Origin of the sequence: Bradyrhizobium sp. Mp27, from assembly GCF_029953005.1 — a bacterium.
Taxonomy (GTDB): Bacteria; Pseudomonadota; Alphaproteobacteria; order Rhizobiales; family Xanthobacteraceae; genus Bradyrhizobium; species Bradyrhizobium barranii.
Map to the genome: position 1 here is coordinate 1 of NZ_JASAUS010000036.1, position 54,597 is coordinate 54,597.

Here is a 54,597-nt window from a genome sequence, read left to right on the forward strand (position 1 = left end):
TACGCCCTCCCGACGCAACGACAAAACCGTAAAGCCCCGCGTTCAGCATAACCCGGCAGGAATCCACTTAAATCCAGCGGGGCGCTGTCCAAACAACCGGGGCCAGCTCTTAGCAATTGCTATGACGGTGCGCGATTTGCTCGGCGAGAACCGGGATCTTTCGATGCTCGACGTCGCGCTGGCGCTACGGGATGCGCGTCGGCGCACAATCGCAAGAGGCGACCGCAGGCGGCCAAAGTGGCACGATGATCGGATGACGTGACGGGTCGCTACGATTAATCGTCGCGCCTCGCATCCGCATCAATCGGAGCTTTCCACCGGATCGTTCACGTGTTGATGCGCGCTCCGTCCTCGAACGTTTCGAGGGTGACGGATAGCGTCTGTTCGCGGGTCCAGCGCTTAGCCTGTTCGTGTGCTGGATCGAGGTGATCGAAAGGACCTTGGCGCTCTTCGGACCCGTCCTGATGCCGACGCACGGCGTAGTAGCGGTGGGGGACCTTTGGGAACCTGCTCATGACATCGCTCCCTGATTGTAAGACTTCCGATAGCCCCGCAGTGAGTGTAGCGCCATTTCAACCGTCTCTCAACAGGTGACACTTGGTCGCGGACGACCGAGCAAGGCTCGGCGCGTTCCACACGGGTCGTTCGCGCAGAACCGCAGGCGGCTGGCGGCAGTGCGGGCGGCCGACGCTGCGGCGATGATCGGGTGAGCAGCGCGGCGGGAACTCCCCACCCGTAAAATTCCCAGGATCGAGGAAAAACGTTCCGTACTGTTCGCGGCCACATCGCTGTGCTTCAATACCTTCTGAAAAGTGGCGCCGGAGACGGTCATGGACCAGCCGGATGCTGCCGCCTCGCGGCGCGCCAGCGCAGGGAGCGAGTCATGGCTTACCGACTCCTGACCGGCAAACCACACCGTGCGGGCATGAACGCGCCGCTCCTAACCCAGCGCGAAAAACGGTTACTGCGGCGACTTGCCGCCGGAAAGACGAATAGGCAGATCGCTTGGCGGATGGGCGGGACCATCGAGCAAATCTCCGAGCAGCGTGTTCGTCTGCTCGACAAACTTAATATCAATTCTCAGGCCGAGATTGTTGAAGCAGCCGAGCGATTGGCGAAATGGTCCACGTACCGGGGCATGAGTTGAGTCCGAGTTGCGACGTTGCCCGCGCCGGAGCTCTGGCACAAACTGCATAGACAGCCGGTCGTGGCCGGAGCACCTTAATACCCGGTAAGCGTGTATCCGGGGGATTACCATGATCGGCTTGACCCCCTTTGACATCGTCGTGCTCGCGGTGGGCACGTTGGTGCTGGCCGCCAGGTCGGCGGCACGGCAAACGAATAAGGCCGACAGCCGAGACGACCTCGCTGCTTCTCGATCAACGCCAGAATACGGCTGCTATGACAATGACCACCGGCAGAAGGCCCAAAGCAACCACCATTGCGGTGAACAAGCGATCCTGTTGCATGATACCGCGTCCTTGAAACGGCGCGAGCACCACGAAACTCACAGTCGCCGGTAGGAACCGAGGATTGGACGGCGATGCGCAAATCTACGCCGAGCCGCTCCGCACGTCTGCCCGATTGGTTACTTTAGGAATAGGCACGCGCTGCCGCCAACATGGATCGATCTGCGCGCTCACCGGCGACCAACGCGGTATGGTGCCGCAAAGGCTTTGCTGTTTTGCGGCACCGTGCCGCAAATTGTGAACGTCCCAGATTTTGGCGCGGTTGCGAGCGAGGTCGGCGCCCGATCGCGCCAGGTTCGTGCCGGTTCGAGGCGGGTCTTTTGCCGAATAAATCTCAAAAAATGAGTGCGAAAAACTCACGGCGCGGTTCCCCGGTGAGAGGGCTGGATTTTTTTGAATCCCGCCCCTGGCTCACTCGGCAATGAGCACAGGGACGGCCGACGCAGCCGAGTTGTTCTTGTTGAGCAGTTCGCGACGCACCTTCATTCTCTCACATATCACCGACCAGAGTTCGGTCTCTTCGAGGATGTGCCGTACGAGTTCGAGTTCGGCGGCGATGTCGACAAGCGCCGTGCGGGCCTGGGGGCCGAGGTATTCCAGGTCACTGTCGATCAGCCACAACGCGAATTCGCGATCAGTTGGAAATTGCTTCCTTGCCTCCGCGATGGCCGAGGCAAGCCCGAGCGCGCTCTCGATCCATTCTCGCTTCCCACGCTCGGCGAATTCAAAGGCGGCGCGAATAGGATGTTCGGCCTGCGGCGCAGTCGGCGCTGCGGTAGCCTTGACCGCCTCCGTCCTCGCCTTCACCGGCTTGTGGACCTGTTGCTTGCGGCCCTTACTATCCTCGACGGTCGAGACGTGCGGAATTTCCGCACGCTGCTCCAACTCGCGGCGCACGTTGCCGACCGTCTTGTCGTCGACCTTGATCTGCTTCGCGATGGACCGGTTCGACTTCTCCGGCTGCGCGGAAAGCACCTTGGCAATCAGCTCGCGCTTCTGTTCGCCGGTGAGTGGCGGCGATGGATGTTGGCACTCAATGCGTAGCGATACGGATCATCCGTAAAAGCGGCCCGTCGTGCTTCGTCGCCAACCTTCACAAACAGAAATTCTGACTCTGGCGGATACCCAGCAATCGTTATCGACAGGCCGACCACTTCGGCGGCGTCCAGCCGATTGCGGCCATCGACCAAGGACCAATGCCCATCGCGAGTCCTGGTGACCGCAATGTCCACCCTCATGCCGTTTTGCCTGATGTCCTCGCCGAGCGCCTTGAGTTCGTCCGGCGACATCATCGGAAACAGGTCGGCGGCCGGATGCACCTTGATCACGTCGCGCCAGGATTTCGGTTGGTTGCTCATACCCACGTCCTCCACTTTGACTTCCTGTTGCTGGATTTGCGCGGTTGCTCCGGTCATGGCGACGTTTCCGCGGCCGGCTTCGCGTCGCGCACCACCACATGCAGCCAGACGGCTCCCGGCGCGCAGGCCAGGATTTGGCTCTCGAAATTGTTGGCGATGTAGCTCGCCAGGAACTGGCTCTTAGCGGCAAGGGTGACGCGGTCGGCGGTTTGCTCGACAAGCTCGGCCTTGCCGTCGCCGAACCAACTCTCGAACTTGGCGTCGCCGATCCGTTGCCGCAGCCGCTCGCCAAGCTCGCCGAGCCCGCTTTGCCCGTTGAGCCCCGCGCCGAGCGCGGCATCCGCGCGCTGGCGAGGTGCGGGGCTGCTCTCGGTGTCAATCGTGTGGGAAGGGGAAACAAGGGGACTAAGGGAACTATGTACGAATGGCGGGTCGCCTTTTTGGACTACAGGGTCGCCTTGCTCGGTCGCTGTTTCATCAAAGGCGACCGTAGGGTCGTCTTCTAAAGGCGACTGTAGGGTCGCCCTCCCGAGCACGCTGTAGGTGGACTTTCGGATCGGGACCAAATAGCCGAACCACACTAAGCGATCACGGCTGCGCTGAACGGCGCGCACCGAAGCTTCTTTGCCGTGCGCTTGAGCAAGGTCCTTTTGGAGCTCGTGAACGACGCCGCCTCTCGCGAGCTTCACCATCAGCCCGAGGAGCCGGTAATCAAAATCTGTGAGCCTCGGATCTACCGCCGCCCGATCTACATTCGCGAATTTGCGGGCGTTGATCTCCCTCCGAGTCATTGTCATTTCGCGGCGCCCTCATTGCTGGCGGATGCGCGAGCAGCGCCGGCGAACAGCGGCCAAGCAGTGGCGAACTCGGTGTCGCGTCTGGACATTAGTGGCCTCCTTGGGAGGAAGGCCGGCCTTGCGCAATTCGGTGCGGGTCCGTATTTTCCCGACATCATCAGTGTCTTGGAAATACGAGGCGGCCGCCCGCTTCTGCGAGGCGGCCGTTCTATTTCGCTGCGGTGCTCTCGCAGCCGCGCCGCCACGCCTCGGATGCCTCGATGCTGATCAATGTGCGCCGACCAACCTTCATCACGTTCGGTCCCCGACCGATCCGCGCCAGGCGGTAATAGGTCATCTGCGAGATGCGGTAGGCCTCGCAGAATTCGGCGATCGAATAGGCGGTGCGCTCCACCTTGGGCTTTGGACGTCTCATGGCGTGGCCTCACAAAAGGAAACCGTCGCCAGTTTATGCGGCGCATGTCACCGGTGACTAACGACAACTAACTTGAATGCGTCGTTTCGGTTTGGCAAGGCTGCGCCACGCGAAAAAAATCGTCAGCGCCAAGTGCTTGATCTGTCTGTGCCTGCCAGTAGCAATTGCTACCGGCACATCACCGGCGCCGTCACCGCGCCAGCGCCACGACGTTGCCGGCTGGTGAGTCGTGGTGGTGCAACAGCGCGGCGCGCGAGAGGTCGTCACCGTGCTCAGCGATGAAGCGGCTGTAGTGCTTTTCGATCATCGCGACGCTGGTGTTGTGCAGCGACGCCACCAGCCTGATCGGTATGTTCTTCAACAGCATCCGAACAATCGAGCTGTGCCGCAGCGCATACATCGTCACCTCGGCAGGATCGAGCCCGATCGTCTTGACGATCCTGTCCACTTGGCGATGACAATTCTGGCCTGGGTTCTTGTCCCACGGGCGGCCGTCGCTCTGCATGAGCAGCGGCGCGTCGCCGGCGCGGCCCTTGGCTGCCGCCCGCAGCTTGGTGGCGAGTTCGAGCGTGATCGGGACCGGATAGCGTTCGGTTCTTTTCTGCGCACGGTTTCTGCCGCCGCCCTTCGCCGACCTCGGCATCATCAACCGCGGGCGCGCCGGATGATTGTGCAAATCCTCGACCAGCAATCGCACGGCTTGGCTCGGCCGCGCGCCGGTCACCGCCAGCACGTCGATCAACACCCCGAACTTGTCATCAAGATCGTAGCTGGCGGCGACGAAGGCGCGAACGTGATCATCGGAGAGGATGACATTGCGAACCTCAGTCGCATCGGGGAGCCCGGCGAGCCCAACCTCCCAGGCGTCGCGCTTGATGCGCAAATCGTGCTGCGCCGCTAACGCCAGCGCAGCGCATACACAGCGGCTCAACCGATTAATGGTGGCCGGCGCGATCTTGCCGAGCAGGTCGTCGCGCCATTTTTTCAGCTCATGCGCGGTGAGCAGCGCCACCGGCTTCGACAACAGCGCGGGCGTGAGATGCAGGCGCGGCCAGTCGGCGTTGTAGGGATTGCTTTGACGCGCGGTCAGGTCGGCCCGGTAGTTCTTGAGCGCACCATCGAGGCTGATAGGTGCGAAGCCCGTTGCCGTGGTTTCGGTGTCGGCTTCGCCGCGCGCCAGCTTGCGCGCCTGTGTGAGCGCCTGATCGTAGGAAAACACGCTCTTGTTGTCGGCCGGTTCGAGGTCGTCGGCGATGCCGAACTTTTTCAGCCAGCCCGACGCGCTGCCGTCGGCAAAACGCACCGACCAGGTGCCGAACCCGCTTTCATTGCGCCGGTAGCCGAGCGCGATGTGCGGCGCGACGCGGACGAAATATGGTTGCTTGCGCGCGGCGAGCCTGGCGCGGGCGGTCGGGGTTTCCAATGCGAGCTTGCGGGGTTTCGCCACGGCGGTGCGGTGTCCTGTGTCGAGCCGGTGTCAAAAAAAGCTGAGGATACGTCTGAATAGCGCCTGATAGCGCAGGGTAGATAAGTCCATAAGCCTCAAGGGGTTACCGCGAAGCATATCCCAAACGTGCACTATCTACAACTCGCAAAATCCCCCTGCGCAGGGAAGGCCGAGTGTTTGGCACCACCTGTATGCTGCTGTGCGGTTTCCTTGCGCACCATCTTCGCGCAGCGGACCGCGGGTGCGAGGTCAGCACCCGGCCTTCCCTGCGCCCTCTTGGCTTCGAGGGTGGAGAGATCAGGCAAAGCTCGGGCGAGATGCGCCGCGAGGATGCGAAGGCGTGTCTGCAGCACTCGCTGTCGTCGCCCGGCTTTGACCGGGCGATCCAGCATTCCAGAGACGGCTGTGATTGAGCCGAGAGGCCGCGGCGTACTGGATTCCCCGCTTCCGCGGGGAATGACAGTGGTATTTGGAAGACGACGCCGATGCCTCACACTCCGTCATTGCGAGCGCAGCGAAGCAATCCAGAGCCTTTCCGCGGAGGGATTCTGGATTGCTGCGCTCGCAATGACGATGCGGAGAGAGCGTGCCCTCCATCCATCCCCATTCACAACTCCGTGCCTTGATTCGGGAACAATCATTCCCTATTATTCGGCAATGCAAAAAGCCGCGCGCCGTCCCCAGCCTGCCGCCCGTCCGCCCGGCCGTCCCCGGGAATTCGACATGGACATCGCGCTCGACCGCGCCGTACGCGTATTTTGCGAGCGGGGCTATCACGCCACCTCGATCGGCGATCTGACCGCCGCGATGCGGCTTGCCACCGGCAGCGTCTACAAGGCGTTTCGCGACAAGCAGGCCGTGTTCCTGGCCGCTTTCGAGCGCTATGCCGCGGTGCGCCGGGAGCAGACCCGCAGCGCGGCCGCGCGCGGCGCCAACGGTCGCGAGCGACTGCGCCATATGTTGCTGTCCTATGTCGAGCACTCCCAGGGGATCGAGGGCCGTCGCGGCTGCATCGTGGTCGGCGGCGCGGTCGAGCTCGCCGCGCTCGATCCGGATGTCCGTGCCCGCGTCAACGCCCAGCTCGAGACCAACGAGGCCTTCATCGCCGGTCTCATTCGCGAAGGCCAGGCCGATGGCTCGATTCCCGCCCATGTTGCGACCGACGACACCGCGCGGCTGATGATCTGCATCACGCAGGGAATGCGTGTCGTCGGCAAGGCGCGCCTGCCGCTCGACGGCGAGCGCCTGGTCGGCGTCGCGATGAAACTGCTCGCCTGAATTCATATCATATTAGGGAATGATCATTCCCGATATCTGGAGTCTGCTGGAATGACGATGAATGCCACGATCGAGACCGCACCCGGGCCGGATGCGGTGTCGCAGCGACTGACCTTCGTGCTTGCCGCGGCCTGTGGCATGGTCGCCGCCAACATCTACTACGCCCAGCCGCTGATCGCCCCGATAAGCGCCGCGCCCGGCCTCTCGCATGCGGCGGCCGGACTGATCGTCACCATGACGCAGATCGGCTACGGCGTGGGGCTTCTCTTCATCGTGCCGCTCGGCGACCTCGTCGAGAACCGCGCGCTGATCTGCTCCGTTATCACGCTCGGCGCGGCTTCGCTGCTGGCCGCCGCGTTCGCCACCCACGCGCTGCCGTTCCTGATCGCCGCGCTGTTCATCGGCCTCGGCTCGGTCGCCGTGCAGATCATCATTCCCTACGCGGCACACCTTGCGCCGGAAGCCATTCGCGGCCGCGTCGTCGGCAATGTCTCGACCGGATTGATGCTGGGCATCATGCTGGCGCGACCGGTGTCGAGCTTTGTCACGGCAGCGCTGTCATGGCACGCGGTGTTCTTCATTTCCGCCGCGCTGATGATCGTGCTCGCGGCGGCGCTGTGGACGACGCTGCCCAAGCGCAAGCCGATCGCGCGCATGCATTACGGCACGCTGCTGACGTCGATGCCGCATCTGGCCAGGACCACGCCGCTGCTCCGGCGCCGCGCGCTCTATCAGGCGAGCCTGTTCGGTGCCTTCACCCTTTTCTGGACGGTGGCGCCACTCCAGCTCGCCAGCGAATTCGGCTTCTCCCAGCGCGGCATCGCGCTGTTCGCGCTCGCCGGCGTCGCCGGCGTGTTCGCCGCCCCGATCGCGGGACGGCTCGCCGATCGCGGCCATAGCCGCATCGCGACGCTGGTCGCCATGCTGCTCGCGGCCGCCGGCTTCCTAATGACCTATATCGGTGCGGCCGGCTCGATGCCGAACCTCGCTTGCCTGGTCGTGGCCGCGATCGCCATCGATATCGGTGTCCAGGGTAACGTCGTGCTGGGCTTCCGCGCCATCTTCGCGCTCGGGCATGAGCACCGCAGCCGTCTCAACGGCCTCTATATGGCGACGTTCTTCGCCGCCGGAGCTGCCGGCTCTGCGGTCGGCGCCTGGGCCTTCGCGCAAGGCGGCTGGACGCTGGCGTCGGCCATTGGCCTTGCTCTGCCCGTCGCGGGCTTGCTCTATGCGGCGACGGAATAGCGGTACGATCCTGCCCGCGGCCGTTTACCAAGCCCTGGATACGCCGCCCGGCACCCTGCGATTTCCGTCTCGCGGTTTCGCTGCGGCTGTAGTACTTCGGTCGCAAGCGAGCCCGGTTAACGGGCGGCAGGGGGAGGCTGATGAGGCGTGCGGGACTGGTTGGCGTACCGCGGGTACGGCCATGGTCGTGGCAGGCGTTTCTGCTCGGATTTATCGTCGTCGCCGTGTCGGCCGCGCTTCAGGGCGTCTGCGTCGCGCTCGGCGCAAAGCTCTATTTCGCGGCGTTCCTGCCCAGCCTGTTCGTGCTCGGAATCGTCGCGGGCGCGCCGGCGGCGGTGTTCGCCGCGCTGCTCACCGTTCCGCTGGTGTGGTGGGCGTTCATCCCGCCATTCTTCCAGTTCATGCCGCTCTCCAGCGCGGGCGCGGATTCCATCAACCTGTTCTGCCTGCTCGCGGTGCTCTTGATCGGCCTTGCCGATCTCTGCCGCGAGACGATGGCAATGATCAGCCGCGGCGGGCTGAAGCCCTCGGGCGAGAGCACGGCAACGAATTCGCAATAAATCCGCTTCGTGCGGAAGCGGCGCGTTGCGCCGGCGCAACAGTCCGGCAACCATCCGCGAGCTTGGTGCGCGCCGCTAACTTTTCGAAAAAGATTTGGACGCAATTTCTCCCCCGGGAATGACGAGGGAGTTTTTGAACATGAACGGTCACGCCATCTTTGAGAACGTGCGCCGCTATCGCGGCATCGCATCGCTCTATCGCCAGACCGCTGCATTCCGCCCGGGCCAGAGCTGGTCGCTTCTGGAGCAGGCGAGCGAGTGGGAAGCGCGGGCGCTGTCGGAGCTGGAAGCCTATTTCGCCGCGCGCGCGGATTACGCCGCCGTCCAGCGCGCTGCCTGATCGTTAACCATCACAGGTATTCGTATCGATGACGAACGGCGCGAACGACACGCGATGGGACGCAGACGTTCGCGCCATAGCCGTCAGAACCGGTAGCTCGCCTGAACCCTCACGGTGCGGCCCTGGCCGGGCGAGATGTTGTTATTGCCGTCGGCGGACGCCCAATAGCCGCGGTTGAAGATGTTCTCGACCGTGAGCTGCGCCCGCCAGTTGGCGTCGATCGTGGCGTAGACGCCGGCATCGAAGCGCACGAAGCTCGGCAGTCTCACCGTGTCATCCGACGATGCAAAGGAATCGCCGAAATAGATGATGCCGAGCGCGGCCGCCCACATCGGCGTGAACTGGTACTTGTTCCACCAGGCGAACTGATTGTACGGCACGAGCTGCACGCGATTGCCCGGCACAACGGTCGCCGACGTCGCGCTGGTGATCTTCGCATCGGTATAGGCATAGCCGAGCACGGACTGCCATTGCTCGGTGACGTAGCCGACGAGGCTCGCCTCGAAGCCGCGCGTCAGCGTGCTGCCGGAGGGCAGGAAGAAGCCGGGATTGTTGCCGTCCGCGATCGGCTGGTTGGTGCGGTTGAGATTGTAGATCGCGGTCGAGAACAGCAGCCTCGGATTGATGTTCCACTTCATCCCGACCTCGGTGTTCTCGAATTTCTGCGGCTGGAGGATCAGCGTGCCGTCGTTGAGCGAGGAGAACTGGTCGCCGGAGGCGGGCAGGTACGAGATGCTGTAGGCGGTGTAGACCGACATGGTGTCCATCGGCTTGACGAGCAGGGCCGCTTGCGGCGAGACCAGATTGTCGGTGCGATTGCGGTTGAGGTTGGTGTTCATGTCGAGCGCCGACATCTCGAAGCGGTCGAACCGCGTGCCCACGATGAGCTGGAGCGCGCGCGAGAACTCGATGGTGTCGCGCAAGTAACCGGACTCGACGTTCAGCGCATATTTGCTGTTCGAATCCGGTGTCGTGACGCCGTCGGTGTTGGTACCGGTGAAGTGGTGGACGAAGTTGACCGGACCGAAATAGGTCGGTGCGAACGGGTTCTGCACGATGGTGTTGGTGCCGTTCGGGAAGACGCCGGTGTTGCGGATGTCGACGCCGGTCTGGCGGCCGAACTCGGTGCCGAAGCCCACGGTGTGCGCGATCGGACCGGTCCAGCCCTTGTAGGTGAAATCGGTCTGGTTGAAGAAATTGTCGCGGTTGGTGGTGTGCTGATAGGCGCCGAGATTGACTGCGGTGTCGGCCGGATTGACGGCACCGGCGAGCGGCCCGCCCGTCGGATAGACGTTCTGGTAGAACTTCTGGTAGTCGGCCGCCATCGTGCCGTTGCGCACCGATAGTCCGTTCTGGAAATCGTGCTCGATGATCGCCATGCCGGTCTGCACGGTCGCCTGCGCGGTGTTGAGGCTGGGGCTGCCGAAGAAGGTCTGAAGATTGCCATTCGGCGCGAACGGTGTCGTCGGATTGAATCGCGTGGCGCCGCCGGGAAGGCCCCGCGAGGGATTGCCGCGATCGGCGGTGCGGCCGTCGTGGTAATATTCGTAGGACAGCTTGATCTTGGTGAAATCGTCGGGCTTCAGCGTAACGGTCGGGTTGATGCCGTAGCGTTCGAGATGGTTGAAGTCGCGGAACGCATCGCTGCCCTCGTAGAACACGTTCAGCCGGGCGGCGACGTTCTCATTGATGGCTTGTCCTGCATCGAGCGTGACGCGCCGGTCGCCCCACGAGCCCGTCTGCCCCGTCGCCTGGTAGATGCGGGTGCCGTCGGCCTCCTTGAGGGTGCGGTTGAGCACGCCGCCGCCGGCGCCGCGGCCGAAGGTCAGGGCGCTCGGGCCCTTCAGCACCTCGATGCTTTGCGCGTTGTACAGGTCGCGGAAATATTGCACGTCGTCACGAAAGCCGTTGACGAAGAAGTTGGCGCTGGAATCGACGCCGCGGATGACGAGCTCGTCACGATTGCCCTCGCCCTGGTGGACGGCGACGCTCGGGACGTAGCGCGTGACATCGGTCAAGCCCTGATAATTCTGGTCGCGGATCTGCTGCTGGGTGATGACGGAAAGCGATTGCGGGATGTTGACGATGGTCGTGTTCGACTTGGTGGCGACGGAGGTGCTGTTGGCGAAATAGCCGACGGTCCCGGTGCGCGCGTCCTGCGATGGCATGAAGGGCTGCCGCGCGGCGGTCGTCTCCGGTCGCCGTGCCGTTTGCGTTCGGCGCGTCCGTGCGCCGCTCGACCGGCGCGCGGCCGAAGCGGGATTGGTACGGCGCTGCGCTTCCGGTGCGGTCACGGTGACGGATGGAATCGTCACGCCTTGTGCGGGCGTGGATTGCGCAAAGGCCTGCGGACTGGCGAAGAACGCAGCTGACGTCATCAGCGCGGTCAACACGCCTCCGATACCCGAAAAATTGCGCTTGGACGTGTAGCTTGCGGCAGACAAAAGCTCTCCCGCGGCGGCGATGTGGCTCATCGCGCCCTCCCTGACTCTTTCAAAACTCGCCCGGATTCCCCATTGCACGGCCGGATGCGGGGCAAGGAGCATCCGTGCACGCGAAGTCACTGTGTGCATGAACAAAGTGATCGTGCGGCCATTCCGCGCAGGATGATTTGAATCGTTCGAAACTTGTCGGGTTCCAGGCGATCACATGTTTCGGCGCGCCGGCAGGGCCCGTGGCGACTACGGAGTTATCTCGGCGCCCGCGTGTGCTAGCACCGGACCGATCGAGATCTCCTACGTCGGCCGGGGCCAGCGATGACCACCTTCAACCGCTTCTTCACGACGGAGCGTCTGCTCCAGATCATCGTCATTCTGGCGGCAACGGTTGCGATGAAGCTGATGGGCTGAGCCTCTAGCGGGCTATTGCCCGCCGAACTCGGGCACGTCGGGCAAATAGTTCGAGCCCTCGGAGCCCAGGAAATCGAACATCGCCTGCGCCGGTGGCAGCAACACCTTGTCGCTGCGGCGGATCACGTACCATTGCCGGACGATCGGCAAACCGGCGACATCAAGCACGATGAGGCGGCCTTCCGCGAGCTCATGCGCCACCGTGTGGGCCGAGATGAAGGCGATGCCGAGCCCGGCGATGACGGCCTGCTTGATGGTCTCGTTGCTGCTCATCTCCATGCCGATGATCGGCTCGAGATCCGATCTCTGGAACATGCCTTCCATCAGCGTGCGCGTCCCTGACCCCGGCTCGCGGGTGAGGAAGGTCTCGTGCACGAGGTCGGTCAGGTTGAGGCCGGAATCCTTCCCCAGCCAGTGCCCCTTGCGTGCGACGATGATGTGTGGATTGCGCCCGAGCTGACGCACGTCGACGCTGACGTCGGCCGGTGGCCGACCCATCACGGCGAAATCGAGATCGTAGCCGTGCATGGCCTCGCGGATCTCCTCGCGATTGCCGATCGTGAGCTTGATCTCGATCTTCGGATGCCGCTTCGAGAACGCCGCGATCGCATGCGGCACGAAGTATTTCGCGGTCGAGACCGCGCCGAGATGCACCGTGCCGCCGGTCCGTCCAGCGAGCAGATCGAGCGCGCCCTGGCAGTCCATGATCGCGGCCTCGACGCGTTCGGCGAGCGCCAGCACCTCCTTGCCTGCCTCCGTCAGCAGCATGCCGTCACCGGTCCGCTGCACCAGCGGCAGGCCGGCGAGGTCCTGAAGCTGCCGGAGCTGCTGGGTGACGGCTGGTTGGGTCAGGCCGAGCTGGCTCGAGGCCGCGGTGACGCTGCCCTTCGCCGAGAGCGCCGCAAGCGAGCGGAGTTGCCGGATCGTCAGATGCCGGAGCTGGGCCGCTGCGTGGCCGGGGCCATTATAAGAAAATTCTTTGGCGCTCATTATGAATAGAAATTTTCCTTATTAAGTTGCCCCTGTCAATCTCCTCGTGTTGGGACCGACCGCACCGACCTCCAGCGGGGAGGGAACTGGATGCGGCGCCCGCAAGGGGATGGACGCAGATGACCGGGCAACTCAGGTTGGACGACCACCTTCAACGGTATTCCGAGACGGCGTCGCATGCGCTGGCCGTGGCAGCCGCAGTCGACGCCATCGCGGCGGCGGCGATCGAGATCGCCGACCTCATCGCCACCGGCGATTTCGCGGACGCATCGGGCCTGACCACCGGCCGCAACAGCGACGGCGATCTCCAGCGCGACCTCGACCTCCAGGCCGATGCGATCCTGCGCCGCTGTCTCAGCAGGCTGCCCATCGCGGCGCTCGCGTCGGAGGAGATGCGCGAGCCGCAAATCGGTGACCGCGAGGCAAAAATCTGCGTCGCGATCGATCCGCTCGACGGCTCCTCCAACATCGACATCAACATGACCGTCGGCACGATCTTCTCGATCCTGCCTGCCCCGGATGACCTGGCTCTCGCCTTCCATCAGCGCGGCTCGGCGCAGCTTGCTGCGGGGTTCGTCACCTACGGGCCGCAGACCTCACTGGTGCTGACGCTCGGCGACGGCGTCGACATCTTCACGCTCGACCGTAAGGCGGGCTGCTTCCGCCTCGCGCGCAGCGCCGTGCAGATCTCCGAGACGTGCGAAGAATTCGCGATCAATGCGTCGAACCGCCGCCACTGGGATTCGCCGGTCCGCGCCTTCGTCGACGAATGCCTTGCCGGCGTCGAAGGGCCCGCCAACCACAATTTCAACATGCGCTGGATCGGCTCGCTGGTCGCGGAGGCCTACCGCATCCTCACCCGCGGCGGCGTGTTCCTCTATCCCTCGGACGCGCGCCCCGGCTATGGCGACGGCCGCCTGCGCCTCACCTACGAGGCGCACCCGATGGCCATGATCATCGAACAGGCCGGCGGCTCCGCCACGACCGGGCGCGAGCGCATCCTCGAGCTATCGGCGCAGAGCCTGCACCAGCGCGTGCCGCTGATCATGGGCTCGAGCAACGAGGTGCGGCGCGTCGAGGAACTGCATTGCGATCCGCTGCTGGTCGCCAGCATCTCCGCACCGCTGTTCGCGCGGCGCGGCTTCTTCCGGCTGTGAGCGAGGCGACCCATGTCCAGGAAGCATCCGATCATCTCCATCACCGGCTCCTCCGGCGCCGGCACCACCTCGGTCAAGAAGACGTTCGAACAGATCTTCTTCCGCGAGAAGGTCAACGCCGTCTACATCGAGGGCGACGCCTTCCATCGCTATGATCGTGCCGAGATGCGCACGCAGATGGCGAAGGAAGCCGAACGCGGCAACAAGCATTTCAGCCATTTCAGCCCCGAGACCAACCTGTTCGAGGAGCTGGAGCGTGCCTTCCGCGACTATGGCGAGACCGGCAGCGCGACGACGCGGCACTATGTCCACGATGCCGAGGAGTCCGCACTGCACGGCGCGGCGCCCGGGACCTTCACCGAATGGGAGCGGCTGCCGGAAAGCTCGGACCTGTTGTTCTACGAGGGTCTGCACGGCGCCGTCGTCACCGACAAGGTCAATGTCGCGCGCTACGCCGATCTCAAGATCGGCGTCGTGCCGGTCATCAATCTCGAATGGATCCAGAAGCTACACCGCGACCGCAGCGCCCGCGGCTATTCGACCGAGGCCGTCACCGACACCATCCTGCGGCGGATGCCCGACTACATCCACTACATCTGCCCGCAATTCACCGAGACCGACATCAACTTCCAGCGCGTGCCGACGGTGGACACCTCCAATCCGTTCATCGCGCGCTGGATCCCGACGCCGGACGAATCGATGGTCGTGATCCGCTTCAAGAATCCGCGCGGCATCGACTTTCCCTATCTGCTGTCGATGCTTCCCCACAGCTGGATGTCCCGCGCGAACTCCATCGTGTGTCCCGGCGCGAAGCTCGATCTGGCGATGCAGCTGATCCTGACGCCGCTGATCATGCAGCTGATCGAGCGCAAGCGAAATCTGAAGTGAACAGGGAGAGAATCCGATGAACATCTCCGTCCACGCCGAAGCCGACATCACGGCAGTCACACACAACGATCTCGCCAATGCCGTCCGCTTCCTCGCCGTCGACGCCATCGAGATCTCGCAGTCCGGCCATCCCGGCCTGCCCATGGGCATGGCCGACGTCGCAACCGTGCTGTTCTCGCGGTTCCTCAAGTTCGACTCCGCGCACCCGAACTGGCCGGATCGCGACCGCTTCGTGCTGTCGGCGGGGCACGGTTCGATGCTGCTCTATGCGCTGCTGCATCTCACCGGCGGCGATGTCAGCCTGGACGACATCAAGGCGTTCCGGCAGTGGGGCTCGAAGACGCCGGGCCATCCGGAATACGGCCACACGCCGGGTGTCGAGACCACGACCGGCCCGCTGGGGCAGGGGATCGCGACCGCGGTCGGCATGGCGCTCGCCGAGCGCATGGCCAATGCACGGCACGGCGACGGCCTGGTCGATCACTTCACCTATGTGATCGCGGGCGACGGCTGCCTGATGGAAGGCATCAGCCAGGAGGCGATCTCGCTCGCCGGTCATCTCCAGCTCGGCCGGCTGATCGTGCTGTTCGACGACAACGGCATCTCCATCGACGGGCCGACGTCGCTTGCCACTTCCGATGATCAGCTCGCGCGCTTTGCGGCCTCCGGCTGGTCGGTCCGCCGTGTCGACGGCCATGACCCCGAAGCGGTCGCGCAGGCGATTGCCGAAGAGCGTGAGAGCACAAAACCGTCGCTGATCGCCTGCCGCACCATCATCGGCTATGGCGCGCCGGACCGTCAGGGCACCGAGAAGGCGCATGGCGCGCCGCTCGGCTCTGAGCAGACGGCGGCGGCGCGGCGGACGCTCGGCTGGGACTATCAGCCTTTCGTGGTCCCGATCCCGATCCACAAGGCATGGCGGATGATCGGACAGCGCGGGCAGGTCGAGCGTCTTGCCTGGCTCGACCGCTACGAATGCGCGACGGCCGCGCAGCGCGAGCTGTTCATCGAGGGCAAGGCCGTTGCCCTGCCGGAGGCCTATGCCCAGGCCTCGGCGAAATTGCGGGAGCGCTTTGCCAGCGAGCGTCCGAAGCTGGCGACGCGGCAAGCGTCGCAACAGGTGCTCGACGGCATCGCCGGGACAATTCCCGGACTGGTCGGCGGCTCGGCGGACCTGACGCATTCGAACCTCACGCATGCCAAAGCGCAGACTCCCGTGACGCGTGGGGCGTTCGCGGGCGGCTACATCCACTACGGCATCCGCGAGCACGGCATGGCCGCCGCGATGAATGGCCTCGCGTTGCACGGCGGATTCATCCCCTATGGCGGTACCTTTCTCGCCTTCTCCGACTACAGCCGGCCGGCGATCCGTCTTGCGGCGTTGATGCGGCTGCGCGTCATCCATGTGATGACCCACGACTCCATCGGTCTTGGCGAGGACGGTCCCACGCATCAGCCCGTCGAGCATCTCGCGGCGCTGCGCGTCATCCCGAATCTTCTGGTGTTCCGCCCCGCCGACGCGGTCGAGACGCTGGAAGCCTGGGACTGCGCGCTCGAGGCCGAAGATCGCCCCTCCGTGCTGTGTCTGTCGCGTCAGGCGCTGCCGACATTCCGCAGCGACGTGCGCGGCAGGAACCGTGTCGCGCGCGGCGCCTACCTCATCGTCTCACCGGACGGCGGTCGCGACGTCACGTTGATGGCGACCGGCTCCGAAGTCTCGATCGCGCTGGAGGCCGCCCGCCTGCTCGCGACGGAACATATCCGCGCCGCCGTGGTCTCCGCGCCATGCTTCGCGCTGTTCGAGGAGCAGCCGGAGGACTACCGCGCCTGCGTGCTCGGCACCGCCCCGCGCGTCGGCATCGAGGCCGCAGTCGCCGGCGATTGGCATCGCTGGATCGGCACTGACGGCGAGTTCGTCGGCATGCGCGGCTTCGGCGCCTCTGCGCCGGCGCCCGTGCTCTACCGCGAATTCGGCATCACGCCGCAAAGCGTTGCCGAAGCCGCCCGGCGGGTGACCACCCGCGCCGGCAAGCCATAACAGGAGGAACTTTCGTGGCCCGTATCACCCTTCGTCAGCTGCTCGATCACGCCGCCAACCACGGCTACGCGGTGCCGGCGTTCAACATCAACAACATGGAGCAGGGTATTGCGATCATGCAGGCCGCGGCCGAAGTCGATGCGCCCGTGATCATCCAGGCCTCGCGCGGCGCGCGCAGCTATGCCGGCGATCTCATGCTCTCGCACATGATCGACGCGCTGGAGCGGACCTATCCTGACATTCCGCTCTGCATGCACCAGGACCACGGCAATGACGAGGCGACCTGCGCCTCCGCCATCGCCCACGGCTTCACCTCGGTCATGATGGACGGCTCGCTCAAGGCCGACGCCAAGACCGCCGCCGATTACGACTACAATGTCGACATCACCCGCCGCGTCGTCGATCTCGCGCATTGGGTGGGCGCCTCCGTCGAAGGCGAGCTCGGCGTGCTCGGCTCGCTCGAACATGGCGGCGGCGAGCAGGAGGACGGCCACGGCGTCGAGGGCAAGGTCAGCCACGACCAGCTCCTCACCGATCCCGACCAGGCCGTCGACTTCGTCCGCGCCACCAAGGTCGATGCGCTCGCGATCGCGATGGGTACGTCCCACGGCGCCTACAAGTTCAGCCGCAAGCCTGATGGCGACATCCTCGCGATGCGGGTGGTCGAGGAGATTCATCGCCGCCTGCCGAACACGCATCTCGTGATGCACGGCTCCTCTTCGGTGCCGCAGCCGCTCCAGGACATGTTCAACCAGTTCGGCGGCGAGATGCCGCAGACCTGGGGCGTGCCGGTGGAGGAGATCGTCCGCGGCATCAAGAGCGGAGTACGAAAGGTCAACATCGACACCGATTGTCGCCTGGCGATGACCGCAGTGTTCCGCAAGGTCGCCGCGCAAACGCGCTCCGAGTTCGATCCGCGCAAATTCCTCAAACCTGCGATGGACGCGATGCGCGAGCTGTGCCGCGACCGCTTCGAGCAGTTCGGCACCGCAGGCCATGCCAGCAAGATCAAGGTCATTCCGATGAGCGAGATGGCGCGGCGGTACCGCGCCGGCGAATTGGATCCGCGCATCGGTGCCCGCGAGTCCGTTGCGGCCTAATCATTCAGAGAGAGAAGAGCAGGAGAGAGCCATGAATGCACATGCAGGAACCGTCCGCGGCAAAGAGCGCTATCGATCGGGCACGATGGAATACGCGCGCATGGGCTATTGGGAGCCCGATTACACGCCGAAGGACACCGACGTCATCGCGCTGTTCCGCGTGACGCCGCAGGAGGGCGTGGACCCCATCGAGGCGTCAGCGGCGGTTGCCGGCGAATCCTCGACCGCGACCTGGACGGTGGTGTGGACCGATCGCCTCACCGCAGCGGAGAAGTATCGCGCAAAGTGCTACCGCGTCGATCCGGTGCCCGGCACGCCGGGCTCGTATTTCGCCTACATCGCCTACGACCTCGACCTGTTCGAGCCCGGCTCGATCGCCAACCTGTCGGCCTCGATCATCGGCAACGTGTTCGGCTTCAAGCCGCTGAAGGCGCTGCGTCTGGAGGACATGCGCTTCCCGGTCGCCTATGTGAAGACGTTCCAGGGGCCCGCGACCGGCATCGTGGTCGAGCGCGAGCGGCTCGACAAGTTCGGCCGGCCGTTGCTGGGCGCAACGGTGAAGCCGAAGCTCGGCTTGTCCGGGCGCAACTATGGCCGCGTGGTTTACGAGGCGCTCAAGGGCGGGCTCGACTTCACCAAGGACGACGAGAACATCAACTCGCAGCCCTTCATGCATTGGCGCGACCGCTTCCTCTATTGCATGGAGGCGGTGAATCGCGCGCAGGCGGCGTCCGGCGAGGTGAAGGGTACTTACCTGAACGTCACTGCGGCGACGATGGAGGACATGTACGAGCGCGCGGAGTTCGCAAAAGAGCTCGGGTCGTGCATCGTCATGATCGATCTCGTGATTGGCTACACCGCGATCCAGTCGATGGCGAAATGGGCGCGGCGCAACGACATGATCCTGCATCTGCATCGCGCCGGTCACTCGACCTATACGCGGCAGAAGAGCCACGGCGTGTCGTTCCGCGTCATCGCGAAGTGGATGCGGCTCGCCGGCGTCGACCACATCCATGCCGGCACGGTGGTCGGCAAGCTCGAGGGCGATCCCAATACCACGCGCGGCTATTACGATGTCTGCCGCGAAGACTTCAACCCGACCAAGCTCGAGCATGGCCTGTTCTTCGACCAGTCCTGGGCGAGCCTGAACAAGATGATGCCGGTCGCCTCCGGCGGCATCCATGCCGGCCAGATGCACCAGCTGCTCGATCTCCTTGGCGAGGACGTCGTGCTGCAATTCGGCGGCGGCACCATCGGTCATCCCATGGGCATTGCGGCTGGCGCGATCGCCAACCGCGTGGCGCTCGAAGCGATGATCCTCGCCCGCAACGAGGGGCGCGACTACGTCCATGAAGGTCCGGAGATCCTGGCCAGGGCGGCAGAGACCTGCACGCCACTGAAGGCTGCGCTCGAGGTCTGGAAGGACGTCACCTTCAACTATGAATCCACCGACACGCCGGACTTCGTGCCGACCGCGCTGGAAACCGTTTGAGGAGTTTTGACATGAAACTGACCCAAGGCTGCTTCTCGTTCCTGCCTGATCTGACCGACGACCAGATTTATAAGCAGGTGCAGTATTGCCTGACCAATGGCTGGGCGGTGAATATCGAGTTCACTGACGATCCGCATCCCCGCAGCACCTATTGGGAGATGTGGGGCCTGCCGATGTTCGACCTCCAGGACGCCGCCGGCGTGATGATGGAGCTCGCCGAGTGCCGCAGGGTTTACGGCGACCGCTACATCCGCATCAGTGGATTCGACTCCTGCCATGGCTGGGAATCGGTGCGGATCTCGTTCCTCGTCAACCGTCCGCCGCAGGAAGCCGAGTTCGAGCTGGTGCGGCAGGAGGTGGGCGGACGTGCGATCCGCTACACCACCGTGCGCCGGCCGGCCGCGCACGCGTCGACCTAGTCACTCCTCCCCGCGCGGAGCACTCCCTGCTCCGTTTCCTTGGCGGACCACTGCTTCGCCGCTCCCCCCGCGGCGAAGCTCTTTTCTTCGAGGTGCCGATGCTTGATGTCCCTCATGCGACGACTGCTGAAACGAGCGAGACCAGTTTCGATCTCCGCAAGGAGGCCGAGGCGGCCGGGATCACCGACACGCTGCAACAGCTCGAGCAGGAGCTGATCGGCCTCCGGCCGGTCAAGAACCGCGTGCGCCAGATCGCGTCACTGCTGCTGATCGAGCGCATCCGCCAGCGTGCGGGACTGGCATCGTCGCCACCGACGCTGCACATGTCGTTCACCGGTAATCCCGGCACGGGCAAGACCACGGTGGCGCTGCGCATGGCCAAGATCCTGCACGGTCTCGGTTTCGTGCGGCGCGGGCAGGTGATCTCGGTGACGCGCGACGATCTCGTTGGCCAGTATATCGGCCATACCGCGCCGAAGACGAAGGAGATCTTGAAGAAGGCGATGGGCGGCGTGTTGTTCATCGACGAGGCCTACTATCTGCACCGGCCCGACAACGAGCGCGATTACGGCCAGGAGGCGATCGAGATCCTGCTCCAGGTGATGGAGAACCAGCGCGAGGACCTCGTCGTGATCCTCGCCGGCTATGGCGAGCGGATGACGAGCTTCTTTGCCTCCAACCCGGGCTTCCGTTCGCGCATCGCCCATCACATCGAATTTCCGGATTATGCCGAAGCCGAGCTGCTGGTCATCGCCGAGCTGATGCTGAAGGAGCGCGGCTATCGCTTCTCGGCGGCGGCGCGCGGGGCCTTCGAAAAATACATCGAACTGCGCCGGACCCAGCCGTTCTTCTCCAATGCGCGCTCGATCCGCAATGCGGTCGACCGCATCCGCCTCCGGCAGGCCGATCGCCTGGTGTCCGATCTCAACCGCATGCTCGATGTCGCCGATCTCGAGACGATCGATCCGACGGATGTCCTTGCGAGCCGCGTTTTCAGCGGCGGTGCGGACGCGCAAAGGAGTGCGACGCCATGACGGGAGAAATCCTCATCGCGCCTTCGATCCTGGCCGCAGATTTCGTGCGCCTCGGCGAGGAGATCAGGGCTATTGATGCTGCCGGCGCCGACTGGATCCACTGCGACGTCATGGACGGACATTTCGTGCCGAACATCAGCTTCGGCGCCGACGTCATCAAGGCGATCCGGCCGGCGACGGCGAAGATCTTTGACGTGCATCTAATGATCGCGCCTGTTGATCCCTATCTGGAGGCGTTCGCAAGGGCCGGCGCCGACGTCATCACGGTCCATGCCGAAGCCGGCCCGCATCTGGACCGCTCGCTCCAGGCCATCCGCGCGCTCGGCAAGAAGGCTGGTGTCAGCCTGTGTCCGGCTACGCCGGAAGCTGCGATCGAATACGTGCTTGATCGTCTCGACGTCGTGCTGGTGATGACGGTCAATCCCGGCTTCGGCGGCCAGTCCTTCCTCGACTCCCAGATCGAGAAGATCAGGCGCATTCGAAGCATGATCGGCGACCGGCCGATCCGGCTCGAGGTCGATGGCGGCATCACGCGCGACAATGCCGCCGCCGTGGCTGCCGCGGGCGCCGACACCCTCGTGGCAGGATCGGCCGTGTTCCGCGGCAAGAGCAGCGCCGATTATGCGGGCAACATCGCCGCCATCCGCGCTGCTGCGGAGGCCGGCAGGGTTCCGAAGCTGCAACATGGTTCGGCGCAGACGATCCGGGCCGGCGAGACCGCGCTCACCCGGTAGAATACGGCATACAGTCGTGGCAGAGCCGGCGTCGCGCTGGTTGTGCCATGGCGTGCCACTTCCGTCCGGGGGTTCTACAGGGCATGCCGCACAGCGCAGCGGGCCTTCCTCGCGCGAGAGGTCTGCGCAGAAATGAAATTCTATCCCATCGAGCGGCCGGAATCGATCGAACGGTATCTTGACCTGATCGGCATCTCCGTCGCGCGCCAGCACTACGCCTAGCCAATGAGTTCCACGTGGAGTCCTTCCGATAGGAACCAATGGGCGCCTGCGCGTTTCCCAGACGTTAACCCAGCTTGCGCGGGACGCTTCGCACGCAGTAAATGTTTTGCATAACCGCCATCGGCCTGACGTAAATCAGGGCAATAAGCTCAGTGAATGCGAGGGAGGGTCTCATGGAGAACGTACGTCGCTACCGGGCGCTGGCGTCTCTCTGTCGTCAGCAGGCGGCCTATCGGCCGCTCCAGAACTGGCAACTCCTTGGCCAAGCCGAACATTTCGAGTATCTCGCCGAGATTGCGCTGAAGGCACACTTCGACGCGTGCAATGCGCAACCCGAGGACGACGCCATCGCCACCGCGCCATTTGAGACCCCCGCTGCGGCGTGAGGGCGTCGGTCCGTTGCGGATCATCTCTCGATCAATGCGACATCAGCGTCGGGACCGTCATGGCCTCCAGCATGGCGCGGGTGACGCCGCCGAGGAAGCGTTCCTGTAGCCGCGAGTGGCCGTAGCCGCCCATGACCAGGAGATCGAGGCTCTCGTCGGCGGCCAGCGACAGGATGGTCGGCTGGATGTCGGCGCGCGCCGCTGACAGGCTGACCGTGCGGGTCGACAATCCGCGCCGGCCGAGGTGTCTTGCCAGATGGCTTGCCGAGACCTCGTCGGGAACCGCGTCGGCTTCGTTGATCGTGATGATCACGATCTCCTCGGCGCGGGCCAGCAAGGGAGCGGCGTCGCGCATCGCGCGGGCGGCGAGGCGGCTGCCATCCCAGCAGATGCCGATCCGGTTCGCCCTGACTGACCCACGAAAGGTGTAGGGCAGGAACAGTACTGGTCCGCCCGCCTGGAACAGGATCTCGCCGGGCATATCATTGTCGAATGAGCCTTGCGCCGGATCTGGCTGCAGCACGATGCTGAGATCGTGGAGCCGCGCCATCTCGCCGAGCGAGCCGGCTGCATCCGCCGGGATTGCGCCGAGCGGGTGGCAGGTGCAGGAGATGCCGGCGTTCGTGGCTTCGCTCCGAAATATCGCCAACGCGGCCTCGGCGCGCTCCACCGCGCGCTCGCGCTCCATCTCGAACACCGCCGCTACGGCGGCACCGCCATCCAGGACGTAGGCAGTGCTGCTCGCGACGTACCCGACGGCGATCGCGTCGACGTGTGCATTGAGTCTCGCCGCGAGCGAGATCGAGCCGTCGATCACCGCGTGCATCGGGCGCTCGGTCGGGATGTGGACGAGAATGTCTTTGTACATGGCGTGCCTCCGATGGACATCATCCAGTGGCCGCAGTCTATCACGGCGCACGTGGCCTGTGTTGAGCTGCGTCAAATGTGCAGCCCTGATTTTCGCGGCACCTTTGCCAAGATTTAATCGGACGGACGGGACGCCGTAAGGTGACGATGTCCATGTTGGGTGCAAGGCGACTTACCCAACATGGACATTTCGACATGAACGATCACGTCAATTCCGACACCACCACGTCCCGCAAGATCTTGAGGCCGCGCCGGCTTGCGCTGCTGGGCACCGTGGCCGCGCTTGGCGTGGCCGTGCTCGCTGCCTCTCCCGCCTCTTCGCAGTTCGGTCTGAACTCCTTCATCGGGCTGGCCCACGCGGCGGAAGCCGCCACGACCCCGCCGGGCTTCGGCGATCTCGTCAGCAAGGTCAAACCCGCCGTCATCTCGGTGCGGGTCAAGATCGACCAGGACAATGACAAGAGCGCGATGCTGCAACAGAACCCGATGGATTCGGACGAGGATTCGCCGTTCGACCAGTTTTCGCGGCAGTTCGGCTTCCGCGGCCCGGGTGGCATGAACGGCATGCCGCGCCAGCGCCATCAGATGATCACGGGCGAAGGTTCCGGCTTCTTCATCTCCGGCGACGGCTATGCCGTGACCAACAACCACGTCGTCGATCACGCCGAGTCGGTGCAGGTGACCATGGATGACGGCACGAGCTACACCGCGAAGGTGGTCGGCACCGATCCGAAGACCGATCTCGCGCTGATCAAGGTCGATGGCAAAAAGGACTTCCCGTTCGTCAAATTCTCCGACCAGAAGCCGCGCATCGGTGACTGGGTGGTCGCGGTCGGCAATCCCTTCGGCCTCGGCGGCACCGTGACCGCCGGCATCGTCTCGGCCAACGGTCGCGACATCGGCAACGGTCCCTATGACGACTTCATCCAGATCGACGCGCCGATCAACAAGGGCAATTCCGGCGGTCCGGCCTTCGACATGAACGGCAATGTGATCGGCGTGAATACCGCGATCTTCTCACCCTCCGGCGGTTCGGTCGGTATCGGCTTCGACATTCCGGCTTCGACCGCGAAGCTCGTCATCGCGCAGCTGAAGGACAAGGGCTCGGTCACCCGCGGCTGGCTCGGTGTGCAGGTGCAGCCGGTGAGCGCCGAGATCGCCGACAGCCTCGGCCTCAAGGAGGCGCGCGGCGCGATCGTGGACAATCCGCAGGACGGCAGCCCTGCGGCGAAGGCCGGCATCGAGGCGGGCGACGTCATCACCGCCGTCAACGGTACCGCGATCAAGGACTCTCGCGATCTCGCCCGCACCATTGCCACCCTGGCGCCGGGTACCTCCGTGAAGCTCGACGTCTTCCACAAAGGCGCGAGCAAGACGGTGACACTCGCCCTCGGCGAGTTGCCGAACGAGCGGCAGGCCAAGGCCGGCGAGGGCAAGGCGCAGTCGAACACCGGCACGCCGCGCCTCGGTCTCAGCCTGGCGCCGGCCGGCGACGTCCAGGGCGCGGGCCAGAAGGGCGTCGTCGTGACCGAGGTCGATCCGCAGGGACCCGCCGCGCAGCGCGGCATCCAGACCGGCGACGTCATTCTCAATGTCGGCGGCAAGGCCGTTGCCAATGTCGGTGACGTCCGCTCCGAGCTGGCGCAGGCCAAGTCATCCGGCAAGAACAGCGTGCTGTTGCAGGTGAAGAGCCAGGAAGCGACGCGGTTCGTCGCGGTCCCGCTGGCCTAAGCCTCGCGCTTCCAGCGGCAAACTCAAAAGGCGGCCTGCGGGCCGCCTTTTTCGTGCGCGTCTGGAAGATTCCCACAAGTGCCGATAACATTCTCGTTAACGGCAGCGTTGATGACGGGTTCGTCCGAAAAAGCCGCGTTCGCTCGTCACAGTTCGGAATCACGTGTTGGGCTTTGGCGTCAATGAAGACGCCCGAGCGAATTGCAGGAGTGGAACTTCGAACGCCCGGCCTTCTTGTGGAACCGGTAGTTCGCATTTGATCGGTGCCGACATGGATCGATTGAAGCTCTCGCTGAGGTGTGCGCTGCTCGTGGCGCCGCTTGTCCTGACGACCGGAAGCGCCCTGGGGCGCGACGATGGCCGCTACGCCAACTCGCCGCTGAAACCCTGGTTCGACAGCTTGCGCAGCCATCTCGGGCCCTGCTGCTCGGATGCAGATGGCTTTGCTGTATCCGACCCCGATTGGGAATCGCACGATGGGCACTATCGCGTGCGGCTCGACGGGCAGTGGGTGGACGTGCCTGATGAGGCCGTCATCACCGAGCCAAACCGGGCTGGCCACACCATGGTGTGGCCGGTGAAGACTGCGTTCGGGATTTCGATCCGCTGCTTCATGCCGGGCAGCATGATCTGACGCGGGTCGGCGTTACCGCTTGCTGGATTTGCGCTTCGAGGTCTTCTTCGTCTTCCTGGCCGTCTTCTTGGCTGTCTTCTTCTTGGACGCTTTCCGCTTCGACGCCTTCTTCGGGACCTTCTTGCCCTTCGCGCGCGCTTCCGACAGGCCGATTGCGATCGCCTGCTTGCGACTCTTCACGCGTGCGCCACGACCGCCGGGGCCGCTTTTCGCGGTGCCCTTCTTATAACGGCGCATCTCGCGCTCGACATCACTGCTGGCGCTGCGTGAGTAGCGGCGTTTCTTTGCCTTGCGTGCCATCGACTCTCTCCCTTGGCCGGGGAAAGAACCGCATCACTGACCCAACGTTCCAACTGCGCTGGCCGCGCTCCTCAGAAGGAGTTCGCCAACTCGATCTCGTCTTCCAGCGCCCGAATGCGGCGCGCAGCCTCAGTCGAGGACAGAGCCCGATCGTATTGAGTGGGCTGATAGGCCTCCTCGCTCAGACGCTTCAGCCTCAGCCCCTGCGCTCGCGTCATCTGCTCCGTGAGGAAAACCCTGGCGTCGTATTTACCTTGAACCTGCATCTGGCCTCTCCGTTCTCAAATCGTGACTTGACTATATGTTCTTATTTTGTTCTAACAAGCCATGGACAACAGAATTAATGAAATTCGACGCAAAATCAGTGCCTTGAGGCTCGAAATGGCCGACATCGAGGTGTCTGTGCGCGACCTCGTCGATCGCGACCGTGACTGCACAGAAAAGGCCCTGGCGCAGATGGATCTGCGCCGGAAAATCAACCTGCTGATCGGCGAGTGGAAGGCGGCCGGTGGCGGCGATGTCTTGCCTGACGTCCGCGAGCGGGTCCGCCTTCGTCCTGTAACGACATCCGGTCATCCGCTGCGCGTGATCGCGCGCCGCTGAGAATTTTGGGAGCGTGCGGTGGAGGAAGACCCGGACACGTACCGGATTCTAAAACTGCGCGCCGAAATTCTCGAACTCGGCTCCGCCATCCGGCAATTGCAGCGCGAGGGTCTCGATGATGCTGCAGCGCAGCTCCTGATCGCACGCAAACGTGCACAGCTCGAGCATCTCGTGAAGGCGAATGCTGCGGGACGGCCGCTTTAGCGATGTGACGCTGGAAGGATTCCCAATCCAGCTCCAGGCTCCAGCTCCAAAGCGAAAGGCCCCGCGTCACCGCGAGGCCTTTGATGGTCGGCCGGAGCTCACTTGGTGTTGCTCATGCCACCCTTGTTGTTCGTCATGGTGCCGCCTTGGTCGGAGCCGGGGCCAGAACCACCTTGACCCGAGGGATCAGCGCCCTTGGAGGACTTGGTGTTGGCACCCGTGGTCTGCGACGACGACATCGAGGATCCTTGCTTGGCCTTGTGCGACTTGGCCTGCGCGGCGAACGGAGCGGCGGCGAGGCCGGTTGCCAACATCACGGTGAGAGCGAGCTTGGTGGTTTTCATGCGCGGGAACTCCCTGAGTTAAATTGACGCAGGCAGCCAACCGTCATTTGCCGCAGGAGTTCCGAACGAAAGCGCCCGGTGCGTGTCACGCGCGCTTCAAAATTCCTTGTCCTCGGCGAGGATGAACACGAGGCCCGTGAGCGTCGCGCCGATCGCGAACGTCGTCACCAGCGTGATGATGAAGACCATCGCGGCGGAATGTCCGCCGTGGCTCAGCAGATTTGCGACCGCCGGATTGAACAGGACGAGGGCGAGACCGAAGACAAGGCCGAGGGCTGCGCCCATCATCGCATGCGTCATCAGCTTGATGACGCCGGTCGTAGAGATGAGGCTCGGCGACTTTTTCCCGCGCATGGAACCGCCTCGCGGTGTGGCATAAAACGCGCGCGACGATTGCGGGTTCCATTGTCATGACGATTTTGTCATTCCCCGCTTCATCCGACGTTCATGGCGGTCTTGCGAGGATGAACGCCATCAACACGGGAACATTCGATATGGGTAAGGTCGTCTTTCTCTATCGCTCGCTGGCCTATCGCAACGCGGCCGCGGACATGCTGCGCAAGGCGCGCAAGCTGCCGCGCGGTGCCGAGCGGAGCGCAGCCCGCCGTTACGCGCGGGCGCTGCGCGAGCTTTCGCAAACGGAAGCCTGGCTGGAAGGACGTGTCGCTGACGAACCGCAGGCGATGCAGCGCATGAGGGTCGCCGCGACACGCTAGAGCATGATCGGTTCTGAGTGAATCAGGGCCGAAGCTTCAGATTCTTGTCTTTCCGCGCGAACCGGAGCCCACGTCGCTCGCAAACGCTCTAGCCTGAGGCCCGCTGAAGGGGTTCGGACGGCGCCGCGTCGAACTTGCTCGCGGCCGAGGGCGCTACGGTCTTCCGCGTCAGCGGCACCTCGAGGCGGCACAACAGGCCTTCGGCACGCCAGTTGAACTCCGCCTGTCCACCGAGTTGCGATTCCACGCTGGCAAGCAGGCTCCGCGTGCCGAAGCCACGGGATTTCGGCGTCCTCACCAGCGGACCGCCGGTTTCGTCCCAGGTCAGTGTGAGGTGGTCGTCCTCGACCTGCCAGCCGATCGCGAGCCGCCCCGACCGCGTCGAGAGCGCGCCATATTTCGCCGAGTTGGTGAAGAGCTCGTGCAGCGCCAACGCCAGCGTCTGCGCTGTCGCCGGCGCCAGCTGAACTTCCGGACCAGCCAGCTTGATCTGGCCGCCGAGCGAGTAGGGCGCGAGCTCCTCGTCGATCAGCCTCGAGAGTTCGGCGCCCTGCCAGCTCGACAGCGACAGGATCGTGTGCACGCGCGCCAGCGCGTTGATGCGCCCCTCGACGGCGTTGACGTAATCCTTGACCTCGTCGGCGCGGGTGAGGCGCACGATCGATTGCGCCAGCGCCAGCGCGTTCTTGGCGCGATGATCCACCTCGCGGGCCAGCAGGTTTTGTCTCTCTTCCGCGCGTTTGCGTTCGGTGATGTCCACGGTGACGCCGCTCACGCGCACCACGCGGCCGCCCTGGTCCACCGTCGCGGCTGCCGTGCCGACGCACCAGCGCACCTCGCCATCGGGCCGGCTGACGCGAAACTCGCCTTCATAGGCGTGCGCGCCGGTATTGAACGCGGCAATCGCCTGGCTGAACTGGTCGACGTCATCAGGGTGCAGCAGCGCCTGGATATTGGCCGAGGTGACATTGAAGGTCTCCGGCGTCACGCCGAAGATGCGGTACTGGCCTTCGTCCCACATCCAGTCGCCGTTGACCCAATCCCAGTCCCAGGATCCCATCTTGCCGGCGGCGATCGCCATGCTGCGCCGCTCTTCGCTCTCGCGCAGCTTTGCGGTGGAATTCTCCAGCTCGGCCGTGCGTGCGCGAACGCGGTCCTCGAGCTCCTGGTTCAGCCGTTCGAGCTCGCGTGTCTTGCGGTAGAGCTCGGCAAACACCTTGATCTTGGCGCGCAGCACCTCCGGTACCACCGGCACCGGCACGTAATCGACCGCGCCCATCTCGTAGCCGCGCAAGCGGTCGATGTCGCTCACCTGGATAGCCGAGATGAAGATCATCGCGGTCTTCTGGAAGCGCGGATGCTCCCGGATCATCGCGGCGAGCTCGAAGCCGTCGAGCTCGGGCATGCAGACGTCGACCAGGATCACCGCGATCTCGGTCTTGAGCAGCACCTCCAGCGCCTCGCGGCCCGATGATGCGATCACGAGGTTCTCACCGAGGTCCTTCAGGATCACCTCGTAGGCGAGCAGCTTGGCCGGCTGGTCGTCGACGAGGAGGATGTTGACCTTTTCGTGGTCCATTCGCGGATCCAAACTCAGCGGTGCAGCCACATGCGGATTGCAAGCAGCAATTGATCGGTGTTGACGGGTTTGGCGAGGTAGTCGGACGCACCGGCTTCCAGGCATTTCTCACGGTCGCCCTTCATCGCCTTGGCTGTCAGCGCGATGATCGGAAGGCGGGCGAAGGCCGGATTTTCGCGAATGACGCCGATGGTCTGATAGCCATCCATCTGCGGCATCATGATGTCCATCAGCACGATGGCGATCTCCGGATTGGATTCGACCAGCGTCACCGCCTCGCGGCCGGTCGTGGCCGTCAGCACCTTCATGCCCCGCCGTTCCAAGACGCTCGACAGCGCGAAGATGTTGCGGGCGTCGTCGTCGACGAGCAGGGCGGTCTTGCCGATCAGGTCTTCGTCGGAACTGTTTAGCTTCTCCAGCATGCGCTGCTTCTCGACCGGCAGTTCCGTGATCACGCGATGCAGGAACAAGGCGGTCTCGTCGAGCAGGCGCTCCGGCGATTCCACGCCCTTGACCACGATGCTGCGCGCCATGGTGTGGAGTTCCGCATCTTCCTCCGCCGAGAGCTCGCGGCCGGTGAAGACCACCACCGGAACGTTCGACAGGCTCTCGTCGTCGCGGATCTGGTCCAGCACCTCGAAGCCGCTCATGTCGGGCAGCCGCAGGTCGAGCACCACGCAATCGCAGGGCGCCTCGCGCAGCGTCAAGAGCGCGCCGGCGCCGGTATCCGTCGTCACGATCTCGATGTCGTCGTGATGCAGCAGCTCGCGGATCGAGAGCTGCTCGGCCTCGTTGTCCTCGACGATCAGGAGCCGCTTGCGCCGCGGCCGCGCATATTCCTTGATCTGCGTCAGCGCGGCTGAGACGCCCTCGGTCGTGGTCGGCTTGTTGACGAAGGAGAAGGCGCCGCGGGCCAGCGCATGCTGCCGATCCTCGTCGAGCGTGATGATCTGCACGGGGATGTGGCGCGTCAGCGGATTGTGCTTGAGCTGGCTCAGCACCGTCCAGCCCAGCATATCGGGCAGGAATACGTCGAGCGAAACGGCCCGCGGCTGGTACTGCTTCGCAAGCTCCAGCGCCTCCGCGCCGCGCGCGGCGACCAGAACCTTGAAGCCCTTGTCGCGGGCGAGATCGACCAGCACGCGGGCATAATGCGGATCGTCCTCGACGATGAGCAGGATGGTATCGCCGGGCTCGAGATCGAGCCTGTCGTCGGCAATCTGCTCGATGACGCGCTGCTGTTCGGGTGCGGCGGCTTGCAACGCCGGTGGCTGACTGTACTGCGGCGGCGCGGGCGCACGCGGCGCGAGCGTCGGGCCGGAATACTTTAGCGGCAGATAGAGTGTGAAGGACGAGCCCTTGCCGGGCGCGCTGCGCAGATGGATCTCGCCGCCGAGCAGGCTCGCGAGCTCGCGGCTGATCGCAAGCCCGAGGCCGGTGCCGCCGTATTTGCGGCTGGTGCCGGCGTCCGCCTGCTGGAACGCCTCGAAGATCAGCTTCTGCTTCTCCAGGGGAATGCCGATGCCGGTGTCCGTCACCTCGAACGCGATCACCGCCGGCGCGGAGTTCAGCACCGGATGATCCGTGCCCCAGCCGCCGACCGCGGCGACGACCTTCAGGCGCACCTCGCCTTCGGCGGTGAACTTGAAGGCGTTGGAAAGCAGGTTCTTGAGGACCTGCTGCAGGCGCTTGGAGTCGGTGACGATGCTGCGCGCAAGGTTCGGGTCGACGTCGATCTTGAACGACAGGTTGCGGTTTTCCGCCTCGTGCCGGAACGGCCGCCCGACGGTCTCGAGCAGGTTTGCGGTCAGAATCTCCTCGGCGTCGACCGTCACCGTGCCGGATTCGATCTTGGAGAGATCCAGGATGTCGCTGATGAGGTTGAGCAGGTCGGTGCCGGCGCCATGGATGGTGCGAGCGAACTCGACCTGCTTGGCCGAGAGGTTGCCATCCGGATTGTCGGTGAGCTGCTGTCCCAGGATCAGGATCGAGTTCAGCGGTGTGCGCAGCTCGTGGCTCATATTGGCGAGGAATTCGGACTTGTACTTCGAGGTCAGCGCGAGCTCGGTCGCCTTTTCCTCCAGTGCGCGGCGGGCCTGCTCGATTTCCTGGTTCTTGCGCTCGACCTCGACGTTGCGCTCGGCGAGCTGCTGCGCCTTCTGCTCGAGCTGGTCGTTGGTCTGCTGCAATTCGCGCTGCTGGGTCTGAAGCTCACCGGCTAGCTGCTGCGACTGCTTGAGCAGGCCTTCGGTCTGCATCGTCGCCTCGATCGAGTTGAGCACGATGCCGATGGAGTCGGTAAGCTGCTCGAGGAACGTCATCTGCGAGGTCGTGAACGAGGTCAGCGAGGCGAGCTCGATCACTGCCTTGACCTGGCCTTCGAACAGCACCGGCAGCACGACGAGGTTCTTTGGCGCAACGCGGAACAGCGCCGAGTTGATCGGCACCACGTCGGGTGGAATGTCGGCGATGACGCGCGGCCGTCTGTCGAGGGCGCATTGGCCGATCAGGCCGTCGCCGAGCGGGAGCACGCGCTGATAGGGATAGACGCCGTCGCCGGCATAGGAGGCGAGCAGCAGGAGCCGCGGACTTTCCTCGTTCTCGACCTGGTAGATCACGCCGGTATGGGCGTTCACGAGGGGCGACAATTCGGTCAGCAGCAGCCGGCCGACGGTGGTGAGATCGCGCTGACCCTGGAGCATGTTGGTGAATTTGGCGAGGTTGGTCTTCAGCCAGTCCTGCTCGGTGTTCACGTCCGTGGTGAGACGGAGGTTCGTGATCATCGTGTTGATGTTGTCTTTCAGCTCGGCGACTTCGCCGCGGGCGTCGACCTGGATCGACCGCGTCAGGTCGCCCTTGGTCACGGCGGTCGCGACTTCCGCGATCGCGCGCACCTGCGAGGTGAGATTGGCTGCGAGCAGGTTGACGTTGCCGGTGAGATCTTTCCAGGTGCCGGCGGCACCGGGCACGTCGGCCTGGCCGCCGAGCCGTCCCTCGACGCCGACCTCGCGCGCCACCGACGTCACCTGATCGGCGAAGGTCGCGAGCGTCTCGGTCATGTTGTTGATGGTGTCGGCGAGCGCCGCGACCTCGCCCTTGGATTTCACGGTGAGATTTTGTTTCAAATCACCGTTCGCAACTGCGGTCACCACCTTGACGATGCCGCGGACCTGCTCGGTCAGGTTCGCCGCCATGAAGTTGACGGTGTCGGTGAGGTCCTTCCAGGTGCCGGCCACACCGGGCACCTGGGCCTGGCCGCCGAGCTCGCCTTCGGTTCCGACTTCACGCGCGACGCGGGTGACTTCGCCGGCAAACGCGTTGAGCTGGTCCACCATGGTGTTGATGGTGTTCTTCAGCTCGAGGATTTCGCCCTTCACGTCCACGGTGATCTTGCGGGACAAGTCGCCGCGCGCGACGGCGGTGGTGACTTCGGCGATGTTGCGGACCTGCGTCGTGAGGTTCGCGGCCAGCAAATTGACGTTGTCGGTGAGATCCTTCCAGGTGCCGCCGACGCCCGGCACGACGGCCTGACCGCCGAGCCGGCCCTCGGTGCCGACCTCGCGCGCAACGCGCGTCACTTCGGCCGCGAAGGAGCGCAGCTGCTCCACCATCGTGTTCAGGGTGTCCTTGAGCAGCAGGATCTCGCCGCGCACGTCCACCGTGATCTTCTTCGACAGGTCGCCGCCGGCGATCGCGGTCGCGACCTCGGCGATGTTGCGGACCTGGGCCGTCAGGTTGGAGGCCATGAAGTTGACGTTGTCGGTGAGGTCCTTCCAGGTGCCGGCAACGCCGGGCACTTCGGCCTGACCGCCGAGCTTACCCTCGGTACCGACCTCGCGCGCCACGCGCGTCACTTCGCCGGCAAAGCCGTTGAGCTGGTCCACCATGGTGTTGATGGTGTTCTTCAGCTCGAGGATTTCGCCCTTCACGTCCACGGTGATCTTGCGCGACAAGTCGCCGCGCGCCACGGCGGTGGTCACTTCGGCGATGTTGCGGACCTGTGCGGTCAGGTTGCCCGCCATCGAGTTGACGCTGTCGGTGAGGTCCTTCCAGGTGCCGGCGACGCCGGGCACGTTGGCCTGACCGCCGAGCCGGCCTTCGGTGCCGACCTCGCGCGCCACGCGCGTCACCTCGCCCGCGAAGCGGTTGAGCTGGTCGACCATCGTGTTCAGCGTGTCCTTGAGCTGAAGGATCTCGCCGCGGACGTCCACCGTGATCTTGCGCGACAGGTCGCCGCCGGCGATGGCGGTTGCGACCTCGGCGATGTTGCGGACCTGGGCGGTGAGATTGCCTGCCATCGAGTTGACGTTGTCGGTCAGGTCCTTCCAGGTGCCGGCGACGCCCGTCACCTGGGCCTGGCCGCCGAGCTTGCCTTCGGTGCCGACCTCGCGCGCCACGCGCGTGACTTCGCCAGCGAACGCGTTGAGCTGGTCCACCATGGTGTTGAGCGTTTCCTTCAGCTGAAGGATTTCGCCCGACACGTTCACGGTGATCTTCTTCGACAAGTCGCCCTTCGCAACGGCGGTCGCGACCTCGGCGATGTTACGGACCTGACCGGTCAGGTTCGAGGCCATCGAGTTGACCGAGTCCGTCAAGTCCTTCCAGGTACCGGCGACGCCGCGCACTTGGGCCTGGCCGCCGAGCTTGCCTTCGGTGCCGACCTCGCGCGCGACGCGGGTGACTTCGCCGGCGAAGGCGTTGAGCTGGTCCACCATGGTGTTGATGGTGTCTTTCAGCTCCAGGATTTCGCCGCGCACGTCCACGGTGATCTTCTTCGACAGATCGCCGCCCGCGACCGCCGTCGTCACCTCGGCGATGTTGCGGACCTGTGCGGTCAGGTTCGACGCCATCGAGTTGACGCTCTCGGTGAGGTCCTTCCAGGTGCCGGCGACGCCGAGCACGTTGGCTTGACCGCCGAGCCGCCCCTCGGTGCCGACCTCGCGCGCGACGCGCGTGACTTCGCCGGCAAACGCATTGAGCTGGTCCACCATGGTATTGAGCGTTTCCTTCAGCTGAAGGATCTCGCCCGAGACGGTCACCGTGATCTTCTTCGACAAGTCGCCGCCGGCGATGGCGGTCGCGACGTCGGCGATGTTGCGGACCTGCGCGGTCAGGTTCGACGCCATGAAGTTGACGTTGTCGGTGAGGTCCTTCCAGGTGCCGGCCACACCTGGCACCTGGGCCTGGCCGCCGAGCTTGCCCTCGGTGCCGACCTCGCGCGCCACGCGCGTCACTTCCGAGGCGAAGGAGTTGAGCTGGTCCACCATGGTGTTGATGGTGTCCTTCAGCTCCAGGATCTCGCCGCGGACGTCCACCGTGATCTTGCGCGACAGGTCGCCGCGCGCCACGGCGGTGGTCACGTTGGCGATGTTGCGGACCTGGGCGGTGAGGTTGCCGCACATCGCGTTCACGGAGTCGGTCAGGTCCTTCCAGGTGCCGGCGACGCCGGGCACGATCGCCTGGCCGCCGAGCTTGCCGTCGGTGCCGACCTCGCGCGCCACGCGCGTCACCTCGGAGGCGAAGGAGCGCAGCTGGTCCACCATCGTGTTGATAGCTTCCTTGAGCTGAAGGATCTCGCCACGGACGTCGACGGTGATCTTCTTGGACAAGTCGCCGTTGGCGACCGCGATCGTGACCTCGGCGATGTTGCGAACCTGGTTGGTCAGGTTGTTCGCCATCGAGTTGACGCTCTCGGTCAGATCCTTCCAGACGCCGGTCACCTCAGGCACCTGGGCCTGGCCGCCGAGCTTGCCTTCGGTGCCGACCTCGCGCGCCACGCGCGTCACCTCGGAGGTGAACACGCCGAGCTGCTTGATCATGGTGTTGACGATGGTCGCCGACTGCAGGAATTCGCCGCGCAGCGGGCGGCCATCGACGTCCAGCTTGACGGTCTGGAGCAGGTCGCCTTGCGCCACCGCGGCGACTGCGCGCGTCACTTCGCGCGTCGGCCACAGGAGGTCGTCGATCAGCGTGTTGACGGAGCCTTCCATGTCGGCCCAGGAGCCGCTGGCGAGGCCGAACTTCACGCGCTGGCGGGTCTTGCCCTCGCGCCCCACGACCTGACCGACCAGCTCGAGCTGCTGCGCCATGCGCTGGTTGGCGGCGATGATTTCATTAAAAGTGTCGGCGATCTTGCCGTCGATGCCGAGATAGTCCCCGCTCATCCGCACCGAAAAATCGCCGCTGCGCATGGCCTGCAAGGCGAGCAGCAATTCCGGCCGTGAATCCGGGTCCGACATACCATTGGTTTTTGGCTTTGGAACGCGACGACCGGAGCGTGATGCAGTTCCGGGATCGAGGTCGCTCATACTGATTCCCCCGCGGCGTCGGCCGAATCCAAAGCGTGACGCAGTTGTCAAAATAGAGCGTCAGCCAAATTCGAAATCAAGCGCCAACGTTGCGGCGCTTGGAATTGGAACCTGCCATGCTCAGCCCGGCCAAAATAACGGTGAGGAGTGACGATGGTTCCATCCCGTTCAGAAAAAGCCGGCCGGCCGCGGCACCAGAACTCCCAGCCATCCTAGGAGAGGGGGTTGGCGCGCCCAGGGGGCGGGGCTGTGACCGGCGACCCCGGCGCAAGGTCCGCCACGCCACACGCTGATTCGCAGGCCACGGGGACTGCGACCAGATCGAACCCCAGCGGCAGCGGCACCTCGACGTCGGGCGGCAGGGACGACAACGGCGATGCGGGCCCCGAGAGTAACCGTACGATGCGGCCGGAGAGCCAGCTGCATCATCCGGACGACAAATAGGGCTGCTATTTGTCCGCCATGGTGCGCTCCGCATCTTTCACCTGCGTGCGCAGCATCGGCAATTGCTCGCGGGCGAAGGCGGCGAGCGCAGGATTGTCGGGCGCTTTCAGATAGCGCTCGAGCAGGCTGATGGCGGAGTCATATTCGGGGATTTGCGCGGCATAGAAGCTTCTGACGTAAATTGGTCCATCCGCGTTTTCGGGCTCGACGAGGCTTGCGCTCACCGACGTCGTCTTGCTGGCGTGCGGCTCCGCACCGATCGCGTCCTGAATTTGCTTCAGGGTCTTGTCGCGCTTGCCCGCCTCTTCGGCGCGCAGGGCCGCGAGATTTTTCACCTCCGCATTGCCTTTCAGGTCGGTGCTTTCCAGCAGGCCCTGCTGGAAACGGCTGAAGGTGTAGAGGCCGGTGATGACATCGGTTGCGGTCGGCACGCGGTCGCCGGCCGTTCGCTCACCCATATTGTCGGCGAACGCCGAGGTGCTGACGAGAGCCAGGATGATCGCGACAAGAATCCTCATGCATCTCCAATGACCGATGGCGTGCGAAGTTCCCCCGGCGTTACGATCCGGTAAGGGCGATTGCGGAGCGGGAGTTCCGTTCCCACATCTTCCGTATGAAACAGTCTGACATCTTCAGGGATAACGCCGAGAACTGCCTTCAGCTCGCCGAGCGCGCGGAAGGGCAGCCTGCCCACAAGCGCTATTTGCGTATGGCGGATGCCTGGACGGCATTGGCGAACGAGCAGGACTGGCTGGACGGTGAAATCCCGCCCGTAAAGGTCCGCGTCCTTCGAACGCAGGATGCGTGAGCGCTCTCATCTTTGTGAATCTGCATGTGAGACTGCTCACGGAATGCAAGCAACCAATCCAGGATCATCCACGAACTGTCGATCGCGTTGATTTTGATTCCAGAAGGAGGTTTTGCGATGGCTCCACGTCTGGCTCTTCTTTCGCTCATTCTCGCCTTTGGCGTCTCGGTCGCGTTCGCGACAGTGACGACGGTGCGGCAGGTGCATCTGGAGAATGCATCGGCGGCGATCCACGCCACGCATAGTTAGCGCTGCGGGCCTCGCGCGCTGGAACATTCGTTGTGCCGGCGCGTAAGCGCTTCAGGACATCTGGAGAAGCGAGAGGACATCATGGCGCATTCCGACCACGGCATCGTCAAGGACAAGCGGGCGGAAGATCAACCGCGCGACAAGCAACGCGCGCAAGCCGTGCACAAGACGGATTCGAAGGGCTCGCCGTCGCGCGAAGCGACGCGCGATCCCAAGCTCAACGACAACACCAAGACACCGGGCTCCGGCGTGATGCCGGACGATTCCGGCGACGCGCCGACCGGCTAGTTCTCGCGGGGAACGAATCCCTTCGCGACGAGTCGACCGATTGCTTCCGGCTGTCATGCCCCCGGTGCGCCGGAAGCAATCTCCAAGGACGGCCCTGGCACCCACTGTGCCGGGGTCGTTTTTGCTTGGGGGAGCCTCAATCCTCGGTGTCGCCCTCGGGCTTCGCGGGCGCGTGTCCTTCGGGGCCGCGACCAAAGACACCAAACTCGCTTGATTTGATGCCTGCCGACGGGTCGATGCTCGTCTCGATGCCCGCGGCTGCGAGCCCGAACTTGAGGAGTTCGCGGACCGCCGCAGCGCGTGTCGGCATCCGGTGCTTGAATCGAAAATCGTCAACGGCGGCCAGCTCTTCCGGCGAGAGCATGACCTGGAGGCGCTCGGCGCGAAGGTCATTCATGGTCGATCACGCAAAGTGAGTAAGTTGAGTAGTTTGCTCAACGAACGAGTTTGGCGCGAGTTCCACAAGAGTCGGAAAAATCGCCAGATGAGTAAAAATAATCAGTAAAATCAATTAGTTATTATTGAAACAACTCTGGCGGTGGCGCATTCTTTCGGAAGAGAGGGAGAACAGGCCATGACGGAGGAAGTCAGGTTACCCCGCAAGCTTTCCGGAGAGCCCGAGCCGCCCAAACCAGTGCGTCCGAGTCACCAGAAGGTCATCGAGCAAGTCGAGCGCTGGGCCAACAGCTCGGGGCTGCAACCACCGAGGACGGAAGATGCGAAGACGATCTGAGCCCCACACGCTCGAACAACGTCTCAAGGCAGAGCAGCTGCGGCTCGAGCAGGAACTGTCGGGCTTGCCGGATGGACAGCAGCGCGATTCTGTTATGGCGCGCATCGATCAGCTTCAGACCGCTGCCGCGATGCATGATTTCCTGATGCTACCGGAGGCCGCGGCCGCTCGCTGATCGCCCCTGGCGTCCGTGCTCCGTGTCTGACGCGACCACCGGAACATGCGCCGGAACGTTCGCTCGCCGACCCGGTTGGTTCACACGTTGGCCGAGTGGAGAATTGGAATGCTGAAACAAGGCGAGTTGGACCGCAGCGAGATGGGCAGGTTGATCGGCAGCGACAAGGTCGAGGGAACATCGGTCTACGGCGCCGATCGCAACAAGATCGGTTCGATTGAACGCGTGATGATCGACAAAGTCAGCGGCAAGGTCTCCTACGCCGTGCTCGGCTTCGGCGGTTTCCTGGGCCTCGGCAACGACCACTATCCGCTGCCCTGGCAGTCGCTGAAATACGATACGGAGCTCGGCGGCTATGTCACCGGGATTACCGCCAAGACGCTGGAAGACGCGCCGAAATACGGCGAACGCAGCGACTGGAACTGGGGTGATGATGCGGCAGTCCGCGGCATCAACTCGTATTACGGCGTTCCCTTCGCGTAGGCTCCCATGGAAAGCGAGATCCGATGAGCAAGGAACGACCCACCGACGATCCCCGGCGTCAGAATGACTGGGGATCGCACGCCCAGGCGGACAAGCCCTGGAAGGGCAATCCGGAGAAGGAGCAGAAGTCGGGCGAGACAAAGCCTGACCTCGAGACGTGGCAAGAGACCAAGACGCACTGAGCAAAAGTGCGCCGACAACGGGGGCATTGAGGGAGCGGTGCCCGCGCTGTCATCGCCGGCCTTGTGCGCAGTTGCGCGCTGGGGCGAGCGATCCGGTATTCCAGATGCGGTTGAGGGATGCGGAGAAGCCGCGGTGTACTGGATGCTCCGGTCAAGCCGAGGCACGACACCGTTTGCTTGGTGCCACTCTACCCCACCGCCTCCTTCCGCCCCGGCCCCGCATGCACATGCACCTGTTTCGCATGCAGCGGCTCACCGCATTCCGAACAGACCATCACGGGGTCGAACTCCTTGCCGCAAGTCTTGTGCTGGTGCAGCAGCGGGCGGCCGCGCTCGTCGCCCATGTGGGTATCGCCCCAATGCACCATCGCCATGATGATCGGGTAGAGATCGAGGCCCTTCTGCGTCAGGATGTATTCGTAGCGCTTGGGTGCCTCGGAATAGGGGACGCGGCGCAAGATGCCGAACCGCACCAGCTTCTTCAGACGCTCCGAGAGCAGGTGCCGCGTGATCTGGAGCGAGGACTGAAACGCCTCGAACCGGCGCACGCGTAAGAAACATTCGCGCAGGATCAGCAGCGTCCAGCGGTCGCCGACCACGGCGACGGTGCGGGAGAGCGAGCAGGGCTCTTCATCCAGCGTGTCCCACTTCATGTCGCGATCTCCGGCAAAGGGTAGTAAGTCAGAAAAAGGAACTGACTTGAATGATCAGCGCTATTTCTACTGAAGGATATCATTCACCCCTGTAGTTTGACAGTTCTATTTTAGAACTATAGCCTCTGGCCCAATCACATGCCGTTCTCATCGGAGGAGGTGACCTTGTCCAAGCGAAACGCGACAGCCGCCGTGATCGGGGCCGGCGATTTCATCGGCTCCGAGATCGCCAAGAAATTTTCCGCGGAAGGTTTCACGGTCTTCGCCGGCCGCCGCAATGGCGACAAGCTGGCGCCGCTGGTGAAGGACATCGAGGCCGCCGGCGGCGAGATTCACGCGCGCTCGCTCGATGCACGCAAGGAGGAGGAGGTCATCTCCTTCCTCAATGACGCCGACCAGCACGCGCCGCTCGAAGTCTGCATCTTCAATGTCGGCGCCAACGTCAACTTCCCGATCCTCGACACCACCGAGCGCGTGTTCCGGAAGGTGTGGGAGATGGCCTGCTATTCCGGCTTCCTCGCCGGCCGGGAAGCGGCACGGCTGATGCTGCCACGTGGTGGCGGCAACATCTTCTTCACCGGCGCGACAGCGAGCTTGCGCGGCGGCAGCGGCTTTGCCGCCTTTGCCAGCGCAAAATTCGGACTGCGCGCGGTGGCGCAGGCGATGGCGCGCGAACTCGGGCCGAAGAACATCCACGTCGCCCATCTCATCATCGATTCCGGCGTCGACACCGAGTGGGTGCGGCAGCGCCGGCTCGAAGCGCTCGGGGCGAACGCGCTCGACAATCCCGATCTTCTGATGCCGCCGTCATCCGTCGCGGATGCCTATTGGCAGCTCTATCAGCAGCCGAAGAGCGCCTGGACCTTCGAGATGGAGATCCGTCCCTTCGGAGAGAAATGGTGACCGTGGAGCAAGACTGCGGCTAGACTGATCCCAATACAAACTGAAATCCGGGAGGCCCCTACGTGAAGACTGCGATCACCGAACTGTTCGGCATCGAGCACCCGATCATCCAGGGCGGCATGCATTTCGTCGGCTTTGCCGAACTCGCCGCTGCCGTCTCCAATGCCGGCGGGCTCGGCATCATCACGGGCCTCACGCAGAAGACGCCGGAATTGCTCGCGAAGGAAATCGCGCGCTGCCGCGACATGACGGACAAGCCGTTCGGCGTGAATCTCACCTTCCTGCCGACCTTCTCGGCGCCGCCTTATCCGGAGTACATCGCGGCCATCGTCGAAGGCGGCATCAAGGTGGTGGAGACGGCGGGACGCAGCCCGGAGCAATACATGCCTGCGCTGAAGGCCGCCGGCATAAAGGTGATCCACAAATGCACGTCCGTGCGCCATTCCCTGAAGGCCGAGCGCATCGGCTGCGACGCCGTCAGCGTCGACGGCTTTGAGTGCGGTGGCCATCCCGGCGAGGACGACATTCCCAACATGATCCTGCTGCCGCGTGCGGCGGAGGAATTGAAGATCCCGTTCGTGGCCTCCGGCGGCATGGCCGACGGGCGCAGCCTCGTCGCGGCGCTGTCGCTGGGTGCGGCGGGCATGAACATGGGCACGCGCTTCATCGCCACCAGGGAAGCACCGGTGCATCAGAACGTGAAGAACGCGCTTGTTGCGGCCACCGAGCTCGACACCCGCCTGATCATGCGCGCTCTGCGCAACACCGAGCGCGTGCTGAAGAACGCCAACGTCGATCGTCTGCTCGAGATCGAGCGCGAGAAGGGCGCCAAGCTGAGCATCGACGATATCCACGACCAGGTCGCGGGCGTCTATCCGAAGATCATGCTGGACGGCCAAATGGACGCGGGCGCCTGGAGCTGCGGCATGGTCGCAGGGCTGATCCATGATATCCCCACCTGCAAGGAACTCGTGGATCGGATCATGGATGAGGCGGAACAGATCATCCGCAGCCGCCTGATGGGGTTCCTGGACGGGACGGGTGCAGCACGAAAGGTCGCCTGACACCTCCAAACTTCTTAACCACGGCGGCACTTGGCCGCTGGAATTGCGCGTGACGCCTCCTAAATAGGGGTAAATTACCCTTGAAATAAGCAATTTCAGGAGGCGTCCGTGGTCCTGAGGAGCGTTCCTTTTGCAGTTGCCGTTGCCCTCGTGCTCGCGTGGGGCGGCATTGCGCGCGCTGACGACTACAAGCCTGACGAATATCTCGGTCTCGATCTCTCCAAGGCGGTGCTGTCGCCGAAGCGGCTCGGGCCCGAGACGCAGTTCGCCCCGGTCGCGTTGGAGGCGAAGGGTGGCAACGAGGCGCAGGCGCGCGCCGAGCCGATGGACGTGCCGAAGAAAGTTGCCGCCGAGCGCGTGCACGTGGCCGAGCCGAAGGCTGTTCATGCCAGGAGCGCCCAGCCACGCGGCGCAGCGCGCACCAAGCTTGCACATCGTCGCGGCAATCCGCTGGACGCGCAGGCGATGGACACCCGCATCCAGACCTGGCCGTGCCGCACTGGCGGCATTTGCAGCTGGAAGCGCTAGCCGGGTCTGTCGCGTCATCCGGGCGTCGCAAAACCGTAGGCCCGGAGTCAAGAAACCGTCAGGATAGGAGTCAAACGGCGCAGGCACCTTCCGTCGCGATTCGACGAAGGTTTCCTGAATGGCAACGCTCCGCGCCTCGCGCGCATGGACCCGGCGGCAGTTCCTGGTCCGCTCGACTTCAAGCCTCGCCGTTGCCGCGCTCGGCACACTCGCAAAGCCATCCATCAGCCGCGCCGCCGATCGTCCGCAAATCGCGGGTGGCATTCAGTCCGGCGATGTCTCGGATGGCTCCGCCGTGATCTGGGCGCGCGCCGACCGGCCCGCGCGGATGCAGGTGGAATGCGCGACCGTCGAGGGTTTCAAGACGATCATGGCGTCAGCCTCACGCGACGCGCTGCCCGATGCCGACTTCACCGCAAAACTGCTGCTGAACGATCTGCCGTCCGGGCAGGACATCTTCTATCGCGTGCGTTTCGACGACATTGCCACCGGCATTGCCGGCGAAAGCCGCGTCGGCCATTTCCGTACAGCGCCGGCCGCAGGGCAATCGATCTCGTTCGTGTGGTCAGGCGACGTCGCGGGGCAGGGCTGGGGCATCGACATCTCGCGCGGTGGCTATCGCAGCTATCGCACCATGCTCGAGAATCGCCCGGACTTCTTCATCCACTCCGGCGATCACATCTACGCCGACTGCACGATTCCCTCCGAGCAGAAGCTGCCGAACGGCGAGACCTGGCGCAACCTGGTGACCGAGGAGAAAGCCGAGGCCGCGCACACGCTGGCGCAATTCCGCGGCAACTACAAATACAACCATCTCGACGAGCATTTTCGCGCCTTCCATGCGGAGGTGCCGATGTTCGCACAGTGGGACGACCACGAGGTCACCAACGACTGGTCGCCGACCGGCAGCTACGACGACGCCGGCTATGAAGACGACGGCACCCCGCGCCTGGTCGCGCGCGCCCGCCGTGCCTTCTTCGATTTCATGCCGATCCGCGACGTCGGCACGCGACAGGGCCGGGTCTATCGCAAGATCGCTTACGGTCCGCTGCTCGACGTCCTCATGATCGATATGCGCAGCTACCGTGACGACAGCTGGAATAAGGGCGAGGACCATCGCGGCTGGATTCTCGGTGCCGCGCAGCTCGCCTGGCTGAAGCGCGAGCTCGCCGCGTCGCGTGCGACCTGGAAGGTGATCGCGGCTGACCTGCCGATCGGCCTCGTCAGTCTCGATGCCGTCGCGCTCGGCAATGGAGCGCCCGATCGGCGTGAGCACGAAATCGCCGATCTCCTCAGCTCCATCAAGCGCGCGGGCGTGCGCAACATCGTCTGGCTCACCGCCGACATGCACTACACCGCCGCGCATTATTACGATCCGAACAAGGCGCAATTCCAGGATTTCGAGCCGTTCTGGGAGTTCGTCTCCGGCCCGCTGCATGCCGGCACCTGGGGTCCGGGCGAGCTCGACAATACGTTTGGGCCCGTCGCGATGTATCAGAACGGCTGCAGTGAGGCGCAGGGGGAGAACCTCGCGCCGTGCTTCGGCCTGCAGTTCTTCGGCAGGGTCGATATCGACGGTGCGAGCGGCGTGATGACCGTGACCTTGAAAGACGTCGACAATCGCGATCTCTGGTCGGTCGACATCGTGCCGCAGCCGCAGGCGCGCCCGGCCGTGGTCGCGCAGCATTCGTGAGTGGGCAACTCTCTCCGTCGTCATGGCCGGGCTTGACCCGGCCATCCACGCCTTGCTGCTCGGCCCTGAGAACGTGGATGCCCGGGCATAGGCGAGCGGAAGCGACGCCGTCCTTCGGACGGCTATGCCCGGGCATGACGGTGGGGCGATCGCGCATCCCAGCACTAACCCGATCTTGATTGGCCGCCTCGCGTCTCCTGCGCTATAGTCTCCATTCCCGCCACCTCTTTTTCCATCACCGAAGAGTCTGCCCTTGCGGCCCCACCGCGTGTTCGGCGGCTGAAATACGTCAGGAGTTAGCTCATGGATAATCTGAAGACACAGGGCATCAGCATGCCCAAGCTCGGCCTCGGTACCTTCCGCATGCAGGGCGATGCTTGCCGCGCGGCGGTCGAGAGCGCGCTGTCGATCGGCTATCGCCACATCGACACTGCCGAGATGTACGCCAATGAAGAACCGATCGGTGCGGCGCTCGCTGCGGCCCGGCTGCCGCGCGGCGAGCTTCATGTCACGACCAAGGTCTGGCACGAGAATCTCACCCCCGATGCGATCCGCCGCGCCTTCGACGCCAGCCTGACCAAGCTCCGGCTCGACCATGTCGATCTCTACCTCGTGCACTGGCCGTCGAAATCCGCGAACTGGGGCGCGGTGTTCGAGACCCTGATGAAGCTGAAGGAGGAGGGACGTACGCGGGCGATCGGCGTTGCTAATTTCACCACGGCGCTGCTCAAGATCGCGGTCGAGGACATCAAGGCGCCGATCGCCTGCAACCAGATCGAATGTCACGCCATGCTCGATCAATCGAAGGTGCTGGCCTATCTCAACGCCAGGTCGATCCCGCTGGTCGCCTATTGCCCGCTCGCGCAAGGACGCATCGCGTCAGATCCGGCGCTGGCCGAGATCGGCGCCAAGCACAATGCGACCGCCGCGCAGGTCGCGCTGAAATGGCTGCTCGACCAGAACGGTGTCGCTGCGATCCCGAAGGCCTCGCGCCGCGAAAGCCAGCAGGCCAATCTCGATGCGCTGAAGATCACGCTCGACGATGCCGACCGCAAGAAGATCGCGGCGTTGCCCAAGGACAGGCGTTGCGTCAATCCAGGCTTTGCGCCGGTGTGGGATTAGTTAGCTCTTCACCCTCTCCCCTTGTGGGAGAGGGTGGCTCGCCGCGATAGCGGCGAGACGGGTGAGGGGTATCTCTCCGCGCATGACTCTTGTGATTTTGTGGAGAGATACCCCTCATCCGGCGCTTCGCGCCACCTTCTCCCACAAGGGGAGAAGGAAGAAAGAACGCAAAGAAATGGCCCCGCGAGGGGCCATCTCCATGATGTGTTACGCATCAATCCCAATGGTGATGGTGACCGCGCTTGACGACGACGACCCGGTCGCGATGGTGCCAGCCGCGATGCCAGCCAAGGTCGCGATGCTCGCGCATTTCGGCGCGGGCGCCGTAGCCATGGTGGTAGCCGTTCTTGATCACCACCGTTTCGGCATTCGCCATCGTCGGTGCAACGATCGCGAGCGCGCCGAGAGCCGCAACCACATAACCAAGCTTCTTCATGATGTCCTCCTCCAATTCAATGCACATGAGAACGGCGCATGTGTGCGAACGTTCCGGAGAAACTGGAAGAGAATTCTGAATGGATGTTCAGACAGAGCATGATCCGGAAAAAAGCGTGAAGCAGTGTTCCGAACGATCATGCTCAAACGTGATGGTCAATCGCAGCGTTGCTGCGCTGGTGTCGGCGCGCCTGTCGCGACGTATTTGCCGTCCCTGATCGTGTATACCCCGCGCTCGCTGCGATTGTAGATCGCGCGCAGGCTGCCATCCTTCGCCAGCAGCAGCCCGAATTCACGCGCCTGGTGCAGCGAGGGGAAGTAAACCATCACATTGAGCAGGCCCTCGGCTTCGACCGTGGCGGACACCACTTCGTTCTCGTCCCTGGCCCCGCCGAAATCGCGCCGGTACATCACACGGCCGTCCTTCCTGATCTCGTAAGTCAACAGCGAGCCCTTGTCGCGGTCCGGCCGCGCCGCGCAATCGACCGCCCATGAGCCGAGCAGGCCCCATTGCTCGACCGTCGCCGCAAGCGTCTCGGCGCCGGCCGCTGGCGCGAACGCAATCCACAGCATCGCCGCCGCGATCCAGCGGCCTAGACAACGCGTCATGTCCTGAAAAACCCCGCCTCGAACAAGTCCAAGTGTAGCATCCCGCGCGCGATCGTCCACGCGAGCCGGCAATCACTCACGAATTTGATCCGCGTCAATGAGGCCGGTCGTATCAAGGGTAGGATGGCGCTCCCGAAGGCGAAGTTGGTGAGAGCGATGCTGAATCAAGTCGTGGATTTCGCGGGCGAGGTACTGCCGGGGAGCTGTGCCGTGCCGCCTTATTCCGAGACCGCGTTCCTGGCCGAGCTGGGCGAGCGCTTGAGGTCCTCGCGCGCGCGGTGCGAGCTGTCGCGCCGGGAGCTGGCCCGCCGCTCCGGGATTTCCGAGCGCTACATCGCCCAGATCGAGGCCGGCAAGGGCAACGTCTCGATCGTCCTGCTGCTGCGGCTGGCCTCCGCGATCCACGGCAGCCAGCCTCAGGTGGCCTAGAGCGAGCCTTAGGCCCGCTTCTCCACGTTTGCGCTGCGGGCCGGCACGCCGAACTCCTTGCGGCAGACCTCGGCCAGCACGGCGACGCCCTCGCGGATCTGCTGATGCGAGGGGCTCGCAAAGCACAGCCTGAGCCGCGAGCTGGAATGGGGCTTGTTGGTCGACCATTCGGGCCCCGGATTGATCGACACGCCGGCGGCGAGCGCGGCCTGATAGAGTTTTAGCGTATCGACCTGGCCGGGCAGCTTCACCCACAGGAAGATGCCGCCCTTGGGCTCCTCGAACTCGGCCGCCGTCCCGAACTGCTCGTTCAGCGCCTCCATTAGCGTATCGAGCTTGGTGCGCAGCGCCTTCGTCAGCGCCGGCACGTGGGTCGAGAAATGCGGCTTGCAATAGGCGGCCAGCACCATCTGCTCCAGCGCGCCGGAGCCTGCATCCGTCTTCAGCGCAAGCATCCGCGACATCACATCCCAGGGCGCGACGATGAAGCCGACGCGCAGCGCCGGTGCGATCGATTTCGAGAACGAGCCGATATGGATCACGCCGCCATTCGGGCTCATCGCGTGGATCGCCGGTGGCCGCTGCCCCGACCAGACGAGATCGGCGTAGCAGTCGTCCTCGAAGATGGGCACGCCATATTCGGCCGCGAGCCGCACCAGTTCAGCGCGGCGGCTCTCCGGCATGATGCTGCCGGTCGGGTTCTGCACGGTCGGGATGGTGTAGATGTATTTCGGCCGGATGCCGCGGCTCTTCAAATCGGCCAGCGTCGAGGCCAGCACGTCCATGCGCATGCCGTCCTTGTCGAGGGGGATGCCGACGACGTTGACCCCGAGCCGCGCCAGGCGGGTCAACGAGCCCTGATAGCTGTCCTGCTCGAAGATCACGGTATCGCCGCGCGTCAGCAGCGTCGCGTTGACGAGGTCGAGCGCCTGGAGCGAGCCGGAGACGATCAGGAGATCGTCGACCGTGCAGTTGATGCCGGCGTCGCGCTTCAGTTTTGTCACCAGGAATTCGCGCAAGGGCAGGTAGCCCTGCGGTCCGTGCGCCAGCCCGTAAGTGGCAAGCGAGCGGCCTTCCTTTTGCAAGGCGGAATTGGTCGCCTCGATCAGGCCGTCGAGCGGCAACTGCTCGGAGTCGTTGTTGCCGCCGACGAAACTGTACTTGGCGAGGCCCGTCCAGCGCGCGGAAGGGGCCGGCAGCCCTGCGGGAAACAGGGGCGCGAAATCGAAGCTGGACGTCATGGGAGCGTTCCTCGTTTTGTTCTTGTTGAGCGGCCGGCCTTGCGCCGGCCTGCCTTACTTCTTGCCGGCCGTCCTCGTCGGACGGCCCTGGCTGATGAAAGCGTAATGCGCATTGGCGACGCCGCCAACCATCAAGGCCTCGACCACGGGCTCGGCGATCTCGCCTGTTGCGGCCCAGTCCACAAGGAAGTTGGCCCCGGTCCCCCCGCGCACGTCGTCGGTTGGAATGAAGATCGAGACGGTGGCCAGAGGCTTCAGCGCCACCTGACCCTTCAGGTAGGTCTCGACCTGCTTGCCTGCGGTGTCGAAATAGGCGATGCGTTTGACCACCAGCGGCTGGGTCTCGGAGGCGTTGTGAACGCTCAGCGTCACCGAGAAGTCGACACGTAGTTTGCCCTGGCTCATCGCGACGCTGGAATAGGCGGGCACATAGAACCCGCCGGAGACGGCGAGTTCCTCCTTCGGCAGTGTGGTGAGCGAATCGGCAAAGTTTTGTTCGATATTGACCTTGGATTGCGCGGCTGCGGGCGCGGCACAGGCGAGGGGACATAGCAGCATTGCTGCGAAAAGCCCTTCTCGCATGTGACGAATTGCTCGCTTGCCGCGCCGCAACCTGGCCCTAGGGTGCGGCAAAACGGACCAATTTGGTATGCACGAACTCATTCGCGACATCACTCTCTGTATTCTGTTTGCCTGGATGCTGGGCCTGCTCGCCCATTTCTCCCGGCAGCCGCTGATCCTGGCCTACCTTATCGCCGGCTTCTGCATAGGTCCATTCGGTGCCGGCTGGGTCAAATCGCAGGAATCGATCAGCGTCATCTCCGAGCTCGGCCTGATCTTCATGCTGTTCATGATCGGGCTCGAGATCGACCTGAAGAAGATCGTGCGGGCGGGAAAGGTGATCCTGTTCGCGGCGGGCGGCCAGCTCATCGGCGGCTGCGTGCTCGGGGTGCTGTTCTTCGTCGGCATCGGCCTGTCGCTCGGCGGTGGGCATTTCGATGCGATCTATCTCTGCGTCGCCTGCGCGCTATCGAGCACCGTGATCATCGTCAAGGTGCTCTACGAGAAGCGCGAGCTCGACACGCTGCCCGGTCGCATCACGCTCGGCGTCCTGGTGCTCCAGGACATCTTCGCCATCCTGTTCCTGGCAGTGCAGCCGAGTCTCGCCAATCTCGAGGTCAGCGTCATCCTGCTGTCGATCGGCCGCGTCGCGGTGCTGGTCGCCGCCGCGCTGCTGGTCAGCCGCTACGTGCTGCCGCGCCTATTCCATCAGATTGCCCGCCGCCCCGAGCTGATCCTCCTTGGCGCGCTTGCCTGGTGCTTCCTCGTCGCCGAGACCGCGGAGCGGCTCTCACTCTCGCGCGAGATGGGTGCGTTGATCGCCGGCGTTTCGCTGTCGACCTTCCCTTACGCCCTCGACGTCACCGCCAAGGTCACCACGCTCCGCGACTTCTTCATCACGCTGTTCTTTGTCGCGCTCGGCATGACCATTCCCGTACCGGGCCTCTCCGTGATCGGGCTTGCCTTGATGATCGCGGCGTTCACGGTGGTGAGCCGCCTCGCCACCACCTTCGCCCCGCTCTACCTGATGAAGCAGGGCCTGCGCGCCAGCCTGCTGCCGGCCCTTAATCTCGCGCAAATCTCCGAGTTCTCGCTGGTGGTGATCCAGACCGGCGTCGCCGACCATCACATCGCGGCCGAAACGGCGAACGCAGCCTCCTTTGCCTTCGTGGTGCTGGCGGTGCTCTCGACCTTCGTGATGACCCGCAGCGACGAGATCACCCGCTGGGCGATCGGCCCCCTGAAGCGGATCGGCTTGCGTGACCTCGACCATGGCAACGGACATGCCGAGGAGGGGGACGAGGGCGGCCATGGCGAGGCCCGCCGCATCGTCATCCTCGGCTTTTTCCGTGCGGCGAGCGCGCTGTTGGCCGAGATCGAACGGCAGGCGCCGGTGCTGCTCGAGCAGATTACCGTGATCGACTTCAATCCCAATGTGTACAAGACGTTGCTGTCGCGCGGCCTGCACGTGATCTATGGCGACATCAGCAGCGCCGACACGCTGCTCCATGCCGGCGTCGGCAAGTCCGAGATGATCATTCTCAGCGTGCCGGACGCCCTTCTCAAGGGCGCCAGCAACGAGAAACTGGTCCGCCACGTCCGTACCCTCAACCCGACCGCCATGATCGTCGCCACGGCCGATCTCTTGTCGGATGTGGGCGAGCTCTACGCGGCCGGCGCCAGCTACGTCACGGTGACCCGGCTCAGCGACGCTCATGAGCTGTTTACCGTGATCGAAGCGGCCCAGGCCGGCCTGCTGGCCGACAAGCGGGCCGAGCTCGATGTCCGGCTCGGCGAGCGGCGCGAAGTGCTGCCCTGAAGGCGGCGCGGCCGCTTTCCGTCCGGGCCGTGTGCGCCTATATCCCTGGTATCTTCGGTGCAAGCCTTAGACCCGCGGGCCGGCCCGCCATCAGGCATATGCGGTTGCGTCCAGGACACTAGCGCTTGGGGCCAAGTCCGGCTAAGGCGTCCGGCTAAGCCTCCCGGCCATAACCGATAGAGATTGGGAAATGCCCGATAACGTTCAGGAAGTCTTGCAGGCCTTTGCCCGGGGTGAGCTCGTGGTCGTCACCGACGACGAGGATCGCGAGGGCGAGGGCGATCTGATCGTCGCCGCCTCGCTCTGCACCGCCGAGAAGATGGCGTTCATCATCCGCCATACCTCCGGCATCGTCTGCGCGCCCGTGACCACCGAGGACGCGCGCCGCCTCCGGCTCGATCCGATGGTGGCCCACAACGATTCCGCGCACACCACCGCATTCACGGTCTCGATCGACTACAAGCCCGACGGCGGCACCGGCATCTCGGCCGAAGAGCGCGCCTCGTGCTGCCGCGCGTTGTCCAATCCCAATGTCGGCGCCAACGATTTCGCCCGTCCCGGCCACATCTTCCCGCTGATTGCCAAGGACGGCGGCGTGCTGCTGCGCTCCGGCCATACCGAGGCTGCGGTGGACCTCTGCAAGCTCTCCGGCCTGCCGCCGGTCGGCGTCATCAGCGAACTCATGAACGACGACGGCAGCGTGATGAAGGGCGAGCAGGTCGCCCGCTTCGCGGCCCAGCACAAGCTCAAGCACGTCACCATCGCCGACATGATCGCCTATCGCCAGGTGCGCGAGAAGCTGATCGAGCGGGTCTCGACCTTCGTCACTGACAGCCCGATCGGGCCGCTTCAGGGCTATGCCTACCGCTCGCCGTTCGATTCCATCGCCCACGTCGCGTTCGTCTATAACGGCGTCGGCGACGGCAAGAACGTGCTGACGCGCTTCCACAAGCCCAACATCGTCAAGGACATCTTCACTGGCCACAAGCGCATGGCGGCGGTGCTCGAACACTTCAAGAAGTCCGGCCGTGGCGTCTTGGTTTACCTGCGCGACGGCGCCGCCGGTGTCCCCGTTGCCCCGCTGCCCGATGAGAGCGCGAGCGAGGCGGACCGCAACCGCCAGTGGCGCGAGGTCGGTGTCGGCGCGCAGATCCTGCGCGATCTCGGCGTCACCTCGATCCGCCACCTCACCTCATCGGTGCACGACTACAAGGGCCTGTCAGGCTTCGGCATCGAGATCGTCGCCAACGAGCAGCTTGAAAGCTAGCGCTGTCATCCCGGAGGGGGGCGCTGCGCATCCCCGGGGTTCACGCAGAGCCATCCATCTGTAACGCAATTGCACTTGTTGCCGCGGCGCTTTACTTTGTCGGGCAAATTTTGACGGAACCAGACGAAAGGACGTTTCATGAGCGTGCGCCCTCAGACCAAGGACAAGCCGGCTGCGGCTTCTTTCCAATGGGACGATCCGTTCCTGCTCGACGAGCAGCTCACCGAAGACGAGCGCATGGTGCGCGACACCGCGCGCGCCTATGCTCAGGACAAGCTGCTGCCGCGCGTCACCAAAGCCTATCTCGAGGAGAAGACCGACCGCGAGATCTTCAACGAGATGGGCGAGCTCGGCCTGATCGGCATTACGCTGCCTGAGGAATATGGCTGTGCCAATGCGAGCTACGTCGCCTACGGCCTGGTCGCGCGCGAGATCGAGCGGGTCGATTCCGGCTATCGCTCGATGAACTCGGTGCAGTCCTCGCTGGTGATGTACCCGATCTACGCCTATGGCGACGAGAACCAGCGCAAGAAGTACCTGCCGAAGCTCGCCAGCGGCGAGTGGGTCGGCTGCTTCGGTCTCACCGAGCCCGACGCCGGCTCCGATCCGGCCGGCATGAAGACCCGCGCCGAGAAGGTCTCGGACGGCTATCGCCTGACCGGCAGCAAGATGTGGATCTCGAACGCGCCGATCGCCGACGTGTTCGTGGTCTGGGCCAAGTCGGCCGAGCACGACAACCAGATCCGCGGCTTCGTGCTGGAAAAGGGCATGAAGGGCCTCTCCGCGCCGAAGATCGGCGGCAAGCTGTCCCTGCGCGCCTCGATCACCGGTGAGGTCGTGATGGACGGCGTCGTGGTTCCCGAGGACGCGCTGCTGCCCAACGTCTCCGGCCTCAAGGGCCCGTTCGGATGCCTCAACCGTGCCCGCTACGGCATCTCCTGGGGCGCGCTCGGCGCCGCCGAGGACTGCATGCACCGCGCCCGCCAGTACACGCTCGACCGCAAGCAGTTCGGCAAGCCGCTCGCTGCGACCCAGCTCGTGCAGAAGAAGCTGGCGGACATGGAAACCGAGATCGCACTGGGCCTCCAGGGTTCGCTTCGCGTCGGCCGTCTGATGGACGAGGGCAAGTTTGCCCCCGAGATGATCTCGATCATGAAGCGCAACAATTGCGGCAAGGCCCTCGATATCGCCCGCGTCGCGCGCGACATGCACGGCGGCAACGGCATCTCGGCCGAGTACCACGTGATGCGCCACGTCCATAACCTCGAGACCGTCAACACCTACGAGGGGACTCACGACGTCCACGCCCTGATCCTGGGACGTGCGATCACGGGCATCCAGGCGTTTTTCTAGTCGCAGCGTTCTTCGGCCGCGGCTAGTTTGCTCCGCTGTCATCGCCCGCCCTGTGCGCAATTGCGCACTAGAGCGGGCGATCCAGGTATCCCAGAGACCTCGCCTTCGCCTCAGGCGCCGCGGCGTACTGGATACCCCGCTTTCGCGGGGTATGACGGCGAGGGTTGGGGCTGCAGTGCACAGGAAGTCCCATGTCCGACAACGACGACATCCCGTTCAACCGCAACTTTCCGCTCAAAGCCGGTGTCGTCGAGGAAGTTCGTCCCGGCGTGCGGCGCCTGCTCTGTAACAATCCGAGCCCGTTTACCTTCACCGGCACGGTCAGCTACATCGTAGGCCAAGGCAACGTCGCGATCATCGATCCCGGCCCGAACGACGAGGCGCATGCAGCGGCGCTGCTCGATGCCGTCAGCGGCGAGACAGTGAGCCATATCTTCGTCACCCACACCCATCGCGACCATTCGCCGAACACCGCGCGGATCAAGCAGGCGACCGGCGCGCCTGTCTATGCCGAGGGCCCGCACCGTGCCTCGCGACCGCGCTTCGAGAGCGAGAAACACAATCCGGAGTCCGGCGCGGACCGCGATTTCGCGCCCGATATCAGGATCGCCCATGGCGACGTCGTCGAGGGTGCCGGCTGGCGTCTGGAGGCCGTGGCGACGCCCGGCCACACCGCCAATCATCTCGCCTTCGCCTGGCCCGAACGGAAATTCAACTTCGTCGGCGATCACGTGATGGGCTGGTCGACCTCGATCGTGGCGCCGCCCGACGGCTCGATGATCGACTACATGGAGTCGCTCGACCGCCTCGCCGCGCGCGAGGAGGATCTGTATTTCTCCGGCCACGGCCCGGAGATCCCGGACGGCCAGCGCTTCGTGCGCTTCCTGATCCGCCACCGCAAGGCGCGCGAGGCCTCGATCCTGCATCGCCTGGCCAAGGGCGAGGCCGATATCCCGACCATGGTGCGCGCGATCTATATCGGCATCGATCCCAGGCTGACGACGGCCGCCGGCTATTCCGTCCTGGCGCATCTGGAAGATCTGGTCGCGCGCGGAATGGTGACGACGGACGGCGATCCCGTGATCGGTGGAACGTATCGAATGGCGGGGGCCTAGCTTTTCGTCATTCCGGGCTGGATGCTGCGCATCGTCCTGGAATGACAGCGGGGCTACTTCTTCACCGTCTTCGCCGGTGCCTTCGGCGGCGCGACCGGCGTCTTCTTCACCGGTTTCAGCGCGTCGGCATCGGCGGCGGTGTTGAGATCGTCGATGAATTTTTTGACGCGCGCGGCGTTGCTGCCGAGATCACTGTCGAAATAGCGCGACGCCGAGCGGATATCGACGCGGGAATCGTCACCGTCGGGCACGACCCGGATCGAGATGTCCTCGCGGAACCCCATGATCGGCGTCCGTGCCACCGCCTCGATGCGGCCGATACGCCGCGGCGGCTGCGGCTCGCGCTCGTCGATGACGAGCCATTTGCGCTTGATGACGAGCTGGCGCGCGATCGCATAGGCCCGATCGACTGGGATCTCCAGCTCGATCGGCTCGATGTCCGGGTAGAACTGGCGCTGCTGCTCGGCCGAATAGAGGCCGGCATAGACCGCGGTGTTGGTGCCATCGCCGGTGCGCAGATGCGCGAGCGCGTCGAAGCGCGGCGGGTCGATCGGGTTGGTGGTGATGTCGTAGATCGGCGGCAGCTTGCGGTATTGCAGGGCGAGATAAGCGGGATAAGCGAGGATCGCGCCGTTGATGAGGAAGGCGAGCAGGATGCGCCCCATGCCGCGCGAGCCGTTCTGCCAGATCGCGGCAAAGCCCGCGAGCCCAAACAGGATCGAGAGGCCGGCGATCGCGAGCCCGCCGAAGAACGTCATCAGCGCCGGCTTCATCTCCAGGAAGTCGAAGCGGACGATGATGATCGAGACCACCACCGCCACCACCGCGAACACGGCCAGATTGCGCGCCCAGCTCGCGAGGCTGGACACGGGCTCCGACTGATAGGGAGCGGAAAACCTGCGGGCCATCGGGTGAAGCTCTGCCGGAGTTTGGGCGATG

At 64.2% G+C, this 54,597-nt stretch carries 62 protein-coding genes; 38 read left to right on the plus strand and 24 right to left on the minus strand.

Features of this window, described 5'->3' with window-relative positions; all coding sequences use genetic code 11:
* Positions 1–262 (plus strand): hypothetical protein (locus QJT78_RS19540; protein WP_281460279.1); only part of this gene is annotated, 262 nt, incomplete at its 5' end.
* Between the two features lie 64 nt (positions 263–326).
* Here QJT78_RS19540 and QJT78_RS19545 read toward each other — a convergent pair.
* Positions 327–515: a hypothetical protein gene (locus tag QJT78_RS19545; RefSeq protein WP_038944446.1), complete on the minus strand. Its 189-nt coding sequence runs from the start codon at positions 513–515 to the stop codon at positions 327–329.
* A 368-nt stretch (positions 516–883) separates the two neighbouring features.
* On the opposite strand from QJT78_RS19545, the gene QJT78_RS19550 reads away from it, so the two are divergent.
* Both QJT78_RS19550 and QJT78_RS19555 read left to right on the plus strand, forming a co-directional pair.
* A complete protein-coding gene (locus tag QJT78_RS19550; protein ID WP_038944447.1) occupies positions 884–1,147 on the plus strand; it encodes a LuxR C-terminal-related transcriptional regulator in 264 nt (87 codons plus the stop codon).
* Positions 1,148–1,256: 109 nt separating this feature from the next.
* Positions 1,257–1,523 (plus strand): hypothetical protein, encoded by a 267-nt coding sequence (locus QJT78_RS19555; protein WP_038944448.1) that lies wholly within the window; start codon positions 1,257–1,259, stop codon positions 1,521–1,523.
* A 30-nt stretch (positions 1,524–1,553) separates the two neighbouring features.
* Here QJT78_RS19555 and QJT78_RS19560 read toward each other — a convergent pair whose 3' ends face one another.
* From QJT78_RS19560 to QJT78_RS19585, 6 genes are all read right to left on the minus strand, one after another.
* On the minus strand, positions 1,554–1,829 hold the full coding sequence (locus QJT78_RS19560) for a hypothetical protein (protein ID WP_157790248.1): 276 nt from the start codon (positions 1,827–1,829) through the stop codon (positions 1,554–1,556).
* Between the two features lie 51 nt (positions 1,830–1,880).
* On the minus strand, positions 1,881–2,444 hold the full coding sequence (locus QJT78_RS19565; RefSeq protein WP_038944450.1) for a hypothetical protein: 564 nt from the start codon (positions 2,442–2,444) through the stop codon (positions 1,881–1,883).
* A gap of 8 nt (positions 2,445–2,452) precedes the next feature.
* The gene (locus tag QJT78_RS19570) at positions 2,453–2,884 is read right to left on the minus strand and encodes a ParB N-terminal domain-containing protein (protein WP_080586725.1); all 432 of its coding nucleotides are present in this window, start codon (positions 2,882–2,884) and stop codon (positions 2,453–2,455) included.
* Positions 2,881–3,618, minus strand: a complete 738-nt coding sequence (locus QJT78_RS19575) for a DnaA N-terminal domain-containing protein (RefSeq protein ID WP_038944452.1) — start codon at positions 3,616–3,618, stop codon at positions 2,881–2,883. The genes QJT78_RS19570 and QJT78_RS19575 overlap by 4 nt, the downstream gene beginning before the upstream one ends.
* Before the next feature lie 214 nt (positions 3,619–3,832).
* On the minus strand, positions 3,833–4,039 hold the full coding sequence (locus QJT78_RS19580; protein ID WP_038944453.1) for a hypothetical protein: 207 nt from the start codon (positions 4,037–4,039) through the stop codon (positions 3,833–3,835).
* A gap of 190 nt (positions 4,040–4,229) precedes the next feature.
* Positions 4,230–5,486, minus strand: a complete 1,257-nt coding sequence (locus QJT78_RS19585) for a tyrosine-type recombinase/integrase (RefSeq protein ID WP_038944455.1) — start codon at positions 5,484–5,486, stop codon at positions 4,230–4,232.
* Between the two features lie 173 nt (positions 5,487–5,659).
* Between QJT78_RS19585 and QJT78_RS19590 the strand changes: the two genes are divergently transcribed.
* The 5 genes from QJT78_RS19590 (at position 5,660) to QJT78_RS19610 (ending at position 8,909) form a co-directional block, all read left to right on the plus strand.
* Positions 5,660–5,899: a hypothetical protein gene (locus QJT78_RS19590; RefSeq protein WP_162137156.1), complete on the plus strand. Its 240-nt coding sequence runs from the start codon at positions 5,660–5,662 to the stop codon at positions 5,897–5,899.
* A gap of 310 nt (positions 5,900–6,209) precedes the next feature.
* A complete protein-coding gene (locus QJT78_RS19595) occupies positions 6,210–6,764 on the plus strand; it encodes a TetR/AcrR family transcriptional regulator (protein WP_028148259.1) in 555 nt (184 codons plus the stop codon).
* 51 nt (positions 6,765–6,815) lie between these two features.
* Complete coding sequence (locus QJT78_RS19600) at positions 6,816–8,009, plus strand: MFS transporter (RefSeq protein WP_038944457.1); 1,194 nt, start codon at positions 6,816–6,818, stop codon at positions 8,007–8,009.
* A gap of 140 nt (positions 8,010–8,149) precedes the next feature.
* Complete coding sequence (locus QJT78_RS19605; RefSeq protein WP_028148257.1) at positions 8,150–8,569, plus strand: hypothetical protein; 420 nt, start codon at positions 8,150–8,152, stop codon at positions 8,567–8,569.
* Between the two features lie 133 nt (positions 8,570–8,702).
* Positions 8,703–8,909: a hypothetical protein gene (locus QJT78_RS19610; RefSeq protein ID WP_028148256.1), complete on the plus strand. Its 207-nt coding sequence runs from the start codon at positions 8,703–8,705 to the stop codon at positions 8,907–8,909.
* Between the two features lie 83 nt (positions 8,910–8,992).
* Here QJT78_RS19610 and QJT78_RS19615 read toward each other — a convergent pair whose 3' ends face one another.
* Together QJT78_RS19615 and QJT78_RS19620 are read right to left on the minus strand one after the other, a co-directional pair.
* A complete protein-coding gene (locus tag QJT78_RS19615; RefSeq protein ID WP_028148255.1) occupies positions 8,993–11,383 on the minus strand; it encodes a TonB-dependent siderophore receptor in 2,391 nt (796 codons plus the stop codon).
* A 387-nt stretch (positions 11,384–11,770) separates the two neighbouring features.
* Positions 11,771–12,748 (minus strand): LysR family transcriptional regulator, encoded by a 978-nt coding sequence (locus QJT78_RS19620; protein ID WP_028148254.1) that lies wholly within the window; start codon positions 12,746–12,748, stop codon positions 11,771–11,773.
* 119 nt (positions 12,749–12,867) lie between these two features.
* On the opposite strand from QJT78_RS19620, the gene QJT78_RS19625 reads away from it, so the two are divergent.
* The 9 genes from QJT78_RS19625 to QJT78_RS19665 all read left to right on the plus strand — a co-directional run bounded on the left by QJT78_RS19625 (position 12,868) and on the right by QJT78_RS19665 (position 22,218).
* Entirely contained in the window at positions 12,868–13,905 is a 1,038-nt protein-coding gene (locus QJT78_RS19625) for a class 1 fructose-bisphosphatase (protein ID WP_028148253.1), read from the plus strand.
* A gap of 12 nt (positions 13,906–13,917) precedes the next feature.
* Entirely contained in the window at positions 13,918–14,793 is an 876-nt protein-coding gene (locus QJT78_RS19630; protein ID WP_028148252.1) for a phosphoribulokinase, read from the plus strand.
* Between the two features lie 16 nt (positions 14,794–14,809).
* Positions 14,810–16,831 carry a transketolase gene (gene tkt, locus QJT78_RS19635; protein WP_028148251.1) on the plus strand — a complete coding sequence of 674 codons (2,022 nt, stop codon included), beginning with the start codon at positions 14,810–14,812 and terminating at the stop codon, positions 16,829–16,831.
* Positions 16,832–16,845: 14 nt separating this feature from the next.
* A complete protein-coding gene (gene fba / locus QJT78_RS19640) occupies positions 16,846–17,931 on the plus strand; it encodes a class II fructose-bisphosphate aldolase (RefSeq protein WP_028148250.1) in 1,086 nt (361 codons plus the stop codon).
* 31 nt (positions 17,932–17,962) lie between these two features.
* Entirely contained in the window at positions 17,963–19,423 is a 1,461-nt protein-coding gene (locus QJT78_RS19645) for a form I ribulose bisphosphate carboxylase large subunit (protein WP_028148249.1), read from the plus strand.
* 11 nt (positions 19,424–19,434) lie between these two features.
* A complete protein-coding gene (locus tag QJT78_RS19650; RefSeq protein ID WP_028148248.1) occupies positions 19,435–19,842 on the plus strand; it encodes a ribulose bisphosphate carboxylase small subunit in 408 nt (135 codons plus the stop codon).
* 98 nt (positions 19,843–19,940) lie between these two features.
* A complete protein-coding gene (gene cbbX, locus QJT78_RS19655; protein WP_028148247.1) occupies positions 19,941–20,876 on the plus strand; it encodes a CbbX protein in 936 nt (311 codons plus the stop codon).
* Complete coding sequence (gene rpe / locus QJT78_RS19660) at positions 20,873–21,610, plus strand: ribulose-phosphate 3-epimerase (protein WP_028148246.1); 738 nt, start codon at positions 20,873–20,875, stop codon at positions 21,608–21,610. Before cbbX ends, rpe begins: the two co-directional genes overlap by 4 nt.
* Positions 21,611–22,005: 395 nt before the next feature.
* Positions 22,006–22,218, plus strand: coding sequence for a hypothetical protein (locus QJT78_RS19665; protein ID WP_028148245.1), 213 nt, complete (start codon positions 22,006–22,008; stop codon positions 22,216–22,218).
* A 31-nt stretch (positions 22,219–22,249) separates the two neighbouring features.
* Here QJT78_RS19665 and QJT78_RS19670 read toward each other — a convergent pair whose 3' ends face one another.
* Entirely contained in the window at positions 22,250–23,086 is an 837-nt protein-coding gene (locus tag QJT78_RS19670) for a universal stress protein (RefSeq protein ID WP_028148244.1), read from the minus strand.
* A 194-nt stretch (positions 23,087–23,280) separates the two neighbouring features.
* Between QJT78_RS19670 and QJT78_RS19675 the strand changes: the two genes are divergently transcribed.
* Both QJT78_RS19675 and QJT78_RS19680 read left to right on the plus strand, forming a co-directional pair.
* On the plus strand, positions 23,281–24,816 hold the full coding sequence (locus QJT78_RS19675; RefSeq protein ID WP_028148243.1) for a Do family serine endopeptidase: 1,536 nt from the start codon (positions 23,281–23,283) through the stop codon (positions 24,814–24,816).
* 271 nt (positions 24,817–25,087) lie between these two features.
* Positions 25,088–25,450, plus strand: coding sequence for a hypothetical protein (locus QJT78_RS19680; protein WP_028148242.1), 363 nt, complete (start codon positions 25,088–25,090; stop codon positions 25,448–25,450).
* A 12-nt stretch (positions 25,451–25,462) separates the two neighbouring features.
* On the opposite strand, the gene QJT78_RS19685 is transcribed toward QJT78_RS19680, so the two are convergent.
* Both QJT78_RS19685 and QJT78_RS19690 read right to left on the minus strand, forming a co-directional pair.
* Positions 25,463–25,750: a DUF6496 domain-containing protein gene (locus QJT78_RS19685; protein ID WP_038944460.1), complete on the minus strand. Its 288-nt coding sequence runs from the start codon at positions 25,748–25,750 to the stop codon at positions 25,463–25,465.
* A 71-nt stretch (positions 25,751–25,821) separates the two neighbouring features.
* Positions 25,822–26,016 carry a DUF3072 domain-containing protein gene (locus QJT78_RS19690; RefSeq protein ID WP_028148240.1) on the minus strand — a complete coding sequence of 65 codons (195 nt, stop codon included), beginning with the start codon at positions 26,014–26,016 and terminating at the stop codon, positions 25,822–25,824.
* 115 nt (positions 26,017–26,131) lie between these two features.
* Here QJT78_RS19690 and QJT78_RS19695 point away from each other — a divergent pair, with 115 nt between their 5' ends.
* Positions 26,132–26,353 (plus strand): hypothetical protein, encoded by a 222-nt coding sequence (locus QJT78_RS19695; RefSeq protein WP_038944461.1) that lies wholly within the window; start codon positions 26,132–26,134, stop codon positions 26,351–26,353.
* A gap of 18 nt (positions 26,354–26,371) precedes the next feature.
* On the plus strand, positions 26,372–26,557 hold the full coding sequence (locus tag QJT78_RS19700; RefSeq protein ID WP_014497260.1) for a hypothetical protein: 186 nt from the start codon (positions 26,372–26,374) through the stop codon (positions 26,555–26,557).
* A 98-nt stretch (positions 26,558–26,655) separates the two neighbouring features.
* On the opposite strand, the gene QJT78_RS19705 is transcribed toward QJT78_RS19700, so the two are convergent.
* Positions 26,656–26,901 carry a hypothetical protein gene (locus QJT78_RS19705; RefSeq protein WP_028148238.1) on the minus strand — a complete coding sequence of 82 codons (246 nt, stop codon included), beginning with the start codon at positions 26,899–26,901 and terminating at the stop codon, positions 26,656–26,658.
* A gap of 96 nt (positions 26,902–26,997) precedes the next feature.
* Positions 26,998–27,255, minus strand: coding sequence for a hypothetical protein (locus QJT78_RS19710; protein WP_028148237.1), 258 nt, complete (start codon positions 27,253–27,255; stop codon positions 26,998–27,000).
* 56 nt (positions 27,256–27,311) lie between these two features.
* On the opposite strand from QJT78_RS19710, the gene QJT78_RS19715 reads away from it, so the two are divergent.
* Entirely contained in the window at positions 27,312–27,617 is a 306-nt protein-coding gene (locus QJT78_RS19715) for a hypothetical protein (protein ID WP_240537689.1), read from the plus strand.
* Positions 27,618–27,705: 88 nt separating this feature from the next.
* Here QJT78_RS19715 and QJT78_RS19720 read toward each other — a convergent pair whose 3' ends face one another.
* From QJT78_RS19720 to QJT78_RS19730, 3 genes are all read right to left on the minus strand, one after another.
* Positions 27,706–29,196, minus strand: coding sequence for an HWE histidine kinase domain-containing protein (locus tag QJT78_RS19720; protein ID WP_028148235.1), 1,491 nt, complete (start codon positions 29,194–29,196; stop codon positions 27,706–27,708).
* 14 nt (positions 29,197–29,210) lie between these two features.
* Positions 29,211–35,504 (minus strand): HAMP domain-containing protein, encoded by a 6,294-nt coding sequence (locus QJT78_RS19725; protein ID WP_038953366.1) that lies wholly within the window; start codon positions 35,502–35,504, stop codon positions 29,211–29,213.
* Positions 35,505–35,953: 449 nt separating this feature from the next.
* A complete protein-coding gene (locus tag QJT78_RS19730; protein WP_028148233.1) occupies positions 35,954–36,466 on the minus strand; it encodes a DUF4142 domain-containing protein in 513 nt (170 codons plus the stop codon).
* 95 nt (positions 36,467–36,561) lie between these two features.
* Here QJT78_RS19730 and QJT78_RS19735 point away from each other — a divergent pair, with 95 nt between their 5' ends.
* The 3 genes from QJT78_RS19735 (at position 36,562) to QJT78_RS19745 (ending at position 37,293) form a co-directional block, all read left to right on the plus strand.
* Positions 36,562–36,756, plus strand: a complete 195-nt coding sequence (locus QJT78_RS19735) for a hypothetical protein (protein ID WP_028148232.1) — start codon at positions 36,562–36,564, stop codon at positions 36,754–36,756.
* A 117-nt stretch (positions 36,757–36,873) separates the two neighbouring features.
* Complete coding sequence (locus tag QJT78_RS19740; protein ID WP_256376429.1) at positions 36,874–37,005, plus strand: hypothetical protein; 132 nt, start codon at positions 36,874–36,876, stop codon at positions 37,003–37,005.
* An 81-nt stretch (positions 37,006–37,086) separates the two neighbouring features.
* Positions 37,087–37,293: a hypothetical protein gene (locus QJT78_RS19745; protein WP_028148231.1), complete on the plus strand. Its 207-nt coding sequence runs from the start codon at positions 37,087–37,089 to the stop codon at positions 37,291–37,293.
* 136 nt (positions 37,294–37,429) lie between these two features.
* Here the strand turns inward: QJT78_RS19745 and QJT78_RS19750 are convergent, their stop codons facing one another.
* The gene (locus tag QJT78_RS19750) at positions 37,430–37,690 is read right to left on the minus strand and encodes a hypothetical protein (RefSeq protein ID WP_028148230.1); all 261 of its coding nucleotides are present in this window, start codon (positions 37,688–37,690) and stop codon (positions 37,430–37,432) included.
* 319 nt (positions 37,691–38,009) lie between these two features.
* On the opposite strand from QJT78_RS19750, the gene QJT78_RS19755 reads away from it, so the two are divergent.
* From QJT78_RS19755 to QJT78_RS19765, 3 genes are all read left to right on the plus strand, one after another.
* Positions 38,010–38,201 carry a hypothetical protein gene (locus tag QJT78_RS19755; protein WP_080586719.1) on the plus strand — a complete coding sequence of 64 codons (192 nt, stop codon included), beginning with the start codon at positions 38,010–38,012 and terminating at the stop codon, positions 38,199–38,201.
* Between the two features lie 108 nt (positions 38,202–38,309).
* Positions 38,310–38,684 carry a PRC-barrel domain-containing protein gene (locus QJT78_RS19760; protein ID WP_038944384.1) on the plus strand — a complete coding sequence of 125 codons (375 nt, stop codon included), beginning with the start codon at positions 38,310–38,312 and terminating at the stop codon, positions 38,682–38,684.
* 23 nt (positions 38,685–38,707) lie between these two features.
* Positions 38,708–38,866: a hypothetical protein gene (locus QJT78_RS19765; RefSeq protein ID WP_193375973.1), complete on the plus strand. Its 159-nt coding sequence runs from the start codon at positions 38,708–38,710 to the stop codon at positions 38,864–38,866.
* A 188-nt stretch (positions 38,867–39,054) separates the two neighbouring features.
* Here QJT78_RS19765 and QJT78_RS19770 read toward each other — a convergent pair whose 3' ends face one another.
* The gene (locus QJT78_RS19770; RefSeq protein ID WP_014497248.1) at positions 39,055–39,519 is read right to left on the minus strand and encodes a helix-turn-helix domain-containing protein; all 465 of its coding nucleotides are present in this window, start codon (positions 39,517–39,519) and stop codon (positions 39,055–39,057) included.
* 165 nt (positions 39,520–39,684) lie between these two features.
* On the opposite strand from QJT78_RS19770, the gene QJT78_RS19775 reads away from it, so the two are divergent.
* From QJT78_RS19775 to QJT78_RS19795, 5 genes are all read left to right on the plus strand, one after another.
* Positions 39,685–40,422, plus strand: coding sequence for an SDR family oxidoreductase (locus QJT78_RS19775; protein ID WP_028148228.1), 738 nt, complete (start codon positions 39,685–39,687; stop codon positions 40,420–40,422).
* A gap of 62 nt (positions 40,423–40,484) precedes the next feature.
* Positions 40,485–41,486 carry a nitronate monooxygenase family protein gene (locus tag QJT78_RS19780; RefSeq protein ID WP_028148227.1) on the plus strand — a complete coding sequence of 334 codons (1,002 nt, stop codon included), beginning with the start codon at positions 40,485–40,487 and terminating at the stop codon, positions 41,484–41,486.
* A gap of 108 nt (positions 41,487–41,594) precedes the next feature.
* Positions 41,595–42,014 (plus strand): hypothetical protein, encoded by a 420-nt coding sequence (locus QJT78_RS19785; RefSeq protein ID WP_038944385.1) that lies wholly within the window; start codon positions 41,595–41,597, stop codon positions 42,012–42,014.
* 118 nt (positions 42,015–42,132) lie between these two features.
* Positions 42,133–43,707 (plus strand): alkaline phosphatase D family protein, encoded by a 1,575-nt coding sequence (locus tag QJT78_RS19790; protein WP_038944386.1) that lies wholly within the window; start codon positions 42,133–42,135, stop codon positions 43,705–43,707.
* Positions 43,708–44,010: 303 nt separating this feature from the next.
* Positions 44,011–44,829, plus strand: a complete 819-nt coding sequence (locus tag QJT78_RS19795) for an aldo/keto reductase (RefSeq protein WP_028148225.1) — start codon at positions 44,011–44,013, stop codon at positions 44,827–44,829.
* Positions 44,830–45,043: 214 nt separating this feature from the next.
* On the opposite strand, the gene QJT78_RS19800 is transcribed toward QJT78_RS19795, so the two are convergent.
* Together QJT78_RS19800 and QJT78_RS19805 are read right to left on the minus strand one after the other, a co-directional pair.
* Entirely contained in the window at positions 45,044–45,265 is a 222-nt protein-coding gene (locus QJT78_RS19800; protein ID WP_028148224.1) for a hypothetical protein, read from the minus strand.
* A 155-nt stretch (positions 45,266–45,420) separates the two neighbouring features.
* Positions 45,421–45,873 (minus strand): hypothetical protein, encoded by a 453-nt coding sequence (locus QJT78_RS19805; protein ID WP_038944387.1) that lies wholly within the window; start codon positions 45,871–45,873, stop codon positions 45,421–45,423.
* Between the two features lie 156 nt (positions 45,874–46,029).
* On the opposite strand from QJT78_RS19805, the gene QJT78_RS19810 reads away from it, so the two are divergent.
* Complete coding sequence (locus QJT78_RS19810) at positions 46,030–46,302, plus strand: helix-turn-helix domain-containing protein (RefSeq protein ID WP_014497240.1); 273 nt, start codon at positions 46,030–46,032, stop codon at positions 46,300–46,302.
* Positions 46,303–46,310: 8 nt separating this feature from the next.
* Here the strand turns inward: QJT78_RS19810 and QJT78_RS19815 are convergent, their stop codons facing one another.
* Positions 46,311–47,543: a PLP-dependent aminotransferase family protein gene (locus QJT78_RS19815; protein ID WP_038953368.1), complete on the minus strand. Its 1,233-nt coding sequence runs from the start codon at positions 47,541–47,543 to the stop codon at positions 46,311–46,313.
* A 54-nt stretch (positions 47,544–47,597) separates the two neighbouring features.
* A complete protein-coding gene (locus QJT78_RS19820) occupies positions 47,598–48,125 on the minus strand; it encodes a DUF3124 domain-containing protein (protein ID WP_038944389.1) in 528 nt (175 codons plus the stop codon).
* A gap of 67 nt (positions 48,126–48,192) precedes the next feature.
* On the opposite strand from QJT78_RS19820, the gene QJT78_RS19825 reads away from it, so the two are divergent.
* The 4 genes from QJT78_RS19825 to QJT78_RS19840 all read left to right on the plus strand — a co-directional run bounded on the left by QJT78_RS19825 (position 48,193) and on the right by QJT78_RS19840 (position 53,658).
* Complete coding sequence (locus QJT78_RS19825; RefSeq protein ID WP_038944390.1) at positions 48,193–49,923, plus strand: cation:proton antiporter; 1,731 nt, start codon at positions 48,193–48,195, stop codon at positions 49,921–49,923.
* Between the two features lie 190 nt (positions 49,924–50,113).
* Complete coding sequence (gene ribB, locus QJT78_RS19830) at positions 50,114–51,190, plus strand: 3,4-dihydroxy-2-butanone-4-phosphate synthase (protein WP_028148219.1); 1,077 nt, start codon at positions 50,114–50,116, stop codon at positions 51,188–51,190.
* A gap of 138 nt (positions 51,191–51,328) precedes the next feature.
* Positions 51,329–52,543 (plus strand): acyl-CoA dehydrogenase, encoded by a 1,215-nt coding sequence (locus QJT78_RS19835; protein WP_028148218.1) that lies wholly within the window; start codon positions 51,329–51,331, stop codon positions 52,541–52,543.
* A gap of 191 nt (positions 52,544–52,734) precedes the next feature.
* Entirely contained in the window at positions 52,735–53,658 is a 924-nt protein-coding gene (locus tag QJT78_RS19840; protein WP_028148217.1) for an MBL fold metallo-hydrolase, read from the plus strand.
* Between the two features lie 53 nt (positions 53,659–53,711).
* Here the strand turns inward: QJT78_RS19840 and QJT78_RS19845 are convergent, their stop codons facing one another.
* Complete coding sequence (locus QJT78_RS19845) at positions 53,712–54,566, minus strand: DUF1499 domain-containing protein (RefSeq protein ID WP_028148216.1); 855 nt, start codon at positions 54,564–54,566, stop codon at positions 53,712–53,714.
* Between the last annotated feature and the right edge of the window lie 31 nt (positions 54,567–54,597).

Coding starts and splice junctions, on each gene's coding strand:
- QJT78_RS19545 (WP_038944446.1), bottom strand. CDS start 515: ATGAGCAGGTTCCCAAAGGTCCCCCACCGCTACTACGCCGTGCGTCGG.
- QJT78_RS19550 (WP_038944447.1), top strand. CDS start 884: ATGGCTTACCGACTCCTGACCGGCAAACCACACCGTGCGGGCATGAAC.
- QJT78_RS19555 (WP_038944448.1), top strand. CDS start 1,257: ATGATCGGCTTGACCCCCTTTGACATCGTCGTGCTCGCGGTGGGCACG.
- QJT78_RS19570 (WP_080586725.1), bottom strand. CDS start 2,884: ATGACCGGAGCAACCGCGCAAATCCAGCAACAGGAAGTCAAAGTGGAG.
- QJT78_RS19575 (WP_038944452.1), bottom strand. CDS start 3,618: ATGACTCGGAGGGAGATCAACGCCCGCAAATTCGCGAATGTAGATCGG.
- QJT78_RS19580 (WP_038944453.1), bottom strand. CDS start 4,039: ATGAGACGTCCAAAGCCCAAGGTGGAGCGCACCGCCTATTCGATCGCC.
- QJT78_RS19595 (WP_028148259.1), top strand. CDS start 6,210: ATGGACATCGCGCTCGACCGCGCCGTACGCGTATTTTGCGAGCGGGGC.
- QJT78_RS19600 (WP_038944457.1), top strand. CDS start 6,816: ATGACGATGAATGCCACGATCGAGACCGCACCCGGGCCGGATGCGGTG.
- QJT78_RS19605 (WP_028148257.1), top strand. CDS start 8,150: ATGAGGCGTGCGGGACTGGTTGGCGTACCGCGGGTACGGCCATGGTCG.
- QJT78_RS19615 (WP_028148255.1), bottom strand. CDS start 11,383: ATGAGCCACATCGCCGCCGCGGGAGAGCTTTTGTCTGCCGCAAGCTAC.
- QJT78_RS19620 (WP_028148254.1), bottom strand. CDS start 12,748: ATGAGCGCCAAAGAATTTTCTTATAATGGCCCCGGCCACGCAGCGGCC.
- QJT78_RS19625 (WP_028148253.1), top strand. CDS start 12,868: ATGACCGGGCAACTCAGGTTGGACGACCACCTTCAACGGTATTCCGAG.
- QJT78_RS19630 (WP_028148252.1), top strand. CDS start 13,918: ATGTCCAGGAAGCATCCGATCATCTCCATCACCGGCTCCTCCGGCGCC.
- tkt (WP_028148251.1), top strand. CDS start 14,810: ATGAACATCTCCGTCCACGCCGAAGCCGACATCACGGCAGTCACACAC.
- QJT78_RS19645 (WP_028148249.1), top strand. CDS start 17,963: ATGAATGCACATGCAGGAACCGTCCGCGGCAAAGAGCGCTATCGATCG.
- QJT78_RS19650 (WP_028148248.1), top strand. CDS start 19,435: ATGAAACTGACCCAAGGCTGCTTCTCGTTCCTGCCTGATCTGACCGAC.
- cbbX (WP_028148247.1), top strand. CDS start 19,941: ATGCTTGATGTCCCTCATGCGACGACTGCTGAAACGAGCGAGACCAGT.
- rpe (WP_028148246.1), top strand. CDS start 20,873: ATGACGGGAGAAATCCTCATCGCGCCTTCGATCCTGGCCGCAGATTTC.
- QJT78_RS19665 (WP_028148245.1), top strand. CDS start 22,006: ATGGAGAACGTACGTCGCTACCGGGCGCTGGCGTCTCTCTGTCGTCAG.
- QJT78_RS19670 (WP_028148244.1), bottom strand. CDS start 23,086: ATGTACAAAGACATTCTCGTCCACATCCCGACCGAGCGCCCGATGCAC.
- QJT78_RS19675 (WP_028148243.1), top strand. CDS start 23,281: ATGAACGATCACGTCAATTCCGACACCACCACGTCCCGCAAGATCTTG.
- QJT78_RS19680 (WP_028148242.1), top strand. CDS start 25,088: ATGGATCGATTGAAGCTCTCGCTGAGGTGTGCGCTGCTCGTGGCGCCG.
- QJT78_RS19685 (WP_038944460.1), bottom strand. CDS start 25,750: ATGGCACGCAAGGCAAAGAAACGCCGCTACTCACGCAGCGCCAGCAGT.
- QJT78_RS19690 (WP_028148240.1), bottom strand. CDS start 26,016: ATGCAGGTTCAAGGTAAATACGACGCCAGGGTTTTCCTCACGGAGCAG.
- QJT78_RS19695 (WP_038944461.1), top strand. CDS start 26,132: ATGGCCGACATCGAGGTGTCTGTGCGCGACCTCGTCGATCGCGACCGT.
- QJT78_RS19705 (WP_028148238.1), bottom strand. CDS start 26,901: ATGAAAACCACCAAGCTCGCTCTCACCGTGATGTTGGCAACCGGCCTC.
- QJT78_RS19710 (WP_028148237.1), bottom strand. CDS start 27,255: ATGCGCGGGAAAAAGTCGCCGAGCCTCATCTCTACGACCGGCGTCATC.
- QJT78_RS19715 (WP_240537689.1), top strand. CDS start 27,312: ATGACGATTTTGTCATTCCCCGCTTCATCCGACGTTCATGGCGGTCTT.
- QJT78_RS19720 (WP_028148235.1), bottom strand. CDS start 29,196: ATGGACCACGAAAAGGTCAACATCCTCCTCGTCGACGACCAGCCGGCC.
- QJT78_RS19725 (WP_038953366.1), bottom strand. CDS start 35,504: ATGAGCGACCTCGATCCCGGAACTGCATCACGCTCCGGTCGTCGCGTT.
- QJT78_RS19730 (WP_028148233.1), bottom strand. CDS start 36,466: ATGAGGATTCTTGTCGCGATCATCCTGGCTCTCGTCAGCACCTCGGCG.
- QJT78_RS19735 (WP_028148232.1), top strand. CDS start 36,562: ATGAAACAGTCTGACATCTTCAGGGATAACGCCGAGAACTGCCTTCAG.
- QJT78_RS19740 (WP_256376429.1), top strand. CDS start 36,874: ATGGCTCCACGTCTGGCTCTTCTTTCGCTCATTCTCGCCTTTGGCGTC.
- QJT78_RS19745 (WP_028148231.1), top strand. CDS start 37,087: ATGGCGCATTCCGACCACGGCATCGTCAAGGACAAGCGGGCGGAAGAT.
- QJT78_RS19750 (WP_028148230.1), bottom strand. CDS start 37,690: ATGAATGACCTTCGCGCCGAGCGCCTCCAGGTCATGCTCTCGCCGGAA.
- QJT78_RS19755 (WP_080586719.1), top strand. CDS start 38,010: ATGCGAAGACGATCTGAGCCCCACACGCTCGAACAACGTCTCAAGGCA.
- QJT78_RS19760 (WP_038944384.1), top strand. CDS start 38,310: ATGCTGAAACAAGGCGAGTTGGACCGCAGCGAGATGGGCAGGTTGATC.
- QJT78_RS19765 (WP_193375973.1), top strand. CDS start 38,708: ATGAGCAAGGAACGACCCACCGACGATCCCCGGCGTCAGAATGACTGG.
- QJT78_RS19770 (WP_014497248.1), bottom strand. CDS start 39,519: ATGAAGTGGGACACGCTGGATGAAGAGCCCTGCTCGCTCTCCCGCACC.
- QJT78_RS19790 (WP_038944386.1), top strand. CDS start 42,133: ATGGCAACGCTCCGCGCCTCGCGCGCATGGACCCGGCGGCAGTTCCTG.
- QJT78_RS19795 (WP_028148225.1), top strand. CDS start 44,011: ATGGATAATCTGAAGACACAGGGCATCAGCATGCCCAAGCTCGGCCTC.
- QJT78_RS19800 (WP_028148224.1), bottom strand. CDS start 45,265: ATGAAGAAGCTTGGTTATGTGGTTGCGGCTCTCGGCGCGCTCGCGATC.
- QJT78_RS19805 (WP_038944387.1), bottom strand. CDS start 45,873: ATGACGCGTTGTCTAGGCCGCTGGATCGCGGCGGCGATGCTGTGGATT.
- QJT78_RS19810 (WP_014497240.1), top strand. CDS start 46,030: ATGCTGAATCAAGTCGTGGATTTCGCGGGCGAGGTACTGCCGGGGAGC.
- QJT78_RS19815 (WP_038953368.1), bottom strand. CDS start 47,543: ATGACGTCCAGCTTCGATTTCGCGCCCCTGTTTCCCGCAGGGCTGCCG.
- QJT78_RS19820 (WP_038944389.1), bottom strand. CDS start 48,125: ATGCGAGAAGGGCTTTTCGCAGCAATGCTGCTATGTCCCCTCGCCTGT.
- QJT78_RS19825 (WP_038944390.1), top strand. CDS start 48,193: ATGCACGAACTCATTCGCGACATCACTCTCTGTATTCTGTTTGCCTGG.
- ribB (WP_028148219.1), top strand. CDS start 50,114: ATGCCCGATAACGTTCAGGAAGTCTTGCAGGCCTTTGCCCGGGGTGAG.
- QJT78_RS19835 (WP_028148218.1), top strand. CDS start 51,329: ATGAGCGTGCGCCCTCAGACCAAGGACAAGCCGGCTGCGGCTTCTTTC.
- QJT78_RS19840 (WP_028148217.1), top strand. CDS start 52,735: ATGTCCGACAACGACGACATCCCGTTCAACCGCAACTTTCCGCTCAAA.
- QJT78_RS19845 (WP_028148216.1), bottom strand. CDS start 54,566: ATGGCCCGCAGGTTTTCCGCTCCCTATCAGTCGGAGCCCGTGTCCAGC.